The sequence below is a fragment of the Methylosinus sp. Ce-a6 genome, from assembly GCF_009811655.1.
GTDB lineage: Bacteria > Pseudomonadota > Alphaproteobacteria > Rhizobiales > Beijerinckiaceae > Methylosinus.
Genome location: NZ_BGJX01000009.1, coordinates 1 through 56,664 on the forward strand (window position 1 = coordinate 1; position 56,664 = coordinate 56,664).

Annotated in this window: 50 protein-coding genes and 1 tRNA gene (1 of these 51 only partly in view); 35 read left to right on the forward strand and 16 right to left on the reverse strand. The window is 65.0% G+C overall.

The window, feature by feature from the left end:
- Window positions 1-1,823: 1,823 nt before the first annotated feature.
- The 4 genes from Mspo_RS07995 to Mspo_RS08010 all read right to left on the reverse strand — a co-directional run bounded on the left by Mspo_RS07995 (window position 1,824) and on the right by Mspo_RS08010 (window position 5,461).
- Window positions 1,824-1,908, reverse strand: a tRNA-Tyr gene (locus Mspo_RS07995).
- Window positions 1,909-2,057: 149 nt separating this feature from the next.
- On the reverse strand, window positions 2,058-2,879 hold the full coding sequence (locus tag Mspo_RS08000) for a transglutaminase family protein (protein WP_159728573.1): 822 nt from the start codon (window positions 2,877-2,879) through the stop codon (window positions 2,058-2,060).
- Between the two features lie 143 nt (window positions 2,880-3,022).
- Window positions 3,023-3,967, reverse strand: coding sequence for an alpha-E domain-containing protein (locus tag Mspo_RS08005; protein ID WP_159728575.1), 945 nt, complete (start codon window positions 3,965-3,967; stop codon window positions 3,023-3,025).
- 48 nt (window positions 3,968-4,015) lie between these two features.
- Window positions 4,016-5,461 (reverse strand): circularly permuted type 2 ATP-grasp protein, encoded by a 1,446-nt coding sequence (locus Mspo_RS08010; protein WP_159728577.1) that lies wholly within the window; start codon window positions 5,459-5,461, stop codon window positions 4,016-4,018.
- A gap of 289 nt (window positions 5,462-5,750) precedes the next feature.
- Here Mspo_RS08010 and Mspo_RS08015 point away from each other — a divergent pair, with 289 nt between their 5' ends.
- The gene (locus Mspo_RS08015; protein ID WP_244613243.1) at window positions 5,751-8,024 is read left to right on the forward strand and encodes a carbohydrate porin; all 2,274 of its coding nucleotides are present in this window, start codon (window positions 5,751-5,753) and stop codon (window positions 8,022-8,024) included.
- Window positions 8,025-8,162: 138 nt separating this feature from the next.
- Here Mspo_RS08015 and Mspo_RS08020 read toward each other — a convergent pair whose 3' ends face one another.
- The gene (locus Mspo_RS08020; protein WP_244613245.1) at window positions 8,163-9,062 is read right to left on the reverse strand and encodes a class I SAM-dependent methyltransferase; all 900 of its coding nucleotides are present in this window, start codon (window positions 9,060-9,062) and stop codon (window positions 8,163-8,165) included.
- A 473-nt stretch (window positions 9,063-9,535) separates the two neighbouring features.
- Between Mspo_RS08020 and Mspo_RS08025 the strand changes: the two genes are divergently transcribed.
- The 21 genes from Mspo_RS08025 to Mspo_RS08125 all read left to right on the forward strand — a co-directional run bounded on the left by Mspo_RS08025 (window position 9,536) and on the right by Mspo_RS08125 (window position 29,544).
- Entirely contained in the window at window positions 9,536-10,552 is a 1,017-nt protein-coding gene (locus tag Mspo_RS08025; protein WP_159728579.1) for a HupU protein, read from the forward strand.
- On the forward strand, window positions 10,549-12,000 hold the full coding sequence (locus tag Mspo_RS08030) for a nickel-dependent hydrogenase large subunit (RefSeq protein ID WP_159728581.1): 1,452 nt from the start codon (window positions 10,549-10,551) through the stop codon (window positions 11,998-12,000). Before Mspo_RS08025 ends, Mspo_RS08030 begins: the two co-directional genes overlap by 4 nt.
- 192 nt (window positions 12,001-12,192) lie before the next feature.
- Window positions 12,193-13,266 carry a hydrogenase small subunit gene (locus tag Mspo_RS08035; RefSeq protein ID WP_159728583.1) on the forward strand — a complete coding sequence of 358 codons (1,074 nt, stop codon included), beginning with the start codon at window positions 12,193-12,195 and terminating at the stop codon, window positions 13,264-13,266.
- 203 nt (window positions 13,267-13,469) lie between these two features.
- Window positions 13,470-15,260, forward strand: coding sequence for a nickel-dependent hydrogenase large subunit (locus Mspo_RS08040; protein ID WP_159728585.1), 1,791 nt, complete (start codon window positions 13,470-13,472; stop codon window positions 15,258-15,260).
- Between the two features lie 13 nt (window positions 15,261-15,273).
- Window positions 15,274-15,999, forward strand: coding sequence for a Ni/Fe-hydrogenase, b-type cytochrome subunit (cybH, locus tag Mspo_RS08045; RefSeq protein WP_159728587.1), 726 nt, complete (start codon window positions 15,274-15,276; stop codon window positions 15,997-15,999).
- A 169-nt stretch (window positions 16,000-16,168) separates the two neighbouring features.
- A complete protein-coding gene (locus Mspo_RS08050) occupies window positions 16,169-16,750 on the forward strand; it encodes a HyaD/HybD family hydrogenase maturation endopeptidase (protein WP_159728589.1) in 582 nt (193 codons plus the stop codon).
- Window positions 16,747-16,983: a hypothetical protein gene (locus tag Mspo_RS08055; protein ID WP_159728591.1), complete on the forward strand. Its 237-nt coding sequence runs from the start codon at window positions 16,747-16,749 to the stop codon at window positions 16,981-16,983. The genes Mspo_RS08050 and Mspo_RS08055 overlap by 4 nt, the downstream gene beginning before the upstream one ends.
- Window positions 16,984-16,996: 13 nt before the next feature.
- Entirely contained in the window at window positions 16,997-17,290 is a 294-nt protein-coding gene (locus Mspo_RS08060; RefSeq protein ID WP_159728592.1) for a HypC/HybG/HupF family hydrogenase formation chaperone, read from the forward strand.
- Between the two features lie 241 nt (window positions 17,291-17,531).
- The gene (locus Mspo_RS08065; RefSeq protein WP_159728594.1) at window positions 17,532-17,972 is read left to right on the forward strand and encodes a hydrogenase accessory protein; all 441 of its coding nucleotides are present in this window, start codon (window positions 17,532-17,534) and stop codon (window positions 17,970-17,972) included.
- Window positions 17,969-18,823 carry a hydrogenase expression/formation protein gene (locus Mspo_RS08070; RefSeq protein ID WP_159728596.1) on the forward strand — a complete coding sequence of 285 codons (855 nt, stop codon included), beginning with the start codon at window positions 17,969-17,971 and terminating at the stop codon, window positions 18,821-18,823. The genes Mspo_RS08065 and Mspo_RS08070 overlap by 4 nt, the downstream gene beginning before the upstream one ends.
- Entirely contained in the window at window positions 18,820-19,017 is a 198-nt protein-coding gene (locus tag Mspo_RS08075; protein ID WP_159728598.1) for a rubredoxin, read from the forward strand. Before Mspo_RS08070 ends, Mspo_RS08075 begins: the two co-directional genes overlap by 4 nt.
- Window positions 19,005-19,514, forward strand: coding sequence for a [NiFe]-hydrogenase assembly chaperone HybE (gene hybE / locus Mspo_RS08080; protein WP_244613246.1), 510 nt, complete (start codon window positions 19,005-19,007; stop codon window positions 19,512-19,514). Before Mspo_RS08075 ends, hybE begins: the two co-directional genes overlap by 13 nt.
- Window positions 19,511-20,581 carry a nickel-dependent hydrogenase large subunit gene (locus Mspo_RS08085; RefSeq protein ID WP_159728602.1) on the forward strand — a complete coding sequence of 357 codons (1,071 nt, stop codon included), beginning with the start codon at window positions 19,511-19,513 and terminating at the stop codon, window positions 20,579-20,581. Before hybE ends, Mspo_RS08085 begins: the two co-directional genes overlap by 4 nt.
- Window positions 20,574-20,915 (forward strand): hydrogenase maturation nickel metallochaperone HypA, encoded by a 342-nt coding sequence (gene hypA / locus Mspo_RS08090; protein ID WP_159728604.1) that lies wholly within the window; start codon window positions 20,574-20,576, stop codon window positions 20,913-20,915. The genes Mspo_RS08085 and hypA overlap by 8 nt, the downstream gene beginning before the upstream one ends.
- Window positions 20,915-21,901 carry a hydrogenase nickel incorporation protein HypB gene (gene hypB, locus Mspo_RS08095; protein ID WP_159728606.1) on the forward strand — a complete coding sequence of 329 codons (987 nt, stop codon included), beginning with the start codon at window positions 20,915-20,917 and terminating at the stop codon, window positions 21,899-21,901. Before hypA ends, hypB begins: the two co-directional genes overlap by 1 nt.
- Window positions 21,902-21,914: 13 nt before the next feature.
- On the forward strand, window positions 21,915-24,233 hold the full coding sequence (hypF, locus tag Mspo_RS08100) for a carbamoyltransferase HypF (protein ID WP_159728608.1): 2,319 nt from the start codon (window positions 21,915-21,917) through the stop codon (window positions 24,231-24,233).
- 6 nt (window positions 24,234-24,239) lie between these two features.
- Window positions 24,240-24,470, forward strand: coding sequence for a HypC/HybG/HupF family hydrogenase formation chaperone (locus tag Mspo_RS08105; RefSeq protein WP_159728610.1), 231 nt, complete (start codon window positions 24,240-24,242; stop codon window positions 24,468-24,470).
- Between the two features lie 13 nt (window positions 24,471-24,483).
- A complete protein-coding gene (hypD, locus tag Mspo_RS08110) occupies window positions 24,484-25,626 on the forward strand; it encodes a hydrogenase formation protein HypD (protein ID WP_159728612.1) in 1,143 nt (380 codons plus the stop codon).
- Complete coding sequence (gene hypE, locus Mspo_RS08115; protein ID WP_159728614.1) at window positions 25,623-26,672, forward strand: hydrogenase expression/formation protein HypE; 1,050 nt, start codon at window positions 25,623-25,625, stop codon at window positions 26,670-26,672. Before hypD ends, hypE begins: the two co-directional genes overlap by 4 nt.
- 12 nt (window positions 26,673-26,684) lie before the next feature.
- Window positions 26,685-28,187 (forward strand): sigma-54 dependent transcriptional regulator, encoded by a 1,503-nt coding sequence (locus Mspo_RS08120; RefSeq protein ID WP_201281656.1) that lies wholly within the window; start codon window positions 26,685-26,687, stop codon window positions 28,185-28,187.
- Complete coding sequence (locus Mspo_RS08125) at window positions 28,174-29,544, forward strand: sensor histidine kinase (RefSeq protein ID WP_159728616.1); 1,371 nt, start codon at window positions 28,174-28,176, stop codon at window positions 29,542-29,544. Before Mspo_RS08120 ends, Mspo_RS08125 begins: the two co-directional genes overlap by 14 nt.
- 6 nt (window positions 29,545-29,550) lie before the next feature.
- On the opposite strand, the gene Mspo_RS08130 is transcribed toward Mspo_RS08125, so the two are convergent.
- Genes Mspo_RS08130 through Mspo_RS08140 form a run of 3 tightly spaced genes read right to left on the reverse strand, consistent with a single transcriptional unit; the run spans window position 29,551 to window position 35,375 of the window.
- Complete coding sequence (locus Mspo_RS08130; protein ID WP_159728618.1) at window positions 29,551-32,658, reverse strand: efflux RND transporter permease subunit; 3,108 nt, start codon at window positions 32,656-32,658, stop codon at window positions 29,551-29,553.
- Between the two features lie 16 nt (window positions 32,659-32,674).
- The gene (locus Mspo_RS08135) at window positions 32,675-33,844 is read right to left on the reverse strand and encodes an efflux RND transporter periplasmic adaptor subunit (protein ID WP_159728620.1); all 1,170 of its coding nucleotides are present in this window, start codon (window positions 33,842-33,844) and stop codon (window positions 32,675-32,677) included.
- Complete coding sequence (locus Mspo_RS08140; protein WP_306344955.1) at window positions 33,834-35,375, reverse strand: efflux transporter outer membrane subunit; 1,542 nt, start codon at window positions 35,373-35,375, stop codon at window positions 33,834-33,836. Before Mspo_RS08140 ends, Mspo_RS08135 begins: the two co-directional genes overlap by 11 nt.
- A gap of 272 nt (window positions 35,376-35,647) precedes the next feature.
- Between Mspo_RS08140 and Mspo_RS08145 the strand changes: the two genes are divergently transcribed.
- The gene (locus Mspo_RS08145) at window positions 35,648-36,301 is read left to right on the forward strand and encodes a TetR/AcrR family transcriptional regulator (RefSeq protein ID WP_159728624.1); all 654 of its coding nucleotides are present in this window, start codon (window positions 35,648-35,650) and stop codon (window positions 36,299-36,301) included.
- Between the two features lie 97 nt (window positions 36,302-36,398).
- Here Mspo_RS08145 and Mspo_RS08150 read toward each other — a convergent pair whose 3' ends face one another.
- The 3 genes from Mspo_RS08150 to Mspo_RS08160 all read right to left on the reverse strand — a co-directional run bounded on the left by Mspo_RS08150 (window position 36,399) and on the right by Mspo_RS08160 (window position 38,028).
- Window positions 36,399-36,800: a four-helix bundle copper-binding protein gene (locus Mspo_RS08150; protein WP_201281657.1), complete on the reverse strand. Its 402-nt coding sequence runs from the start codon at window positions 36,798-36,800 to the stop codon at window positions 36,399-36,401.
- Window positions 36,801-36,826: 26 nt separating this feature from the next.
- Entirely contained in the window at window positions 36,827-37,015 is a 189-nt protein-coding gene (locus Mspo_RS08155) for a DUF3008 family protein (RefSeq protein WP_159728628.1), read from the reverse strand.
- An 83-nt stretch (window positions 37,016-37,098) separates the two neighbouring features.
- Window positions 37,099-38,028: a DMT family transporter gene (locus Mspo_RS08160; protein ID WP_159728630.1), complete on the reverse strand. Its 930-nt coding sequence runs from the start codon at window positions 38,026-38,028 to the stop codon at window positions 37,099-37,101.
- A gap of 135 nt (window positions 38,029-38,163) precedes the next feature.
- On the opposite strand from Mspo_RS08160, the gene Mspo_RS08165 reads away from it, so the two are divergent.
- Complete coding sequence (locus tag Mspo_RS08165) at window positions 38,164-39,162, forward strand: glycoside hydrolase family 3 N-terminal domain-containing protein (protein ID WP_159728632.1); 999 nt, start codon at window positions 38,164-38,166, stop codon at window positions 39,160-39,162.
- Between the two features lie 51 nt (window positions 39,163-39,213).
- Here Mspo_RS08165 and nagA read toward each other — a convergent pair whose 3' ends face one another.
- Together nagA and Mspo_RS08175 are read right to left on the reverse strand one after the other, a co-directional pair.
- Entirely contained in the window at window positions 39,214-40,374 is a 1,161-nt protein-coding gene (nagA, locus tag Mspo_RS08170) for an N-acetylglucosamine-6-phosphate deacetylase (RefSeq protein ID WP_159728634.1), read from the reverse strand.
- Window positions 40,371-41,402 carry an SIS domain-containing protein gene (locus Mspo_RS08175; protein WP_159728636.1) on the reverse strand — a complete coding sequence of 344 codons (1,032 nt, stop codon included), beginning with the start codon at window positions 41,400-41,402 and terminating at the stop codon, window positions 40,371-40,373. The genes nagA and Mspo_RS08175 overlap by 4 nt, the downstream gene beginning before the upstream one ends.
- Window positions 41,403-41,555: 153 nt before the next feature.
- Here Mspo_RS08175 and Mspo_RS08180 point away from each other — a divergent pair, with 153 nt between their 5' ends.
- The gene (locus Mspo_RS08180; RefSeq protein ID WP_159728638.1) at window positions 41,556-42,488 is read left to right on the forward strand and encodes an N-acetylmuramic acid 6-phosphate etherase; all 933 of its coding nucleotides are present in this window, start codon (window positions 41,556-41,558) and stop codon (window positions 42,486-42,488) included.
- Between the two features lie 125 nt (window positions 42,489-42,613).
- On the opposite strand, the gene Mspo_RS08185 is transcribed toward Mspo_RS08180, so the two are convergent.
- Window positions 42,614-43,327 (reverse strand): class I SAM-dependent methyltransferase, encoded by a 714-nt coding sequence (locus Mspo_RS08185; protein WP_159728640.1) that lies wholly within the window; start codon window positions 43,325-43,327, stop codon window positions 42,614-42,616.
- A 276-nt stretch (window positions 43,328-43,603) separates the two neighbouring features.
- On the opposite strand from Mspo_RS08185, the gene Mspo_RS08190 reads away from it, so the two are divergent.
- Window positions 43,604-44,395 (forward strand): TOBE domain-containing protein, encoded by a 792-nt coding sequence (locus Mspo_RS08190; protein WP_159728642.1) that lies wholly within the window; start codon window positions 43,604-43,606, stop codon window positions 44,393-44,395.
- Window positions 44,396-44,789: 394 nt separating this feature from the next.
- Window positions 44,790-45,344 (forward strand): di-heme oxidoredictase family protein, encoded by a 555-nt coding sequence (locus tag Mspo_RS20190; protein WP_306344956.1) that lies wholly within the window; start codon window positions 44,790-44,792, stop codon window positions 45,342-45,344.
- Window positions 45,345-45,459: 115 nt separating this feature from the next.
- Here the strand turns inward: Mspo_RS20190 and Mspo_RS08200 are convergent, their stop codons facing one another.
- The gene (locus Mspo_RS08200) at window positions 45,460-47,244 is read right to left on the reverse strand and encodes a hypothetical protein (protein WP_159728644.1); all 1,785 of its coding nucleotides are present in this window, start codon (window positions 47,242-47,244) and stop codon (window positions 45,460-45,462) included.
- 286 nt (window positions 47,245-47,530) lie between these two features.
- Here Mspo_RS08200 and chpT point away from each other — a divergent pair, with 286 nt between their 5' ends.
- From chpT to Mspo_RS08225, 5 genes are all read left to right on the forward strand, one after another.
- Window positions 47,531-48,220 (forward strand): histidine phosphotransferase ChpT, encoded by a 690-nt coding sequence (chpT, locus tag Mspo_RS08205; RefSeq protein ID WP_159728646.1) that lies wholly within the window; start codon window positions 47,531-47,533, stop codon window positions 48,218-48,220.
- Between the two features lie 266 nt (window positions 48,221-48,486).
- Window positions 48,487-51,090: a chemotaxis protein CheW gene (locus Mspo_RS08210; protein WP_159728647.1), complete on the forward strand. Its 2,604-nt coding sequence runs from the start codon at window positions 48,487-48,489 to the stop codon at window positions 51,088-51,090.
- Entirely contained in the window at window positions 51,087-51,629 is a 543-nt protein-coding gene (locus Mspo_RS08215; protein WP_159728649.1) for a chemotaxis protein CheW, read from the forward strand. The genes Mspo_RS08210 and Mspo_RS08215 overlap by 4 nt, the downstream gene beginning before the upstream one ends.
- Window positions 51,626-51,991 (forward strand): response regulator, encoded by a 366-nt coding sequence (locus Mspo_RS08220; protein WP_159728651.1) that lies wholly within the window; start codon window positions 51,626-51,628, stop codon window positions 51,989-51,991. The genes Mspo_RS08215 and Mspo_RS08220 overlap by 4 nt, the downstream gene beginning before the upstream one ends.
- A gap of 123 nt (window positions 51,992-52,114) precedes the next feature.
- A complete protein-coding gene (locus tag Mspo_RS08225) occupies window positions 52,115-52,960 on the forward strand; it encodes a protein-glutamate O-methyltransferase CheR (protein WP_159728653.1) in 846 nt (281 codons plus the stop codon).
- A 91-nt stretch (window positions 52,961-53,051) separates the two neighbouring features.
- Here the strand turns inward: Mspo_RS08225 and ctrA are convergent, their stop codons facing one another.
- Window positions 53,052-53,753 carry a response regulator transcription factor CtrA gene (gene ctrA, locus Mspo_RS08230; protein ID WP_108917056.1) on the reverse strand — a complete coding sequence of 234 codons (702 nt, stop codon included), beginning with the start codon at window positions 53,751-53,753 and terminating at the stop codon, window positions 53,052-53,054.
- Window positions 53,754-54,371: 618 nt separating this feature from the next.
- Here ctrA and rpmH point away from each other — a divergent pair.
- The 3 genes in view from rpmH to yidC are tightly spaced (at most 36 nt apart) and all read left to right on the forward strand, a layout consistent with a single transcriptional unit that may run on beyond the window.
- Window positions 54,372-54,506: a 50S ribosomal protein L34 gene (gene rpmH / locus Mspo_RS08235; RefSeq protein ID WP_024878470.1), complete on the forward strand. Its 135-nt coding sequence runs from the start codon at window positions 54,372-54,374 to the stop codon at window positions 54,504-54,506.
- A 36-nt stretch (window positions 54,507-54,542) separates the two neighbouring features.
- Window positions 54,543-54,953, forward strand: a complete 411-nt coding sequence (gene rnpA / locus Mspo_RS08240; protein ID WP_159728655.1) for a ribonuclease P protein component — start codon at window positions 54,543-54,545, stop codon at window positions 54,951-54,953.
- Window positions 54,950-56,664, forward strand: partial view of a membrane protein insertase YidC gene (yidC, locus tag Mspo_RS08245; RefSeq protein WP_159728657.1) — the 5' portion only. The gene runs 118 nt beyond the window's last position; only the first 1,715 of its 1,833 coding nucleotides appear in the window; the start codon lies at window positions 54,950-54,952; the stop codon falls past the right edge of the window. Before rnpA ends, yidC begins: the two co-directional genes overlap by 4 nt.

The following is a 56,664-nucleotide window of genomic DNA, read 5'->3' on the forward strand; positions in this document are numbered from 1 at the left end:
GATGCCGATCAGCGCTCCGCTTCAGATATGGGAATCCGCCACGCTTTATTGAATCGCCATGCTCGGACGACGCTCTAATATCAACCTCCTGCCAGCCCATTTTTCGTCCCGTCGCATTCTCCGATCGACTAGAATTACGCTTGGAAATTTCATGCCTCGTTATTTTCCGGATCCATGGCCGCAAGCCGCGGCGAGGCGACGGCAGCCCTCACGGTTCATCGGGCGAGGATGCGACTGTGAGCTTGCGCGGAGGTGGCGCGGGACGGCCCATGCGCTCTCAATCGACGCCACTGCTGACGCGAGACTTTAGGCGAGCGATGCTACGTCATCCACAGCCTCTGCGTATTCGTAACGCGTGACGCCGATCCCGTCTTGGTGAGAACAACGGCAAACCCCGAGTAATTCGTTCCTAGTACGAGCCACGTCGGCTCCGACGACGAAACTCTCCGATATCAAGAAGGCGGCGATCGCCTTGCGAAAGCGTCAGTCGAAGAGCGGAAAGGATAAGCGCACGCGAACGGTCAGAAACCAACCGTCACCGAGCGTTGCGGCGATCATTTTTGCTCCTGCAACACTTTTCGTGCCTCCTCGGGAGCGCAGAGGGCTCCTAGCGTTCAGCCCGGAGATAGCGGCGAGCCACATCCATCGGCCCCCGCTTCAGAGCCGGCCGCAGGATCGATCCCAATTCTGCCTGTGCCAAATCGTCGGGAATGGCTTCGTCGTCCCCAGTCTTCATCGCGGCAGCGTTGATTCGGCCCGATCTGCTGCGCGACCTCCGACACGGCGAGCCTGGGTAGCCATTGTGCATCGACCGTCGCGTTTTTCGGCTCCGAGAAAGTCTTACCGCTTACAAATGATAGTTAACGGAACGTACGAGCATCTGGATACGTTGAAAGATTTCGGTGTCCAAACGTGCAAAGGAGAAGCCCGTGCTGAAAATTTTCGTGTTGGCAATCTGCTCCGTGGTCGCCTTGGATAGCATCGCTATAGCGTGTACAGCATCGAACTCGTGCGGTTCGACCTGCACCACAAACTGTAGCGCCGGTCAGACGGCGTCCTGCACCAACGGCTCTGGCTGTAGTGCTCCTGTCTGTGAGTGCCATTGAAGAAAGAACTCCGTCCCCTCCGACAAAAATTCACGGCTTTGCGCCATTGAATGGAACGATTCCACTGAGGATGGCGCAAAGCCGTCTTCCGGTTCGGTGGAAGATCGTGTGACGACCCCGTCAAGAGCATCCTTGCGGTAAGGGTTCTCTTCTACGGCTTCGAAGCCATCCTATCCCGCTCACGCGCGGGATCCTGTCGTTGTCTGTCGCCTGAGGACATGTGCCTAAGAAGTTAGCACAATATTGAGGCCGCCGATTTAATGAGCACTTTCACCGGCTGCCGGACGAGGAAGAGTCGATTGCGACCGCTCATTGCCGGCCAAAGCCACGCTACCGACGAAAAGCAGCGTAGGTGTCGGTCGATAGCGCCCTCGACGACGCCCCCTGGGAACGTGTTTTGCGGCACTCCAAGGGCAAGACATTTGCAAGATGATCTGGACAGGTGAAGGCATAGCTTCACATTATTGCTTTATTCGATACGTCGAAAAAATGAAGCAAAAAGCCTATTGAGGCAGACAAACCCATGATTCACGGCAGCATTATTTAACGATAAACGAGTCAATTATCATCTTGCTTTATGAATATGTTTTGTTGCTCAAGGTAGCGGGAATTACGTGCAGACACGTCTGGAAACAATCCTATCAAGTATTTTGGGGCGTTCGAGCCTTAAGTTGTTTTCGACTCAGCTCTAACCTGTTTCGATACCGTAAGGGGAAATGGTGGGGGAAGTAGGACTCGAACCTACGAAGGCATAGCCAGCGGATTTACAGTCCGCCCCCTTTGCCGCTCGGGACATTCCCCCAGCTTCTCGACGGATCCTGAAGGTCCCGCGAGCGACGGCCCCGCGAGAGGGCCGGTGAAGCAAGGGCGCATATGGGGAATTTGCTCCCCCCCTGTCAACCCGAAAATGACACTCGAAACCGACCGGGGGCGTGAGCGGCCCGCTCCGGCTCAGGACTGGCTCTGGAACTGGCTCTGCGCGCGGGCGACGCTCACCCGCATCTCCATCGTCTCCTCGCCGCCGCCGGCGCGGGCGGCGCGAATGGGGGCGGCTCCGAGATGGTCGAGCGCGACGGCGACGCGCACATAGGACTCGTCGGGCGAAGCGCCCCTGGCCGCATCGAAGCCGACCCAGCCGAGCCCCGCCACATGGGCTTCCGCCCAGGCGTGAACGGCGGCGCCGGCGTCGCCGCGCAGAGCGTAGCCGGAAACATAGCGCGACGGGATCTCCAGGCTGCGCGCGCAGGCGATGAACACATGCGCCAGATCCTGCGCGGCCCCGCGGCGGCGCGCGAAGATGTCGGCCGCGGCCACGGCGCCGGCCGTCGGCTCCTCCTCGACGATCAGCGCCTCATGCAGCGCGCCGACGAGCGCATGCAGCTTCGACAGCGCGTCCGACTGGCGCGAGGTCGCCTCCAGCGCGAAATCGCAGAGCCCCGGGTCCGCCCCGGTCAGCGGCGTCTCGCGCAGATAGAGCTCCGGCGGAAAACGCTCGATCGCGCCGTGCGCCACGCCCGCCGTGTCGAAAGTCTCGACCGCGCCCTCGACGATCGTCGTCAGCTGCTCGAGCGGCCCGTCGACGTAGATCGTATGCACGATATTGCCGAAGGCGTCCTCGCAGGCGCGCAGGCGGCAGTCGCGGTCGACGTCGATGCGCCAGTCGAGCACCTGCTGACCATCGTAGTTGCGCGGCGTCAGCGCCAGTTTCTGGACCGCCGCCTTGGCGGGCTCGGCATAGCGAAAAATCGTCTCGCGCCTCACTCTTATCTGCATCTATCACCGAAAGGGGAGCCGGGAATATCGCTCCTGCGTCATCTTAGAGTCTTTTCATGTTTCATTGAAACATGAAAAGACTCTCGGCTTTGTTTCGACGCGTTTCCGACGCCGAACCGGCGTCCACTTCGGCTGGAAACGCTCTAGAAAAGATATTGCTCCGAGACCAGCGCGCCCAAGCGATGATTGTCGGCGATGAAGCCCTGAATGAACTCGTGCAGCCCATTGTGGAAGACGCTCTCGATCGTCGATTGCTCGAGCTGGCCGAACACGGCGCGGGCGTGGCGCTGTGCGGGCCCCTGCTTGCCGTGCGACTTGCCCAGACGATCGAGGTTCTGCACCACGCTCTCGTAGCAGGCGATCAGCGAGCGCGGCATTTCCGGCCGCAGAATCAACAGATCTGCGACGAGCCAGGGCTTCAGACTGTCGCGATAGACCCAATGATAGGCGGTGTGGGCGGAGACGGCGCGCAGGATCGCCGTCCATTGGAAATAGTCGAGCGAGCCGCCGACGGCCTCCGATTCCGGCAGCAGCACGTGATATTTCACGTCGAGGAGGCGGGCGGTGTTGTCGGCCCGCTCGATATAGAGTCCGACGCGCGAGAACCAATAGGCGTCGTTGCGCAACATGGTCCTATGCGCGCCGCCGTCGTAAGCCGCCGACACCTGTTTCACGAAATCGAGGAAGCGCGTCAGATCCTCGGCGGAGCGGCCGCGCGCCTGCTCGAAGGCTTTCAGCTCGAGAAAGGCGCCGTTGATCGCCTCCCACATCTCCACGGTGAGCGCGGTGCGCACCGCGCGGGCGTTGGCGCGCGCGAGCTCGATGCAATTGCGGATCGAGCTCGGATTGTCGGGCGAGAAGGCCAGGAACCGGGTGACATTGGCTTCGTCGACGGCGAGCCCCGCCGCGTGAAATGCGGGAGCCGCGCCGGAGGACAGAAGCGCGCTCTCCCACTCCGTCTCCATGCCGCCATAGGCCCTGGGCAGCGTGGCGAGGCGCCTCGACGCCTGCAATATGCGCGCGAGGAAATCCGCGCGCTCCATGTATCGAGCCAGCCAGAAGAGATTGTCGGCGGTGCGTGAGAGCATGAGGTCCCGTGGTTTCGGCGCGCGTTCTTTTCAGCTCTTGCGATGTCGTCACGCGCGCGCGAGCGGCGCGTCGTCGATGATCCAGGTGTCCTTGGTTCCGCCGCCCTGACTGGAGTTCACGACCAGAGAATTCTCCGTCATGGCGACGCGCGTCAAGCCGCCGGGCACGACGCTCGCGCCATTGGCGCCATAGAGCACGAAAGGCCTCAGATCGACATGCCGGGGCGCGACGCCGCTTGCCACCGACACGGGGCAGGTGGAGAGCGCCAGCGTCGGCTGTGCGATGAAATTGGCGGGATTATCGGCGAGCTTGCCGGCGAATTCCGCGATTTGCGCGCGCGTGGCGTGGGGGCCGACGAGCATCCCATAGCCGCCCGAGCCATTGACCTCCTTCACCACGAGCTCGCCCAGATGGTCGAGAACATAGGCGAGAGCGTCCTTCTCGCGGCAGCGCCAGGTCGGCACGTTCTGCAACAGCGGCTCCTCGCCGAGATAGAAGCGAATCACATCCGGCATATAGGTGTACATCGCCTTGTCATCGGCCACGCCTGTGCCGACTGCATTGGCGAGCGTCACATTGCCTGCATGATAGGCGCCCATCAAGCCTGCGACGCCCAGGGCCGAGTCGGGACGAAAGGCCAGAGGATCGAGGAAGTCGTCGTCGATGCGGCGATAGATGACGTCGACACGGCGCGGCCCCTCCGTGGTGCGCATATAGACGATGTCGTCCTTGACGAAGAGGTCGCGCCCCTCGACAAGCTCGATTCCGAGCTTGTCGGCGAGGAAGGAATGCTCGTAGAACGCGGAATTGAACTGGCCCGGCGTCAGCAGCACGCTCACCGGATCGGCCCCCGCCCCGCGCGGCGCGGCGGAGCGCAGCGTCGCCAGCAGCTGGTCCGGATAATTCTCGATCGGCGCGACGCGGTGGAGCGCGAAGAGATCCGGCAGCAGCCGCATCATCACCTCGCGATTCTCCAGCATATAGGAGACGCCCGACGGCGTGCGGGCGTTGTCCTCCAGCACGAAGAAGCCGTCGTCGTCGGTGCGGATGATGTCGATGCCGGCGATATGCACGAAAATATCGTGCGGGACGCGGCGCCCGGCCATTTCCGGCCGGAAGGCGGGATTGCGGTAGACGAGCTCGGACGGGACGACTCCCGCCTTCAATATTTCGCCGGCGCCGTAGAGATCGGCGAGGAAGAGGTTGAGCGCCTTCACCCGCTGGATCAAGCCCTTCTCGAGCTCGGCCCATTCGGCGCGGGCGATGATGCGCGGCAGAATGTCGAAGGGAATGAGGCGCTCCGTCGCCTCCTGCGAGCCATAGACGGCGAAGGTGATGCCGATGCGGCGAAACAGGAATTCGGCCTGCGCCCGGCGCGAGGCGAGGAATTCGGGCTCGACCGAGCCCAGCCATTTGGCGAGCTTTTCATAAGGCGGGCGGGTCGAGCCTTCGAAGCCCCCCATTTCGTCGAATTGCGCCACCTTCGAAAGCACGTTTTTCGCTCTCCCTCGGCTTTTCGGCGAACGCCGCTCACGCCGCACATAGCGCCTCTCCGCCAGAACGTGGCAAGAAGCGAGCCAGATGATGAAAAGAATCGTCGAAAGCGTGACGCGACGTCTATCGAAACGAGGACTCCCGGTCCGCTGGCCATTGATAAGCCATGCGCTGCGCGTCACAACCGAGAATGTCGGCGCGACCCTCGATTCGCCAGGTTGCCGAAGTTGCAGCTTGCTCGATCGTACGTTTTCCCCATTCGCACGCGAGACAAGAAATTCTGACAGAATGCGAATCGCTTGCAACACCGATGTCGAGCCGATGAAGCCCGCCCATTTCGCCGCTGTGGCGACACTGACCCTCGCGGCCTCCTGCGCGGGCCCCGCTGTCGCCGCCGATCAACCATCCGAAACGCCGCCCCCGTCCGCCTACACCTGGGCCGGACTCCATATTGGACTGAACGCGGGCGGCGGCTTTCCGATCGGAAGCGGCGGAAGGCTCGAGGCGGGAGGCGGCTTCGCGAGCCCGGCCTTCGATCTCCCCGCGCCGAACCGCGACCGCGCCGGCGCGAGCCTCGGCGCGCAGATCGGCTATGACTGGCAAAAGGGTCCCTGGGTCTATGGGCTGGAAACCGATCTCAATTTTCTCGGAATTCGCCGCGCCACCACGGGCCTCTTCCCGGCGCCCGTCGCTTATGGACCGCTCGGGATCACGAGCTATGGGCTGACCTCGGACGAGAACGGCGATTATTTCGCCAGCATTCGCGGCCGCCTCGGCTATGCGCTCGACCGCTCGCTCTTCTATGCGACCGCCGGCGTCGCGGCCGGCGGCTGGCGCGGCGCCTCCAATCTCGTCTTCTACGACGCCGGCCCGCTCGGACTCTTCTTCGCGCCGGTCTCGCAATCCTCACGCATGAAATATGCGGTCGGCGCGGGCGTCGAACATGCGCTCTCCGACCATGTCTCGGCGCGGCTCGAATATCTCTATCTCAATCAGCAATTGCAGAACCGCGTCTATGACAACGATCTCTCCTTCCAATTCGCCGCGCGCCAGCGCAGCGAAGCGCATATTCTGCGGTTCGGCCTGAACTATCGTTTCGATCCGCAGGAAGAAGCGCGCGCAGAGGAGAAAGCGAGCGAGACGGACTCGGGCGAGAAGGCGAAGGCGAATGACGGCGGCGCCGACAAGTCGAAAGGCGCGGACACGGGAACACAAAAGAAGAAGGGCAAAAGGGAGGAAAACGAGAAAAAGGACGCAAAGGACGAGAAACCCGAGAATTCGGAGGAATTCTACAGCTTTCACGGCCAGACGACCGCCGTGCTGCAGGGCTATCCCGAGTTCCCCGCGCTCTATTCGGGCGCGCACAGCTTCCCGCCCAATGGTCTCGCCAACGCCGGCTCGACCAGCAATCTCTTCATGGGCCTGCGGCTGTGGGGGGGCGCCGCCGTCTATCTCAATCCGGAGATCGACCTGGGCTACGGCCTCGCCAATTCCCTCGGGGCCGCGTCTTATGTGAACGGCGCGGTCGCGAAAGTGGGGCGCGCCGCCCCCTATATGCGCTTCCAGCGTTATTTCCTGCGCCAGATCATCGGACTCGATGGCGGCGAGAAAATCGAGGACCCAGATACGGGCTCCTTCAACGAAGTGCTCGAATCGACGCAGAACCAGCTCTCCGGCAAGGTCGACAAGGATCGGCTGATCCTCACCATCGGCAAATTCGGCGTGCCGGATATTTTCGACGACAACAAATACGCCCACGACCCGACGACGGGCTTTCTGAATTTCGGCGTCAACACGCTCGGCGCCTTCGACTATGCCGCCGACTCCTGGGGCTACACCTATGGCGCCGCGCTCGAATGGAAGCAGGATTGGTGGACCGCGCGCGGCGGCCTGTTCCAGCTCTCGGAAGTTCCGAACGGCCCCTATATCGAGCCGCAGATCGGCCGCCAATTCATGGGCGTCGCCGAATTCGAGGCGCGCTACGACCTCTTCGATCGGTCGGGCGTGGTCAAATTCCTGGCCTTCGCCGATAATGGCAATCTCGCAAAGGTCCAGGACATCATCGACTTCGCCTTCCTCACTGGAAGCTTTCCGCCGGATGTGAACAATCCCTTTGTGCGCAAGCGCCATGTCAAAGTCGGCGGCGGAATCAATGTGCAGCAGCAGCTCTCCAAGGAGATCGGCTTCTTCCTGCGCGCCAGCATGTCGGACGGACGTTTCGAGACGGTCGACTACACCGACATCGACCGCTCGCTGTCGACGGGCTTCACCGCCGCCGGCGCGCTCTGGGGGCGCGACAAGGACGAGATCGGCGGCGCCGTGGTGTTCTCTGGCCTCTCGGGGCCACGCATTCGCTATTTCGGGCTCGGCGGCCGCAGCGTCTATATCGGCGACGGCGCGCTCTCCTACGCCGGCGAGAAAGTGTTCGAGACCTATTACAAATACAATCTCCGCGACGGCGTCGAGCTGACGCTCGATTATCAGCTCATCGGCAATCCGGCGCATAATTCCGCGCGCGGCCCGATCAATGTCTTCGGCCTGAGGCTGCACGCGCAGTTCTAGACTCTTTCCGTGACCAGTCGAAACACGGACAGACCCCAGGCTTTTGTTTCGACGCGTTTCCGACGCCGAACCGGCGTCCGCTCGGACGGGGAACGCCAAGGGCGAGATTCCCTCACAGCCCGCTGCTTGCCCTTTCGGCTATCGCGCTGCTTTGACGCCGACGGCGCACCAGTATGGCTCGTCATCGGAAAAGACGATGTCGACAAGCCCCGCCGCAGCCATCATCGCGCGAATTTCCTCGCGTGTGAATCGTTGCTCGAGCGGCGTGCCGAACCGATCGCGCGCATCCGTGCGCATGGTGTAGAGCCCGTAGTCTCGATAGCCATAGAGAGGCAGATTGCGCACATCGAATCCGAGCCTCTCGCCGCACCATGCGAGCCGCGCCAACGGCCAGTAGATCGTCAGCGCGATGATGTCCGTCAGGATATGTTTCATCCCGTTCGGCATCCCGCTGATCGTGGCGCGGGCGAGCTCGCTCGCCTTCCAGACGAGACGGAACCATGCGGGGCGATTGTCGAAACGATAATAGAGATAGACGAGGAACGGCGCGCCGGGCTTGAGCAGGCCGACGCAGGACGCCATGGCCCCGGCGGTATCGGGAATATGGTGCAGCACGCCCAGCGAGTAGCCGAAATCCTGACTGCCTTCCGGCACGGGCCCGCCATCGACCGATGAATGAATGAACGCGATATTGCCGCGATCGGCGAGGTTGCGTCGCGCAACGGCCAGCGCCTCGTTACTGGCGTCGATGCAATTGAGCTTGCCGACGTTCGGCTGCACGAGCCGCGCCCAGCGGCCGGAGCCGCAGCCCATATCGAAGCCCTCCGCGCCCGGCGGCAATCTCTCCCATGGGAAAATTTTGAAATAGCGCTCGAAAATGCGGCGTTGCTCGACATCGTCGAGCGACGATTGATCGTAGCGAGACCACTCGTCGCCGAAGCTCGCGATTGTCGCGGTATCGAGGTTGGCGCGCGGCGATGCCGCATCTTTGGCCGGCATGAAGGTCGCCCCATTCGTCAGCGAGTTCGGATCGGTCATAAAGGCTCCGCTTCGAGCGCGAGACCAGTTTCCAATCCTTTTGGATCGGAAACTGGTCACGCTTTTCATTTGGAGCGAATTCTCGTCGCTCGAACGATTCCGTTCGAGCGGAAAGCGCTCTAATCGAATGATCGGGTTCTGCCCGGGCGCGGCCCACGATCGCTCTGCCGCTCTCGGGATCGAATCTCGAGCTCCACCATGACGCCCTTGGGCGGCGTTCGAACCATTTCACGGCTCTCGCGCCGCTGGACTTTCGCTGGGATTTCGAGAGCCTCGCTAGCGCTTCTTCGTCTCTTTCACCTCGCCGCCATTCGCTCATGGTCGAAAGACTCATATTGAACGACGAAGCCATGTTGAAGTACGGGCAGACGCGGATAGCGCGAGCGCCATGGCGTCGATTTGGGCGCCCCGGCCGAATTGCGATACGATCCTGGCCGAGAGAGGCGCGAAGCGTCTCCCCGACGGAACGGATGATGACGACGGAGCGCGACGATTTCACTCTGCTCTGGCTGCAGGCCGGCAGCTGCGGCGGCTGCACCATGGCGGCGCTGGAGCGCGGCGCCGCCGGCTGGTTCGAGGAGCTGCGCGGCTTCGGAATGCGCCTCCTCTGGCATCCGAGCGTCAGCGAGGAGACGGGCGAGGAGGCGCGCGCCATTCTCGCGCGCGTCGAGCGCGGCGAGGAGACGCTCGGCGCGCTCTGCATCGAGGGCTCGATCCTCCACGGTCCGGAGGGCACCGGCCTCTTCAACAAGCTTTCCGGCACCGGCCGCACCATGCTCGATTGGGCGCGCGCGCTGGCGCCGCGCGCCGATTATTGCGTCGCCGTCGGAAGTTGCGCGTCCTTCGGCGGCGTTCCCGCCGGGACGCCCGACCCGACCGACGCCAGCGGGCTGCAATTTTCCGGCGTCGATCTCGGCGGCGCGCTCGGCCCCGATTATCGCTCGCGAAAGGGGCTGCCGGTCGTCAATGTCTCCGGCTGCGCGCCGCATCCCGGCTGGATCATGGAAACACTGCTCGCGCTTTCGCTCGGCCGCTTCACACAGGCCGACATGGACGATTTCGGTCGGCCACGCATCTTCGCCGACCATCTCGCCCATCACGGCTGCAGCCGCAACGAATTCTACGAGTTCAAGGCGAGCGCGGAGGATTTCTCCGAGCGCGGCTGCCTGATGGAGCATCTGGGCTGCAAGGCGACGCAGGCGGTGGGCGACTGCAATCAGCGCGCCTGGAACGGCGGCGGCTCCTGCACGCAGGCGGGCTCGACCTGCATCGCCTGCACCTCGCCGGGCTTCGAGGCGACGCGCGGCTTCCATCGCACGCCCAAGATCGGCGGCATTCCTGTCGGCCTGCCGCTCGACATGCCCAAGGCCTGGTTCGTCGCCCTCGCCGCCCTCTCCAAATCGGCGACGCCGAAGCGCGTGCGCGAGAATGCGCGCAGCGATCGCGTCGCGCGCGCGCCGACGCCCGGCGCCGAGAAGAAGAAGCCATGAGCCGCATCGTCGTCGGGCCGTTCAATCGCGTCGAGGGCGACCTCGAGGTGACTCTCGACGTCGAGGACGGAGTGGTGCGCGAGGCGCGCGTCTCGGCCTCGCTCTATCGCGGCTTCGAGCAATTGCTGCTCGGCCGTCCGGCCGCGGACGCGCTGGCGATCGCCCCGCGCATCTGCGGCATTTGCTCGGTCTCGCAATCGCTGGCCGCCGCCGCCGTTCTGCGCGCCGCCCAGCGGCTCGAACCTGCGCCGAACGGGCTGCTCGCCACCGATATCGCCCATGCGGCCGAGAATATCGCCGACCATCTGACGCATTTCTACGTCTTCTTCATGCCGGATTTCGCCCGCGCCGCCTATGCGGGACGGCGCTGGCATGAGGCTACGCAGGCGCGCTTCAAAGCCGTCTCCGGCGCGGCGCTGCGCGAGGCGCTGCCGGCCCGCGCGCGGCTGCTGGAAACGATGGGGCTCATCGCCGGCAAATGGCCGCACAGCCTCGCCTTCCGCCCGGGCGGCGTCACAAGGGCGCTGGCGCTCGGCGAAGAGATGCGTCTCCTCGCCCTCATCGTGGATTTCCGCGCCTTCCTCGAGCGCGCGCTCTTTTCCGCCCCGCTCGATGCGGCGATCGAACTGTCCTCGGCGCGAGAGCTCGATCGCTTCGCGGAGGGCGCCGGCGCGGCGGGGGATTTCGCCGCCTTCATCCGCATCGCCCGCGATCTCGCCCTCGAGGAGATGGGGCGCGGCCCCGGCCCGCTGCTCTGCGCCGGCGCCTATCTCGGCCCGCGGGGCCATCGCTTTCCCGCGGGCCTTCTCGACACGGCGACCGGCCTGTTGCGCGAGCCTTTGCTCTCCCGGGTCGAGGAGGATGTCTCGCACGCCTATATGCGCGATACCGCCGCCGATCCAGCCCGCGCCGAGACGCTGCCCGACATCCGCCGCGCGGGAGCCTATAGTTTCGCCAAGGCGCCGCGGCTCGAGGGGCGCGCCGTCGAGGTCGGCGCGCTGGCGCGCCAGGCCGTCGCCGGCCATCCGCTGATCCGCGATCTGCTGGCGAACGGCGGCGCCTCCAATGTCTTCGCCCGCGTCGTCGCGCGGGTTCTGGAAGTCGCGCTGCTGACGAAGGCGATGGAGGACTGGACGCGCGCGCTGCGGCCGGGCGAGCCCTATTGCGTCGCCGACGCGCCGCTCGCCGACGGCGCCGTCGCCGGCTTCGTCGAGGCGGCGCGCGGGACGCTCGGACATTGGGCGAGTTTTCGGAACGGGCAGATCGAGCGCTATCAGATCGTCGCGCCGACGACGTGGAATTTCTCCCCGCGCGACGCCGCCGGCAATCCCGGTCCGCTCGAGCAGGCGCTCGCGGGCCTCGAGGTCGGCGAGGAGGGCGCGACCAATGTCGCGGTGCAGCATATCGTGCGCTCCTTCGATCCCTGCATGGTCTGCACGGCGCATTGACTGTCTAGAGTCTTTCCGCGCCTGGAAAGCGGCTTCCTGCCGCCCGCCCCTCCACATCCGAAGAAACCCGTCGCAATCGCCTCATAATCTGGAAAAATTCTCCACTTCCCGCTTCTGGCCTGCAACTTGCGCCACTTAGGCCAAGCGGCGCCGTCGCGCGAATGCCGCATTGCACAAAGGCAGGGAAGGGAAATGGCCGCCATCGAAACCTTCTACGACGTCATTCGCCGTCAGGGCGTCACGCGCCGCAGCTTCACGAAATTCTGCTCGCTCACCGCCGCGAGCCTCGGTCTCGGTCAGACCGCCGCCATGCAGATGGCGCATGCGCTGGAGACCAATCCGCGCATTCCGGTGATCTGGATGCACGGGCTCGAATGCACCTGCTGCTCGGAGAGCTTCATTCGCTCGGCGCATCCGCTGGCCAAGGACGTCGTGCTGTCGATGATCTCGCTCGACTATGACGACACGATCATGGCGGCCGCCGGCCATCAGGCCGAGGCGATCCTCGAGGAGACGAAGGAAAAGTACAAGGGCAAATATATTCTCGCCGTCGAGGGCAATCCGCCGCTGAACGAGGGCGGCATGTTCTGCATCGACGGCGGCAAGCCCTTCGTCGAGAAGCTGAAATGGATGGCCGAGGACGCGATGGCGATCATCGCCTGGGGCGCCTGCGCCTCCTGGGGCTGCGTGCAGGCGGCCAAGCCCAATCCGACGCAGGCGACGCCGATCGACAAGGTCATCAAGGACAAGCCGATCATCAAGGTGCCGGGCTGTCCGCCCATCGCCGAGGTGATGACCGGCGTCGTCACTTACGTCACCACTTTCGGCAAGCTGCCCGAGCTCGACCGCCAGGGCCGGCCGAAAATGTTCTACTCGCAGCGCATCCACGACAAATGCTATCGCCGCCCGCATTTCGACGCCGGCCAGTTCGTCGAGGAATGGGACGACGAGGCGGCGCGCAAGGGCCATTGCCTCTATAAGATGGGCTGCAAGGGCCCGACCACCTACAACGCCTGCTCCACCGTGCGCTGGAACGGCGGCGTCTCCTTCCCCATTCAGTCCGGCCATGGCTGCATCGGCTGCTCGGAGGAGGATTTCTGGGACAAGGGCTCCTTCTACGATCGCCTGACCAAGATCCAGCAATTCGGCATAGAGCATAACGCCGATGAGGTCGGCCTCGCCGCCGCCGCGGTCGTCGGCGGCGCCGTCGCCGTCCATGCGGGCGTGACCGCCGTGAAACGCATCACGGCGAAGCACGAAGGGTGAGGAGCAAAAGCGGGCGCCCCCTCGCCCTCATGCCGAGGAGCCCGCGCAGCGGGCGTCTCGAAGCACGAGGGCGAGGCTCCAGAGGGCGCGCCTGACGGCTCCCTCGTCCTTCGAGACGCGGCCTGCCGCCGCTCCTCGGGATGAGGGAGCCTTCGTCAGTCACCCTGAACACGAAAAACAAACGCCGCCGAGGAAACGCGATCATGGGCATTCAGACGCCGAACGGCTTCAATCTCGACAATTCCGGCAAGCGCATCGTCGTCGATCCGGTCACGCGCATCGAGGGACATCTGCGCGTCGAGGTCAATGTCGACAAGAACAATGTGATCCGCAACGCCGTATCGACCGGCACCATGTGGCGCGGCATCGAAGTCATTCTGAAGGGCCGCGATCCGCGCGACGCCTGGGCCTTCACCCAGCGCATCTGCGGCGTCTGCACCGGCACCCATGCGCTGACCTCCGTGCGCGCGGTGGAGAATGCGCTCGGCATTACGATCCCAGAGAACGCCAACTCCATCCGCAACATGATGCAGCTCGCGCTGCAGGTGCACGATCATCTCGTGCATTTCTATCATCTCCATGCGCTCGACTGGGTCGACGTCGTCTCGGCGCTCTCCGCCGATCCCAAGGCGACCTCGGCGCTGGCGCAGTCGATCTCCGATTGGCCGCTCTCCTCGCCCGGCTATTTCAAGGATCTGCAGATCCGGCTGAAGAAATTCGTCGAGTCCGGCCAGCTCGGCCCGTTCAAGAACGGCTATTGGGGCCATGCGGCCTACAAGCTGCCGCCGGAAGCCAATCTGATGGCGGTCGCGCATTATCTCGAGGCGCTCGATTTCCAGAAGGAGATCGTGAAGGTCCAGACGATCTTCGGCGGCAAGAATCCGCATCCGAACTGGCTCGTCGGCGGCGTGCCCTGCGCGATCAATGTCGACGGCGTGGGCGCGGTCGGCGCGATCAATATGGAGCGCCTCAACCTCGTCTCCTCGATCATTCAGCAATCGATCGACTTCTGCGAGAAGGTCTATCTGCCGGATGTGCTCGCCATCGGCTCCTTCTACAAGAACTGGCTCTATGGCGGCGGCCTCTCCGGCAAGAATGTCATGGCCTATGGCGACATTCCCGAGCACGCCAATGATTATTCCGCCGCCAATCTCACCCTGCCGCAGGGCGTGATCCTCAACGGCAATCTCAAAGAGATTTTCCCGGTCGATCACACCGATCCGGAGCAGATCCAGGAGTTCGTCACCCATTCCTGGTACAAATATCCGGACGAGTCCAAGGGATTGCATCCCTGGGACGGGATCACCGAGCCCAATTACAAGCTCGGCCCGGCGGCCAAGGGCACGCCGACCAATATTCAGGAGCTCGACGAAGCCGGCAAATATTCCTGGATCAAGGCGCCGCGCTGGCGCGGCAACGCCGTCGAGGTGGGCCCGCTCGCGCGCTACATCGTCGGCTACGCCCAGGGCAAGCCGGAGTTCAAGGAGCCGACCGACGAGTTCTTGAAGAAGCTCGGCGCGCCGACGAGCGCTCTGTTCTCGACGCTCGGCCGCACGGCGGCGCGCGCGCTGGAATGCCAATGGGCCGTGCGCAAGATGGAGCACTTCCACAAGAAGCTGATCGCCAACATCAAGGCCGGCGATTCCTCGACCGCCAACATCGACAAATGGAAGCCCGAGAGCTGGCCGAAGGAGGCCAAGGGCTATGGCTTCACCGAGGCGCCGCGCGGCGCCCTCGCCCATTGGATCAAGGTGAAGGACGGCAAGATCGAGAATTATCAGTGCGTCGTGCCGACCACTTGGAACGGCAGCCCGCGCGACCCCAAGGGCAATATCGGCGCCTTCGAGGCCTCGCTGATGGACACGCCGCTCGCCGATCCGCAAAAGCCGCTCGAGATTCTGCGCACGATCCATTCCTTCGACCCCTGCCTCGCCTGCTCCACTCACGTGATGAGCGAGGACGGACAGGAAATGACGCAAGTCAAGGTTCGCTGACGGAGACGAGATCATGACCGAGGCGACGCAAGTCCATGGCGTGCTCGACAGCCACGGCGAGAAGGCCGCCGAGCTGCAGAGCGTCTATGTCTATGAGGCGCCGGTGCGGCTTTGGCACTGGATCAATGCGGCGGCGATCGTCGTGCTGGCGACGACGGGCTATTTCATCGCCTCGCCATTGCCTTCGACCCCCGGCGAAGCGAGCTCCCAATATCTGATGGGCTATATTCGCTTCGCCCATTTCTCGGCGGGCTATGTGCTCGCCGTGGCGCTGCTGATGCGCCTCTATTGGGCCCTCGTCGGCAACGACCACGCAAGGCAGATATTCTATCTGCCGGTGTGGGATCGCAAATGGCTGTGGGGCGTGCTCTATGAGGCGCGCTGGTATTCCTTCCTGGTGAAGCAGCCGAAGAAATACATCGGCCATAATCCGCTCGGCCATCTGGTGATGCATCTCTTCATGCTGAACCTGGCGTTTCTGGTGGTGACGGGCTTCGCGCTCTATTCCGAAGGCGCGGGCCGCGACAGCTGGCAGCATGAGCTGTTCGGCTGGGTGTTCTGGATCTGGCCCAACAGCCAGGATGTCCACACCTGGCATCATCTCGCCATGTGGGGCGTCATCCTCTTCGTGATCATCCACATCTACACGGCCGTGCGCGAGGACATCGTCTCCCGCCAGAGCCTCATCTCCTCGATGATCTCCGGCGAGCGCGTGTTCCGCGACGAGGCCGACAAGTGAGCGGCGTCGTCGCAGGAGCAACTTCGAGGGTTCTCCCTTCGACTCTGGATCGCTTCGCTGCGCTCGCGATGACGGCCGTCATTGCGAGGAGCGAAGCGACGAAGCAATCCAGAGTCGCGTAGTGGCCCTCGGATCGCTTCGCTCCGCTCGCGATGACGAAGGAGGCGCCATGCGCACTCTCATTCTCGGCATAGGCAATATTCTCTGGGCGGATGAAGGCTTCGGCGTGCGCGCCGTCGAGGAGTTCCACGCGCGCTATGAGACGGGCGCAGATGTGACCGTGCTCGACGGCGGCACGCAGGGCCTCTATCTGGTGCAATTCGTCGAGGCCTGCGACCAGTTGCTCGTCTTCGACGCCATCGACTACGGTCTCGAGCCCGGGACCTTGCGCATCGTGCGCGACGGCGAGGTTCCGCGCTTCATGGGCGCGAAGAAGATGAGCCTGCATCAGACCGGCTTTCAGGAGGTGCTCTCGGCCGCCGATCTGCTCGGCCGCTATCCCTCCCGCCTCGCGCTGATCGGCTGCCAGCCGCAGGATCTCGAGAACTGGGGCGGCCCGCTGACCGCGCCCGTCGCCGCGGCCGTCGAGCCGGCGCTCGCCGCCGCTGTCGATACGCTGGTGGAATGGGGCGTCGAGCTGCGCCCGCGCGCGGCAAGCGCCGAGACCTTCCCGCGCCTGCTCGCGCATGACCTCGACCATGACGCCTATGAGAGGCGCCTCCGCGGCGCCGAAGAGGAGACGAGACCATGAAAACGATCCGCTTCGCGGCCTGCGCCGCAGCCTGCCTGCTTCCGGCGACCGCCATGGCCCATCCCGGCCTGCATCCGAACGATCTCGCCTTCGATATCGCGCATATCTTCACGGAGCCGGATCATCTGCTGACCATGGCCGTGGCGCTCGGCTGGGGCGCGATGCTGGTCGCCGTGGGCTTCTGGTTCAAGCCTTGGCGCGCAACGTCTTGGCGCGCCTCCTCCTGGCGCTGACGGATGTAAGGCCATGTGCGTCGGCTTTCCCATGACCGTCGTCGAAGGCGACGCTTTCGAGGCGCTCTGCGACTGCCGGGGCGAGCGGCATAGCGTGTCCATGGCGCTGGTCGGCGCGCAGCCCGCCGGAACGAAAGTGCTGGTGCATGTCGGCTCGGCCGTCCGCGTGTTGGACCCGCTCGAAGCGGCGCAGATCGACGACGCGCTCGACGCGGTGGAAAAGGCGCTCGCCGGAGAGAATGTCGATCACCTTTTCGCCGATCTCGTCGACCGCGAGCCGGAGCTGCCGGAGTTTCTGAGAAAATAGCCCGCACTGGAAGGCTTGTCTGGAAATGGATAGCATCTTTCCAGGCGTCTATCGCCGATGCCAATTCTCCGTCTGGAAAGCCGCTTTCGACTCAGTCTTCTAGCTTGGCGCCTCGGCCTCCCGCCGCTGGCATGGCGCTTGCGGCTCTTTAGAGCGTTTCCAGCCGAAGTGGACGCCGGTTCGGCGTCCGGAAACGCGTCAAAACGAAAGACCCTGGGGAAAACAAAAAAGGGAGAATCGCATGTCCGGCGCGCTGCAGCAGTCGCTGAGCGAAAAGACCGGCCTCGCGCTGCTGGACGCCGACACGATCGACGCCTTTCTCGCGCCGCGGCCTGGACAGCCCGCGCATACGCTGCTGTTCTTCGGCGGCGATGCGCAGCAGCGCAGCGAAAGCCATGATGTGGCGATCATTTTTCCGCAGCTGATCCAAGCCTTCGCCGGGCGGCTGCGCGCCGCCATCGTCGCGCCCGCGGCCGAGAAGACGCTGGAGGGGCGCTTCAGCGTCTGCGTCTATCCGAGCCTCGTCGTGACCTATGGGCGCGAGACGCTCGGCGTGCTGCCGAAAGTCTATGACTGGGCGGATTATCTCTCGCGGATCGACGCGCTGCTTCAATTGCAGACGCCGCCGGCGAAAGAGCCGCGCGTGCGCATCACCTTCACGGAAGGGGAAACGAGTTCATGAAAGCCGGATTCTGGATCTCGCCGGAAGGCTCCGACGACGCCATGACGGTGATGCCGATCGGCTATGACGCCGAGGCGGAGGCGGGGCGCAGCGTCATCGCCTTTCTGGCGACGGCGAGCGGCGAGCAGGCCGTCGCCGAATGCCCGCGCGCGGCCGCGCTGCTGCCGCAGCTCGCCGACGCGCTTGCCGCGCAGCGCGCCGACGCCCCGGGAAAGCTCTTCGACATCACCGATTATGAAGAGAAAGAGCGCGAGCTCATCGGCCAGGTGCTCGGCGAAGGCGAGGTGAGCGGCGTCGCCGCCCTCCCCGACGGCAGCGCCGCGCAAATTCAGGAGGCCTCCATGGCGGGCCTCTGGCGCGTGCGCTTTACCGACGCGGAAGGAAAGCTCTCGGCCGATTATCTCGAGATCGCCGCCATTCCCCATGTCGTCGAACGCGCCGCCGCCATCGCCGCGGAGCGGATCATGATCGGCCCGGAGCCGGAAGGCGCGATGAATGTGATGCCCATGCTCGCCGAGATCGACGCCCGTATGCGCGCGCATGAAGCCGGCGATCCCTCCCATGTCATCAATTTCTCGCTGCTGCCCGTCTCTGAAATCGACATGGAGCATTTGCAGCAGACGCTGGGCAATGGTTCCGTGCAGCTGATCTCGCGCGGCTATGGCTCGGCCAAGATCACCGCGACCGGCGCGCGCCACGTGTGGTCGGTGCAATTCTTCAACGCCATGGGAACGATCATCCTCGACACGCTGGAGATCGGCGACACGCCCGCCGCCGCCTGCGCCGCCGACGAGGATTTCCACGATTCGGCGGAACGTCTGCGCGAAATTCACGAGGCCTATTTCACATGAGCGACGAAGCGCTTCGCGACATCGCCCCCGACGCCCGCATGGAATGCGGCGTCTGCTGGCATGTCTATGACCCGGCCGAGGGCGATCCCGTCTGGCAGGTGCCGCCCGGCGTCGCCTTCGCCGATCTTCCCGACGACTGGCGCTGCCCCGAATGCGACGCGCCGCGCGAGAAATTCTTGAGGTGCGAGACTTGAGCGACGCCGTTGCGAGAGGCGAGAAGCTCGCGGATTTCTATCGCCGCGTCCATGCGACGGCGATGCGCGGCTCGGCCGTCTGCAACGAGGCGCTCGCGGTGGAGGCGATCGGCTTTCGCGACTTCGGCCCCTATGTCCTCGGCGTGATGGTCACGCCTTGGTTCGCCAATCTCGTCGTCACCGCGCCGAGCGAGGGAACGGAGGCGCCCTTCCCGGATCCCGCGCAGTTGAAGCTGCGCTTTCCCGCCGGCGACGTCGATTTTAATGTGAGCGAGATCGAAGGCTTCGGCCCCCTCGCCTCCTGCTCTCTCTTCTCGCCCATGGACGAATTCGCCGATCACGAGGCGGCGCGGGTCGCCGCAGGCGCGGCGCTGGAGGCGCTCCTCGATCCCGCTCTGCACGAGGCGCCTGGCCGAGAACGCGAGGCCGCGAGCGGGATGGATCGACGCGCGCTGTTCGGCGGCCGCCGGCGCGCCGCCGGGGAGGCCGCGCCATGAGCGGCCGGGGCGATCTCGGCGCGCTCGGGCCGGGCGCGATCTCCATCATCGTCGAGCTCGCCGATGATCGCGTCTGCTCGGTGCGCGTGCGATCGAGCCGGCCCGTCCATTTGACGCGCCTGTTCCTCGGCCGCCCGGCCGCCGAAATCCCTCCGCTCGCCGGACGGCTCTTCTCCCTATGCGGCGCCGGGCACGCTTTCGCCGCCGCGAGCGCCATCGCCGCCGCGCGGGGGGAAGAAAAGCAACTCGCGCGGCAGAGCCTCGTCGCGCTGGATTGCGAGCGCCTTGCCGAAACGCTGCGCGCGCTGGCGACTTTGGCCGACGACGCTCTTCCGCCGGCGGCCTTGCGGGAGATTCTGGCGCTGACGCGGCAGCTCGCCGCGGACGAGCCTCGCGACCGCCGCGCGATCGCCGCAAGGCTGCGCCGCGAGACGGCGAGGCTCGGCCTGCCCGCCGATCCGGCGACAGCCGCCCCGACAGCCGGCGCGCCTTTCGACCGATTGTGGCGCGAGCTGGAAAGCGGCCCCGCCATCGCCGCCGGCGCGCCCGACGGCTTGCGCCCGGAAGACGAAGCCTCCGTGCTCGACGGAATCCGAGCGCAGGGCGAAAGCTTCGCCGCCGCCCCGAGCATCGCCGGCCGCGCGCCGGAAACCGGCGCCTTCGCGCGCCATTGGCGCGAGACCGATCTTTCGCGCGGCGCGCTCTGCGCACGCTTTAGCGCCCGCATGATCGATCTCGCGCAGCTCGTGGAGCGACTGGAGCGGTCCACGCCGCAGGACGCCTCCCGCAGCGCCGCTCCCGCCGTGCGCGAAGGTTTTTCGGCGGTCGAAACCTCCCGCGGCGAATTGTATCATTGGGCCCGGCTCACCCCGGACGATAGAATCGCAGATTATGCGATCGTCGCGCCGACCGAATGGAATTTCCATCCCGCCGGCCCCTTCGTCGCCGCGCTGCTCGGCGCGTCTGTTCCGCGCGCCGCGGCGTCGCAGACGATCACGCGACTCGCCGGCCTCTTCGACCCTTGCGTCGCCTTTCACGTCGAAATCCGGGAGGCCGCTTATGCATGAGATGGCGCTGACCGAGAGCATCGTCGAGCTGATCGAGGAAGAGAGCCGCAAGCAGGGATTTTCGCGCGTGCGCGTCGTGCGCCTGGAGATCGGCGCGCTGAGCCATGTCGAGCCCGAGGCGATCCGCTTCTGTTTCGAGGCGGTGGCGCATGGTGGAATCGTCGAAGGCGCGCGACTCGACATTCTGCGGATTCCCGGCGAAGGCTGGTGCCTCGATTGCGCGAAGACCGTCGCCGTCGAAGAGAGATTCGGCCCTTGCCCGGAATGCGGCGGATATCACGTGCAAGTCACCGGCGGCGAGGATATGCGGGTGCAGGAACTGGAGGTCGACTAATGTGCACGGTCTGTGGCTGCGGAACTTCCAGCATCGAAGGAAAGCCAGAGCACAACCACGACCATCCGCATGATCATGCGCATGGGCATGGGCATGGGCATGGGCATGACCACCATCACGATCATGACCATCACGACCATCATCACCATGATCATGACGGTCATCATCACGGCGATGCGCATCCTCATGACCATGACCATGACCATGACCATGACCACGATCATGCGCATGACGACCACGGCCACGATCACGATTACGGCGCGGGACCGGCGGGCGTTCATGTTCCCGGCCTCAGCCAGGAGCGCATCGTCCGCATAGAGCGCGACATACTCTCCAAGAACAATGACCATGCTCGCGAGAACAGGGCGCGGCTCGAGCGATCGGGCGTGCTCGCGCTCAACTTCGTGTCGAGCCCGGGCTCGGGCAAGACGCAGCTCCTGGTGCGCGCAATCGGCGATCTCAAAGATCGCTTTTCCATCTTTGTCATCGAAGGCGATCAGCAGACCTCCAACGACGCCGAGCGCATTCGCGCGACGGGCGCTCCGGCATTGCAGATCAACACCGGCAAGGGCTGCCATCTCGACGCGCATATGGTCTCTCATGCGCTCGCCGAGCTCGTCGTCGCGCCGGGCTCGCTGCTCTTCATCGAGAATGTCGGCAATCTCGTCTGCCCGGCCGCGTTCGATCTCGGCGAGGCGCATAAGGTCGTCGTGCTCTCGGTGACGGAGGGCGAGGACAAGCCGCTCAAATATCCGGAAATGTTCGCGGCCTCGGATCTGATGCTGCTGAACAAATCCGATCTGCTGCCGCATGTGGAGTTCGATGTCGGCCGCTGTCTCGCCAATGCGCTGAAGGTCAATCCCGATCTGCAGACATTGGTCGTCTCGGCGCGCACCGGCGAAGGCATGGCGGCCTTCTACGCTTGGATCGAGGCGCGCGCCGCACGGGCGGCGGTGAAAAGCGCGCGAGCCGCCGCCGCGAAGTGAGGAGAAAAGGCGTATGCCGTCGAGCGAGGCGACGAGGCTGAGGCTGCGCGTGACCGGCGCCGTGCAGGGCGTCGGCTTCCGGCCTTTCGTGCATTCGCTCGCCGACCGTTTCGCGCTCGCCGGCTTCGTGCGCAATGATGCGCAAGGCGTGCTGATGGAGGTGGAAGGCGCGCGCGTTCAGGATTTCGTCGCCGCATTGCGGCGCGAGCCGCCGCCGCTCGCGCGCATCGACAGTCTCGAATGCGAGACCATAGCGCCGAAGCAGGACGCGCGTTTTTCGATCGAGCCCAGCCGCGACGGCAAGACGCTGACGCGCATCACGCCGGACGCCCCCGTCTGCGACGATTGCTTGCGCGATCTCTTCGATCCGAACAGCCGCTTCCATCTCTATCCTTTCGTCAATTGCACGCATTGCGGGCCGCGCTACACGCTGACGCGGCGCCTGCCCTATGATCGCGCGCAGACCTCCATGGCGCCTTTCGCGATGTGCGCGGATTGCGCGCGCGACTACGCCGATCCGACGAACCGCCGCTTTCACGCGCAGCCGATCGCCTGCCCGAAATGCGGGCCACGTCTCAGGAAACTCTGGCCGAAGGATGCGAGGCTGAAGCCTCGCGATCCAGACGCCGCAATGGATCGCGATCCTTCAGGCGCGCATCGAAACGCTGCGATCATCGACGAGATCATCACGACGCTCGGCAATGGCGGGATTGTCGCGCTGAAAGGTGTCGGCGGCTTTCATCTTCTCGGCGACGCGCGCAATGAAGCGGCTGTCGCGGAGCTGCGCCGCCGCAAGGGCCGCGACGCCAAGCCCTTCGCCGTGATGCTCGCCAATGCGGCCTCGGCGATGCGCGCCGGCGTGTTCGACGAGCAGGCGCTGCGCTTGCTGCAATCGATCGCGCGACCGATCGTCCTCGTCGAGAAGCGCGAGGATTTCGCGCCTTCCGTCGCCCCCGGCCTTTCGCGCATCGGCCTCATGCTGCCCTATGCGCCGCTGCATCATCTGTTGTTTCACGCGGCGGCCGGCGCGCCCGCCCGCGCAAACTGGCGCGAGACGCCGCAGGATTTCGCGCTAGTCGCGACCAGCGCCAATCCGAGCGGCGAACCGCTGATCGTCGACGACGAAGAGGCGCGCGAAAAACTCGCCGCCATCGCCGATCTCATCGTCGGCCATGATCGCGCCATCGTCGCGCGCGCCGATGACAGCGTCGCCTCCGTCATCGCCGGCGCGCCCGCCTATCTTCGCCGCGCGCGCGGCCTCGCGCCGGAGCCGATCGCGCTCGCGAGCGATGGGCCGAACACTCTGGCGCTCGGCGCGCATCTCAAGACGACGATCGCCGTCACGCGCGGACGCGAAGCCTTCGTCTCGACCCATATCGGCTCGCTCGACGATCGCGCGACGATCGATTTTCATCGCGAGACCATCGCGCATATGCTCGATATTCTCGATGTGACGCCCGAGCTCGTCGCCTGCGATCTTCATCCCGATCTCGCCTCGACGCGCTACGCCGAAGAGACGGGGCTTCCCATCGTGCGCGTGCAGCATCACGCCGCGCATATCGCCGCCATCGCCGCCGAACATGGAATCGAAGGCGCGATCCTCGGCGCCGCGCTCGACGGCTATGGCTGTGGCGATGACGGCGGCGCCTGGGGCGGCGAGCTGATGCTGGTCGATGCGGGCCATTGGCGCAGGCTCGGCCATCTCGCGCCTCTGGCCTTGCCCGGCGGCGACCGCGCCGCGCGCGAACCCTGGCGCATGGGCGTCGCCGCGCTCGCCGCGCTCGATCGCTGCGGCGACGTCTTCGATCGCTTTCCGGGAATGGAGCTCGCCGGCAAGGTCGCCATGCTCGCGAGCGCGCCCAATGTCGCCAAGACGACGAGCTTAGGGCGCATGTTCGACGCCGCCGCGGCGCTGCTCGGCCTCCGGCTCGTTCAGCAATACGAAGGGCAAGCGGCGATGGAGCTCGAGGCGCTGTGCGCGCGCCCGCGCACGCGCGCGGATGGCTATCGTATCGACGAAGGCGTCCTCGATTTGACGAAGCTCTTCGCCGCATTGCTGACGCCCGGCCTTTCCGCCGCTCGAGGCGCCGAGCTCTTTCACGGCACGCTGATCGAGGCGCTCGCGCAATGGATTTTCGAAGCCGCGCGCGCGCGCGGCGACACGCGCGTCGCGCTCGGCGGCGGCTGCATGATGAACAAGATTCTCGCGGAGGGCCTCGTCTCGCGCCTTCGCGATTTGGGGATAGAGGCGCTGCTCGCGCGCGCGGCGCCGACGAATGACGGCGGCCTCTCGCTCGGCCAAGCCTATATTGCACGACAGAGAAAGGCTTAAAACGTCATGTGTCTCGCCATACCCGCCCGCATCGAGGAGCTGCTGCCCGACGAGATGGCGCGCGTCAGCGTCGACGGCGTCGGCAAGATCGTATCGATCGCGCTCGTCGACGGTCTCGTCATCGGCGATTATGTCGTGCTGCATGTCGGCTATGCGCTCGCCAAGATCGATGAAGACGAGGCCATGGCGACGCTCGCGCTGCTGCGCGAGGCCGCCGCGCTCGGAGCTGCGCCATGATAGGAGCTGCACGGTGAAACATATCGACGAATATCGCGACGGCGAGCTCGCGCGCGCCATCGCTCGGCGCATCGCCGAGGAGGCGCGGAGCGAGCGACAATATCGCTTCATGGAGTTCTGCGGCGGCCATACGCATGCGATCTCGCGCTATGGCATAGAGGACCTGCTGCCCGAAAACATCCGCCTCATTCACGGGCCCGGCTGCCCCGTCTGCGTGCTGCCCATGGGCCGCATAGACGACGCCATTCGCCTCGCCGCGCGCAAAGAGGTCACGCTCTGCACTTATGCCGATCTGATGCGCGTGCCGGCGTCCGGCGGCGCGAGCCTCATGAAGGCCAAAGCCGACGGCGCCGATATTCGCATGGTCTATTCGACGCTCGACGCCATCGCCATCGCCGAGAAGGAGCCCGAACGCGAGGTCGTCTTCTTCGCCATAGGCTTCGAGACGACGACGCCGCCGACGGCGCTCGCCATACGCCTCGCGCAGAAGAAGGGCCTCGCCAATTTCTCCGTCTACTGCAATCACGTGCTGACGCCGGCGGCGATGCAGGCCATTCTCGACACGAAGGACGGCGTCGAGATCGAAGGTTTCGTCGGCCCGGCGCATGTCTCCACCGTCATCGGCTCCGCGCCCTATCGGCGCTTCGCGAGCGATTATCGCAAGCCCGTCGTCATCGCCGGCTTCGAGCCGCTGGATGTGATCCAGGCCATTTTGATGCTGCTGCGGCAAATCAACGAAGGGCGCTGCGAGATCGAGAACCAATATCGCCGCGCCGTGACCGAGAGCGGCAACGCCAAGGCCATCGACGAAATGGCGGAGATATTCGAATTGCGCGACGCTTTCGAATGGCGAGGGCTCGGCGAAATTCCGAGCAGCGCGCTGAAGCTGCGCGAGACTTATGCGCAATTCGACGCAGAGCGGCGCTTTTCGATGGAGACCAGGCCGGCGCGCGACAATCCGGCCTGCGAATGCGGCGCGATATTGCGCGGGCAGAAGCGGCCGCAGGACTGCAAGTTATTCGGCGTCGCCTGCACGCCGGAAACGCCCATGGGCTCCTGCATGGTGTCCTCGGAAGGCTCTTGCGCGGCCTATTGGGCTTATGGAAGATTCAGGCGATACGAAACGCGGCAAAACGAAACGCGGAAGGCCTCATGAACAAGCACGAGCCGACAGGCCGCAAGCTCGACCTCCGCAACGGCCGCGTGGAGCTCTCGCACGGCGCCGGCGGGCGCGCCATGGCGCGACTCATCGGAGAGATTTTTCACGTCGCCTTCGACAATGAATGGCTCGGCGCCGGCAATGACCAGGCCGCCTTCGACGTTCCCGCCGGGCGCATGGCGATGACGACGGACGGCTATGTCGTCTCGCCGCTGTTCTTCCCCGGCGGCGACATCGGCAAGCTCGCCGTGCATGGCACGATCAACGATATCGCCATGGCGGGCGCGCGCCCGCTGCATATGTCGGCGAGCTTCATCATCGAGGAGGGCTTTCCGCTCGCCGAGCTGAAGCGGATCGCGCAGAGCATGGGCGAGGCCTCGCGCGCGGCGGGCGTTCCCATCGTCACCGGCGACACCAAGGTGGTGGAGCGCGGCAAGGCGGACGGCGTCTTCGTCTCGACGACTTGCGTCGGCATCGTGCCTGTCGGGCTCGAGCTTTCCGGCGACAAGGCGCGGCCGGGCGACGTCGTGCTGCTCTCGGGCTCGATCGGCGATCATGGCGTCGCGGTCATGTCGAAGCGCGAGAATCTCTCCTTCGACACCGAAGTTCTCTCCGACACGGCCGCGCTGCACGAGCTCGTCGCGCGCATGGTGGAGACGGCGGGACCCGCCATTCGTCTGATGCGCGATCCGACGCGCGGCGGCGTCGCGGCGACGCTCAATGAGATCGCGCATCAGTCGCGAGTCGGCGTGCGCATCGAGGAGACGGCCATTCCCGTCGCGCCGCAGGTCGCGGCCGCCTGCGAATTGCTCGGGCTCGATCCGCTCAATGTCGCCAATGAGGGCAAGCTCATCGCCGTCGTCGCGCGCGAGGCGGCGGAGGCGCTGCTCGCCACGATGCGGGCGCATGAGCTCGGCGGGCGGGCCGCGCGCATCGGCGAGATCGTCGAGGACGCGCATTGTTTCGTGCAAATGACGACCGCCTTCGGCGGCGGCCGCGTCATCGACTGGCTCTCCGGCGAGCAATTGCCCCGCATCTGCTGAGCGAGAAGCGAGATGAACAAGCGCGAGAATCGCAGCGAAATGGAGAGCGAGGCGTCGCCGATCTCCCGCGGCGCGACGGTGCTGATCGTCGATGACGAAAAGCGCTCGCTCGAATCGCTGCGGCGCGTGCTCGGCGGCGAGTTTCAGATCGTCTGCGCCGCCAGCGCGGCCGAAGCCGAGGCCGTGCTCGCCGGCGATCTCGTGCAGGTGATCCTCTGCGATCAGCGCATGCCGGGCGAGAGCGGCGTCGAATTTTTGACGCGCGTGCGCGAGCATTGGCCGGAGCCGGTGCGCATGATCATCTCCGGCTATACGGACGCCGAAGACATCATCGCCGGCGTCAACGAGGCCGGCATCTTCCAATATGTGACCAAGCCCTGGGATCCGGACAGGCTCGTCCGATCGGTGCGCGAAGCGGCGCAGCTCTATGCGTTCCAAAAGGACGGCGGGGCCGCGCCGCCGCTCGAAGCCAAGCCTTCGCACGAGAGATTGCAGCGTCTCGCCGGCGACAGGCGTCGCGCGGAGCGGCGCATGTTCGAATTCGGCCGCATCGTTCATGCGCCGCAGAGCCCGATGCGCGCCGCCATCGCGCTCGCGCGGCGCGCGGCGGAATACGATATCTCCGTGCTCATCACCGGCGCCTCCGGCACCGGCAAGGAGCTGCTCGCGCGCGCGATCCACCATGGCTCGGCGCGCGGCGAGAAGACTTTCGTCGTGGAAAATTGCGGCGCCCTGCCGGATGAATTGCTCGAGAGCGAATTGTTCGGCTGCAAGAAAGGCGCTTTCACCGGCGCCTATCAGGATCGCGTCGGCCTGTTCGAGGTCGCCGACGGCGGCTCGATCTTTCTCGACGAGATCGGCGAAACCTCGCCGTCATTTCAAGTGAAGCTGCTGCGCGTGCTGCAGGAGGGCGAGATTCGCCCGCTCGGCGCGCAAAGGCCGCGACGCGTCGACGTGCGCGTCATCGCCGCCACGAACCGCAATATCGCCGCGGAGGTGGAGGCCGGGCGCTTTCGCCGCGATCTCTACTACCGCCTCGCGGCTTTTCCTATCCATCTGCCGACGCTCGCCGAGCGGCGCTGCGATATCGCCATCATCGCCGCGCGCATATTGGTCAGCGTGAACCAGACCTTCAATCGCCGCGTGCCCGGCTTCGAGCCGGAGACGCTGCGGCTGATGGAGCGTTATTCTTGGCCCGGCAATGTGCGCGAGCTGCATAATGAAATTCAGCGAATGATCGTGCTGAGCGACGGCGACGCCAATCTTGCGCCGGAGCTTCTTTCCCCGGCGATCGTCGATCATGGCCGCGCTGCGACGACGGGCGGAGAGCCGCAGGGCCGTTTCACGCTGAAGGAGCGCGTCGAAATGCTGGAATGCGCGCTCATCAAGGAATCGCTCGAGCGCAATGGCCGCAACATCAGCCATGTGGCCGACGAGCTCGGCCTGTCGCGCGTCGGATTGCGCAGCAAGATCGCCCGCTATGACATCTCCCGCGTCGTCGATGACGAAGCCTGACACGAAATCCTACGCCAAGCACGGCGATCTCATCGCCCTCGTCGCCGGCAAGGAGGAGATCGCGCTGTCGGAAGGCGGCGAGTCGGTTTGGCTCGAAGTCATCAAGAAAATGGACGAGGTCTATGCCGATCTCATCGGCTATGAAGCCGATCTCGAGCGCAAGAACGGCGAGCTCGAGGCGGCGCGCAATTTCATTCAGAGCGTCATCGCCTCTGTCTCCGATGTGCTGATCGTCTGCGACGAGCGCGGCGCGATATTGCAGGTCAATCCCGCTTTCGAGGAGCTCGTCGGCCGCGGCGAGGCGGAGTTGAAAGGCGCCGCAGTCGCTGCATTGTTCGTCGAGGAGGACGAAGCGCGCGCCGCCGCGATCGTCGCCGGCCAGGCGCGCGAGCCGACCAGCGTCGAATCGCGCTTTCGCACGCGCAACGGCCCATCCGATCTCATGGCGATCAATTGCTCGCCCTTGTTCGATTCGGACGGGCGGCGCGCCGGCGCCGTTTTCACCGGCCGGCCGATCGGCGAATTGCGGCGCGCCTATGAGGCGCTGCATCGCGCTCATGTCGATCTGCAGCAGGCGCAGTCGCGCCTGGTCGAGCAGGAGAAGATGGCGAGCCTCGGCCGGCTCGTCGCCGGCGTCGCGCATGAGCTCAACAATCCGATCAGCTTCGTCTATGGCAATATTCATACGCTCGACCGCTATCGCCGGACGATCGCCGCCTATCTCGCGGCCATCCATACGGGCGCGAGCGTCAAGGAGCGGGAGAAGCTTCGCCGCACGAGCGGCATAGACGCCATTCTCGCCGACCTCGAGCCCTTGATCGACGGCACGCTGGAAGGCGCGGTGCGCATCAGCGAGATCGTGAAAAATCTGCGGCGGCTCTCCTTCAGCACCAAGGCGCCGCGCGAGGCCGTGTCGCTGTCGAAGGTCGTCGAGACCGCCGCCCAATGGGCCTCGCGCAGCAAGAAGGCCAAGGCGCGCATCGTCACCGATCTCGAGCCCGAGCTCTACGCCTCCGGCCAAAGCGGTCAGATCCATTCGGTGCTGGTCAATCTCATCGACAATGCGCTCGACGCCGTGTGCGAGGCGGAGCGGCCGCTCGTCAAGATCACCACGCGCGGCGAGAGCGATGCGGCGATCGTCACAGTGGAGGACAATGGCAAGGGCGTTCCGGAAGCGTTGCGCAGCCGGATTTTCGAGCCCTTCTTCACCACCAAGGCGGTCGGAGAAGGCACGGGGCTCGGATTATGGATCAGCTATTCGATCGCCCATGAGCATGGCGGATCGATCGAATATGACGCGCCGCCCGAGGGCGGCGCGCGCTTCACGCTTCGACTGCCGCGCGCGGCGGCAGGCTGAGCGCCTTTACGAAACGGCGCGGATCGGCTTCACCTCATGTTCGCTCGAGCTCACCGCCGCGGCGGCGGCGCGTCGCTGCGAATGATCGGCGGCGAGGACGAGATAAACCGCCGGCAGCACGAAGAGCGTGAACAGCGTGCCGATGGCGAGGCCCGAGGCGATCACGAGGCCCATATTGTAGCGCGAGGCCGCGCCGGCGCCGCTCGCCATGATGAGCGGCAGAACGCCGAGCACCATCGCCGCCGTCGTCATCAGGATCGGCCGCAGGCGGATCGAGGTCGCTTCCAATATCGCCTCATATTTCGTCTTGCCGGCATGCTGCTGCTCATTGGCGAATTCGACGATGAGAATGCCGTGCTTGCTGATGAGGCCCATCAGCGTCACCAGGCCGACCTGCGTGTAGATGTTGATGCTCGCGCCGCCGAAGCCGAGCATGATGAAGACGAGCGCGCCGGCGATCGACATGGGCACGGAGACGAGGATGATGAGCGGATCGCGGAAGCTCTCGAATTGCGCCGCGAGCGCCAGAAAGATGATGATGAGCGCGAAGCCGAAGGTCGCCGCAAAGCCGCTCGACTCCTGCACGAATTGCCGCGAGGAGCCCGCATAGTCGATCGTATAGGCCGGCGGCAGCACCTGCGTCGCGACCTCCTTCAAGGTTTCGAGCGCCTCGCCGGCGATAACGCCCGGCGCGGCGACGCCGGAAATGGTGAAGGAGTTGATCTGCTGGAAATGATTGAGCGACTCCGGCACGACCATGGTCTGGAACTTCGCCACCGTCGACAACGGAACGGAAGAGCCGTCCGCCGTCTTGATGTAGTAGTTCAAGATCTGATCCGGGTTGAGCCGGAACTGCTGCGCGATCTGCGGTATGACCTTGTACGAGCGTCCGTCGAGGCCGAAATATTGCGTATAGCCGCCGCTCAGCGCCGTGGTGAGCGCGCCGCCGACGTCGATCATTCGAAGACCGAGCTGCGCCGTCTTCTCGCGATCGATGACGAGCGACATCTGCGGCTGGTCGATCTTCAGATCGGTGTCGAGAAACATGAATTTGCCTGTCGCCAGCGCCTTGGACAGGAACTCGCGCGAAATATCGTTCATCTTCTCGAAAGTGTCGGTGCTCTGCACGACGAATTGAATCGGCAGACCGTCCGAACCGGGGAGCGGCTGCGGCTGGAAGGTGACGAGACGCTGTCCCGGCACGGCGACCGCGAGCTCCTGCTGCAACGTCTGCTGCATCTGCTCGGCGGTGATCTTGCGCTTGTCGGCCGAGGTGAGGACGACGCCACCGAAAATCAGCCCCGGCGTGACGATCTGGAAGGAGCTCGTCATCTCGGGATGCTTGGCGAAGGTCTTGTAGACCTGATCGCCATAGAACAGCTTCTGCTGCAGGGAGGCGTTGGGCGCGGAGGTCGATTGCGCGAAGACGACGCCCTGATCCTCATTGGGCGCGAGCTCGTTCTTCGAGTTGGAATAGAGCCAGTAGATGCTCACGAGCACGAGGCCGCCGAAAACCAGCGTCACCGGCACGAATCTCAGCGAGCGCGCGAGCAGAGCGTGATAGCGATCCCTGACCCAATCCATTCTGGCGTCGATGAATTCGATGATTCGCGTCTCCAGAGTCTCATGGCCCGGCTGCGGCGCCTTCAGCACCAAGGCGCAGCTGACCGGCGAGAGAGTGAGCGCGATAATGGCCGAGACCGTCACCGAGCCTGCGAGAGTGAAGGCGAATTCGACGAATAGCGCGCCGGTGAGGCCGCCCTGGAAGCCGATCGGCACATAGACGGCGATCAGCACGATGGTCATCGCGATGATCGGACCGGCGAGCTCGCGCGCGGCCTGCAAAGCGGCGTCGAAGGGCTTCATTCCGTCGGCGAGGTGTCGATTGACATTCTCGACGACGATGATGGCGTCGTCGACGACGAGGCCGATCGCCAGAACCAGCGCGAGCAGCGTCAAGAGATTGATCGAGAAGCCGAGCGCCAGGAGAACGGTGAAGGCGCCGACGAGCGAGAGCGGTATCGCCACGATCGGAATCACCACCGCGCGCCAGGAGCCGAGGAAGACGAACACGACGCCGGTGACGATGAGAATGGCCTCGATCAGCGTGTGGATCACCTCGTCGATCGAGCTGTTCACGAAATCGGTCGTGTCATAGACGATCTCGCTGTTCAACCCCTGCGGCAGCGATTTGAGAATGTCCGGATAGACCTCCTTGACGCCTTTGACGACGTCGAGGAGATTGGCGTTGGGCGCGACGAGAATGCCGATATAGACCGCCTTCTTGCCGTTGAACGCCACCGAGGATTCATAATCCTCGGAGCCGAGCGTCACATTGGCGACGTCGCGCAGCTTCACATTGGCGCCGTTCGCCTGCTTGACGACGAGATTGCGGAACTCCTCGAGCGAGTGCAGCGAGGTCGCGGCGGTGAGCGTCACCTGCACCATCTGACCCTTGGTCGAGCCGAGGCCGGCGATATAGTCGTTGCCCTGCAGCGAGGCGGCGAGCTCGCTCGCGGTGAGGCCATAGGCGGCGAGCTTGACCGGGTCGAGCCACGCCCTCAGAGCGAAGGTCTTGCCGCCGATGAGCTCGGCCGTCTGCACGCCGGGCACAGATTGCAGACGCGGCTGCACGACGCGGATCAGATAGTCGGTGACCTGGCTCGGCGTCAGAATATCGCTATTGAAGCCGATATACATGGCGTCGGTCGTCTGGCCGATCTTCACCGTGATGATCGGCCGCTGCACGGCCGCCGGCAGCTGATTGAGCACCGAATCGATCTTGGTGCTGATCTCGGTCAGCGCCTTGCCGGAATCGTAATTGAGCCGCAGATGCGCGGTGATCGTGCTGGTTCCGACTTGGCTCGTCGAAGAAAGATAGTCGATGCCGTTCGCCTGCGCGATGGCGTTCTCGAGCGGCGTGGTGACGAAGCCGGCGACGGTCGCGGGATCGGCGCCGAAATAGGAGGTCGTCACCGTGACCACCGCATTCTGCGTGCGCGGATATTGCAGCGTCGGCAGAGTGAAGAGAGAGCGCAGGCCCAGCACGAGAATCAGCAGGCTCACCACCGAGGCGAGCACGGGGCGACGCACGAATATGTCGGTGAAGCGCATTTTGCGTCGTCTCCCTTCACTGATCCACGGGCTTGGGATCGGCGTCGACCGGCGGTTGCGACGTCTCGGAAATATGCAGCGGCGAGCCGTTTCTGAGCTTCACCTGTCCGGCCGTGACGACAGTCGCGCCTTCCGTCACGCCCTCGAGCACCGCGACCTCGTCGCCGCGCGTCGCGCCGAGACGCACGAAAGTCTGCTGCGCCGAAAGGGCGGCGCCTTTGTCTCCCGTGGCTCCGCTCTTCTGCACGAGGAACACGGAGTTGCCGAAAGGCGCATAGACGATCGCCGTCTGCGGCAAGGTGATCAGGCGCTCGGCCTTGCCGGTCACGATGTCGATCGAAGCGAACATTCCGGGCGTCAGCTTGTGATCGGCGTTGGCGAGGCTCGCGCGCACCTGCACGTTACGGCTCGCCTGGTCGACCTTGGAGTTGATCGCGACGATCTTCCCGGTGAAAGTCTTGCCCGGAAAGGCGTCGACGGTCGCGTCGATCGGCTGGCCGACCTCTGTGCCGTTCAGCGCCTGCTGCGGCAAAGTGAAATCGAGATAGATCGGATCGAGCGCCTGCAGCGTCACGATGACGGAGCCGGCGCCGATATATTGGCCGAGATCGACGGCGCGAATGCCGAGCCGCCCCGCGAAAGGCGCGCGCAGAGTTTTCTGCGCGATCACCGCCTCCTGCTGCGCGACCTCCGCCTCCGCGCTCTTCAGATTGGCGAGATCGGTGTCGACCGTCGCCTGGCTCGCGGCGTGAATCTTCAATTGCGCCTGATCGCGGCGCAGATTTATGCCGGCGAGCTCGGCCGCAGCTTTTTGCGACGCCAGCTTGGCGAGATCGGTGTCCTTGCGCAATTCGAGCAGCAGCTGGCCTTCCGCTGCCTCCTCGCCCGATTGAAAGTGGATCTTCTCGACGATTCCGGGCGCCTCGAGCGAGAGGTCGGCGCCATTGACCGCGCGGAAGGAGCCGACGGCGGTGAGCTTGGGCCGCCAGTCCTGAAAGGCGGCCGTCGTCGCCGACACCGTCTGCGGCGGATTGGCCATTCCAGCGAGGAACTGCTTGATCATCATGTTGCGGAAGGCGTTGAAGCCGTAAAGTCCGCCGAAGACGAGCGCGACGATCGCGAGCATGATCGCCATCGGCTTCGCCATGGGTCCGAAACGATCCTGCAGCAGCGTTCTAGCGACCATTTTGAGCATCCTCCGCCTGGGCTCTGATCGCCGCGGCGATCGGCGATGTGGCGATGATATCCGTTGGCCTGGCCTGCGAGGCCGGCGTCTCGTCGATGCGGTTCCACCAGCCGCCGCCGAGCGATTGCAGCAGCGCCGCCGTATCGGCGAAGCGGGCCGCCTGCGCCCTCACGCGGGCGAGACGCGCGTTGAGCAGCGTCTGCTCGGCGTTGAGCACGATCGAATAGGTGGTCGAGCCGGCGTGATATTGCGCGCGCGCGATCTCGAGGCTCTCGGCCGCCGCCTTTTCCGCGGCCACTTGCGCGCGCAAGGTTCCGGCGTCGTGCTTCACCGCCTGCAGTGAGTCGGCGACATTCTGGAAGGCGGAGATGACAGTGGAGCGATATTGCGCCGCCGCCTGATCGAAGGCCGCGACCTTGGCCTCGCGCGTGTGGAACAGCGAACCTGAGTCGAAGGCCTTGGCCGAGGCCTGCGCGGCGAGCGTGTAGACCATCGTCTGCGGCGAGAACAAGGTCGTGAAATTCATCGCCTGCGCGCCGCCCGTGGCGCCGAGCGAGAATTGCGGCAGCATATTCGCCGTGGCGACGCCGATCTCCGCGCTCGCCTGATGCAGCTGATTCTCGGCGGCGAGAATGTCGGGCCGCTGGCGAACCAGTGTCGAGGGCAGGCTGACCGGCAATTCGCCGGGCAGGCGCAGGCCGGCGAGATCGACAGCCTCGCCTTTGTCGGCGTTGGGGAAGCGGCCGAGATAGGCCATCAGCAGATTGCGCGTCTGCGCGCGCGCCTTTTCGAGCGGCGGCAGGGTCGCCTGCGCCTGCGCGAGTTGCGCGCGCTCGGAGAGCACGTCGGCCTGACTGACGGCGCCGAGCTCGAAACGCTTCTCGAGCAGATCGAGCTGCTGTCGATAGGCGGCGATGAGATCGCGCGTCACCTTGATCTGCGCGGCGTAGGAAGCGTCGGCGATCGCCGCGGTGACGACATTGGCCGTCAGCGCCAGATAGGTGGCCTCGAGCTGGAATCGCCTTTGCTCGGCGGCGGCCGTGTCGCTCTCTAAAGTGCGCCAGGACTTCCCGAAGACGTCCGGCGCGAAGGACACGGAGACATTGGCGTTGTGCAGGCCATAGACGAAGCTCGATGTGGAGCTCGACGAAGAGGACGAGCTCGACGAGGCGAGACCGCCGAATTGCGCGGTCGTCACCTGCTGCCGCGTATACCCGTCGCCGAGCGTCGCCTGCGGCAGGAAGGTCGCGGCGTTCGCCTCGATCATCTCCCGCGCCTGGCGCAGCGCCGCCTCCGCGGCGGCTATGTCGGGGTGATTCGCCACGGCTTCCATGACCAACGCCGAGAGCTGCCTGGAGCGGAACAGCTTCCACCATTCGCCGGGCACGTCCCGGCCATGGACGAATCGCTGCCTTGCGCCGCCTGCGACCGTCGCAGATTCGGTCGAGGCGCCGATCTTGCCATAGCTGGCTCCGTCGGGCGGCGGCGGCGGGACGAAATCCGGCCCGACCGCGCAAGCGGAAAGGGTCAAGGCGGCGAGTGCGGCTGCGCCATGCCGAGCACGCCTTGCACGCCGCGCACGCCGCTGAAAAAGCGGAGTTTTCGGTTGTGGGACACAAGTTCGTGAAAATATCCGCATGGTCCTCTCGAAAACTGAACCGTTCAGTTTTAATATTAACGCAGAGGCCGAGTGTCAATGCTGAAACTGAACGGTTCAGTTTTTCCATGCGGATGAAATTGGGATAGGAAGGCGGGAACGCCGGCGGGCGGAAGGAGCATGATGATGGGGGTGGACCGATCGATATGACCGGAGGAGCGGAATCGACCACGACGGAGCCGGCCGCGGAGCATGTCCCGAGCCGAAAGGAATGTCAGATTCTCTCGGCGGCGCGGACGCAGTTTCTCGAACAGGGCTTCGCCGACACGTCCATGGACGCCATCGCGCGCGCGGCGGGCGTCTCCAAAGCGACGCTCTACGCCTATTTCCCCAGCAAGGAGACGTTGTTTCGCAATCTCATCGAGATCGAATGCAGCGAGAAATGCACCGACGTTCCCTCACCCGCGTTCGACGCGGGCATCGCCGCTGCGCTGCGCGAGCTCTGCGGACATTTCGTCGCGCGTTTTCTCACGAAGGAATCGGCCGCCTTTTTCCAGGCGGTGTCGAGCGAGCGCTGGCGCTTTCCCGAGCTCTGCCATCTCTATTTCAACAGCGGAAAGCAGAAGGTCCTCGATCTCGTCGCCGGCTATCTCGACGAGGCGAAAGCAAGAGAGCTGCTCGATTTCGACGACGCCCAAATGGCGGCGGAGCAATTGCTGCATCTCACCGTCTCTGATTTGCCCATGCGCGTCGCGCTGGGTCTCGAGCTGCGCAGCGAGGCGGAATATCGGCGCGTGATGGAGGCCGGTCTCGCGGTGTTTTTGAAGGCCTATGGGACGTCCGTCCGAGGCGGGGCGTAGCGCCCCCGTAAGGGGCGTTCCGCCGCCGGATGGCGAGAGTTGTTCGTTTTGACGCGTTTCCGACGCCGAACCAGCGTCCAATTCGGCTGGAAACGCTCTAATGCGCCGAACCCATGGCGCGACGGCAGGCGCTCTCGCATTCCTTGCAGACATCCGCGCAGATGCGACAGTGCTCGTGATGTTTCGCGTGCCGCCGACATTCCTTCTCGCAAGCGCGACACATATCGACGCAAGCCTGCAGCACGGCGCGCAAGGCCGTCTCATCCGTCGCGCTGCGGCGCGACGCGATGGCGCCCGCGGCGAGGCATATGTCCGCGCAATCCAGGTCGAGCCTTATGCAACGGCGCAGATCCGCGACCTTCTCCTCCGCGAGGCAGGCGTCGGCGCAGGCCGCGCAGGCCTGGGCGCAATCGAAGCAGGCCGTGACGCAATCGACGAGCGCCGCATCGGCGCGACCTTGCGCCTGCGGATGACTGGCGATGATGGCTTCCACATGCATGAGGCGTCCTCCTCTATTTCTGTCGTTCACGATTTTGAGGCGTGCTCGGGCTTGTCCTTGCGCTTCGTCGCGGCGAATTCTTCGAGCTGCTTCTCGCTCATCGATTCGAGCATGGAGCGTGACGCTCCTTTGAGCGAGCTCTTGGGGATCTCGCCGCGCTTGGCCGCGAGCGCCGCGCCGGCGGCCATTTGCTGAGCCTTGGATTTCGCGGGCATGGGCTCCTCCCATCCGACGTCTCCGCGCCACGGGAAGGCGACGCGGGGCGGAGGATAACCCCCGGCGGGCAAGAGTGGTTCCGTCAGCCGCGGCGCAAGATGCGCAGGCTCGGCGTTTTGCCGCCGCTCGCGAGATAGACGCCGATCGAGACGCAGAGCAGCGCGATCTGCTCGACGAGCGAAGGGATTTCTCCGAGGATCGGAATGGCGATCAACGCCGCCATGGGCGGCACCAGAGCGGAAAAGGCCGCGCCCGCCGAAGCGCCCAGAATCTCTATGCCCTTGCCGAAGAGAAAGAGCGCGACGATCGAGACCATGACGCCCTGGAACAAGGTCTGAATCACAATGTCGCGCAGCGGCGCATCCATGCCATGCAAGCCGTGAAAGGCGAAATAGACAGGCCCATAGAGAATGAGCGAGCCGGTCGAGACCAATGCAGCGGCGTGCAACGAATCGAGCCCGGAGGCGCGCAGCACGATCGCATAGCCGGCCCAGGTGAAAGCCGCGCTCAGAAGCAGAATATGCCCGATCTGCGTTTCGCCCATCGAAAAGGCGCCCGGTCCCGCGATCGTCGCGCCGCCTATGGCGATGAGCGCGTAGCCGACGAGGCGGCCCGAGGCGAATCGCTCTTTCGTGAGGAGCCATGAGAGCAGCGCGACGAAAAGCGGCATGGAGCCCGGCAGCAGCGCTCCCGCATGGGCGACCGGCGCGCGCTCGAGACCGCTCGCGGCGACGAGCACATAGGGCGCGCCGGCGCTGCAGACGAGAATGAAAAGCCGCAGCGGGCCGAGCCGCTCGAGCGCGAGGCCCTTGCGCAGCACCACGGGAAAGAGCAGCACGCCGGCAGCGCCGAAACGCAGCATTGTGAGGTCATAGACCGAGAGCGTCGTCGTCACGCCGAGCCGCGTGACCGCGATCCATGTCGCCCAGACCGTAACCGCGCTGACGCCGAACAATGCGCCCGTGGCGTATCGCGCCGTCTGCGGAGCGCCTTCGACGATCTCCTCGCTCATCCGAAATCCTTCCCGCTCGCAATTCACGACGCCGCAGTCATAGTCGAGCGCGAGCGAAAGCGCGAGCCTCTCGGTTTGGCCGATTTTCGTCGCGGCCGCGTTTGACCGCGCCACGCGCCGCGCCATCTCACGCCCATGTCGTCTTCCCTGCCCATCGGCGAGCTCTTCCTGCTCGGCTTTCGCACGCCGCATGTTGCGCCCTGGATGCGGGATTTTGCGCGCGACTATGGGCTCGGCGGCGTCATCCTCTTCGATTACGACTGCATCGACCGCAAATATGAGCGCAATATTTTTTCGCCGGCGCAGGTGAAGGCGCTCTGCGAGGAGATTCACGCATTGCCCTCGCGCCCGCTGATCTTCATCGATCAGGAGGGCGGCAAGGTGCGTCGGCTGAAGGAGGAGCGCGGCTTCCGCCCCTTGCCGAGCGCGCGCCAATTCGGCCGCATGACGGCGCTCGAACGGCTCGAAGCGTTGCGGCCCGCCTATGTCGAATTGCGCGAGCTCGGCATAGACGCCGATCTCGCGCCGGTCGTCGATCTCGACATCGATCCGGACAGTCCCGACATAGGCTCGGCGCAGCGCAGCTTTTCCGCCGATCCGCAAATCGTCGAGGAATGCGTCGCGGCGCTCGTCGAGGTCGCCCGCTCGACCGGGCTCAAACTCTGCCTCAAGCATTTTCCAGGGACAGGCGGCGCCAAGGTCGATCCGCATGATCATGTGATGGATCTTTCCGACAGCCTCACCGACACGCAAGTGAAGGTCTTCGAGACGCTGGCGCCGCGCGCGCCAATGGTGCTGTTCAGCCATGGCATAGTGAATCAATGGGAGCAGGACACGCCCTGCTGTCTCTCCTCCGTCGCCGTGCGCAAATATCGACAATGGGCGCCGGACGCCGTGATATTGACCGACGATCTGCAGATGCAGGGCGTGCAGAAGCTGATGACGACGGGCGAAGCCTCTCTGTGCGCCTTGCGCGCCGGCGTCGATTTCATCCTCATCGGCAATAATATGAAGGACGAGCAGGAAGATTCGGCGCGCTATGCGACAGATCTGCTCGAAGCCTGCGAGAAGGACGACACGCTGCGCGACAATGCGCGCGCCGCGATCGCGCGTATTCGGCGCTTGAAGGCGTGACACGAAAGCCTGTGGATCGAATGCGAGCCTTCAAGGCTCGCATCACACGCCTCACCACTCGTCGGCGGAAGGCTCGCCGGCGACCCAGGTCGCCACGATGCGAATGGTCTGCGGATCGAAGGCCGTCATATCGGCGCGATAGCCGGCGACGAGCCGGCCGAGCCTCTTTCCGAGTCCTAGAAAATTCGCCGGATTGGTGGAGGCGAAGACGAGCGCGCGCTCGAGCGGGAGATCGAGCAGCAAGACGCAATTGCGCACCGCGCTCGCCATGTCGAGCGCCGCGCCGGCGAGCGTGCCGTCCGCCGTCACGCAGCGCCCGTCAGCCACGAAAATCTCCCGGCCCTGCAGCGCGAATTGCTTCGCGCTTCCGCCGACCGGCGGCATTGCGTCGGTCACGAGCATCGGATGGCCGAGGCCGGCCCGCAGCGCGAGGCGCAATATCGCCGGATCGACATGCTCGCCATCGACGATGAGGCCATAGAAAGCGGACGAAGATTCGAGCGCGGCCGCGATCGGACCCGGCTCGCGGCTCGCGAGCGGACGCATGGCGTTGAAGAGATGCGTGAAGCCGGTCATGCCTTCTTTCATCGCTTCGCGCGTCTGCGCATAGCTCGCCATGGAATGGCCGAGCGCGAGCTTGCAGCCGGCGGCGGCGAGCTCGGAAACGAAGCCCGGCGGCGCCTCCTCCGGCGCGAGCGTCACGAGCGACACGCCTCCCGCTGGCGGCGCCAGCATGTCGACATGATGCGGCAAAGGCGCGCGACGAAGATCGGCGCGATGCGCGCCGAGCCGCTGCGGCGATATGAACGGCCCCTCGAAATGCACGCCGAGCGCGCCGGGGGCCTGCGGCATGATCTCGGCGACGGCGCTCTTCGCCGCGATCATCTTCTCATCCGTGTCGGTGATGAGCGTCGGCAGCAGCGAGGTCGTGCCGAATTTGCGATGCGCGCGAAGGATTGCCGCAATTCCCGCCGGCGTCGGCTCGTCGTTGAACAGAATGTCGCCGCCGCCATTCACCTGAATGTCGATGAAGCCCGGCGCGAGCCAGACGCCTTTCGGCAGCTCGACGACATTCGCGCCGCGCGGAATCTCGCGGCGCAGAATGAGCGAGACGATGTTCTCGCCCTCGATCACCACGGCGCAGTCGCGATGCGCCGATTCGCCGTCGAAGACGACATCCGCGGCGATCGTTCGGCGCGCCTCCTCGGTCATCGCGTGCGCGTCACCTTCTGCAGATGGCGCGGGCGATCGACGTCGACGCCGCGCGCGGCGGCGAGCCGCGCCGCCATCGTATAGAAGCTCTGAATGAGGCAGATCGCATCGGTCTCCGGATGATCGGGCGCGAGAGTCGGAAGGCGGCTGCGCGTCTCGTCCTCGCGATCGGTCGTAAAGAGCGCCGCGCCTTTGGCGCGCAGATCCTCGGCCAATCGACGCATGCCGATCGCCGCCACGTCGGTCGGCGTCAGCATCAGAATCGGATAGAGCGGCGAGACGAGCGACACGGGGCCGTGCAGAAATTCCGCCGAGCTGAACGCCTCGGCGTGGAGATTGGCGGTTTCCTTCAGCTTCAGAGCCGCTTCGCGCGCGATGGCGAGCGTCGGCCCGCGCCCGATGGCGACGAGGCTCTCCGCGCGCGAAAAGGCGTCGATTATTCGCGACCAGTCGAGCTCGGCCGCGCGAAAGAGACGCTCGGGCAGGCGCGCGAGGGCCTCGTCCAGCGCGGGATCCTGCGACCACAGCGCGACGAGACGCGCGAGCGCGGCGAGCGAGGCGATGAAGGTCTTCGTCGCCGGCACGGCGAATTCCGGCCCGGCCGCCATGGGCAGCACGAATTCGCATTGCGCGGCGAGATCGCTCTCCTCCTCGTTCACGAGACAGGCGGTGACGGCGCCGCTACCCCGCGCGGCGGCGGCCTGCTCGACGAGGTCGTTGCTTCCGCCCGATTGCGAGATCGCCAGGAAGAATTGGCCGTCGAGCCGCAGCGAGCCGCCATAGACGCTGGTGATGTTCGGCGCGGCGGCGGCGACAGGCAGGCCGAGACGTCGCTCGACGAGATGCTTGGCGAATGTCGCCGCATGAGCGGAGCTGCCGCGCGCGCAGGTCACGACGACGCGCGGAGAAACATCGCGCAGGCGCGCGACGAGCGGCGCGATGCGCGAAGCGATCAGCTCCTGTTGGCGCGCGACCGCATGCGGGGCCTCGCGCGCTTCGATCGCCATTCGATTGTCTTGCCTGATCATCGGCGGCTCTGCTGCAGCTTCGTCACGCCCCCCGCCCGCGCCCTTATCTCACAAGACCGAGCGTCGGGCGAGCGCGAAATCCCTTACGCGGCCGCGCCTTCGCTTGCGATTTTCGCTGCGAGGGCCGAACTCTTTGTCTCGAGGAGGCGCGTCATGGAAACGGAACATCCGAGTCCACGCTATACGAGGATCGACGCATGGGAGCCGCGCGAGATTCTCGACGCGATGATCGAAGGGCAGTTCGCCGCGGTCGCCGCCGTGCGCGCCGCGCGCCCTGCGATCGAGGCCGCGGCGCTCGCTGTCGTGCAGCGATTGGCGCGCGGCGGACGCATCGTCTATGTGGGCGCCGGAACCTCGGGCCGGCTCGCCGTGCAGGACGGCGCCGAGCTGACGCCGACCTTCAGCTGGCCGCCGGAGCGGCTGCTGCTGCTGATGGCGGGCGGCGACGACGCGCTGCTGAAAGCCGTCGAAGGCGCCGAGGACGAGGCCGGCAAAGGCGCCGAGCTGATGCGCCGCCACGAGATCGGCGAGAACGACGTCGTTATCGCCGTCGCCGCGAGCGGCACGACTCCCTTCACCCTCGCCTGCCTGCGGGAAGCGGGACGGCGCGGCGCGCTGACGATCGGCGTCGCCAATAATCGCGACGCGCCGCTGCTCACAGAGGCGGAACATGCGCTGTTTCTCGATTCGGGCTCGGAGGCGATCGCCGGCTCGACGCGCATGAAGGCCGGCACGGCGCAGCGCGTGGCTCTGCTGATGCTTTCGTCGCTCGTCATGATTTTGCTCGGCCGCGTCTATGAGGGGCTGATGGTCGACGTGCAGGCCTCCAACAAGAAGCTCGCGCGCCGCAGCGAACGCATTCTCGCGCGCCTCACCGGCCGCGCGACGGAGGAGATCGACGATGCGCTCCGACGCGCGAAAGGCAGCGTCAAGCTGGCCTATCTCCTGCTCGAGGGCCATGGGCTCGGCGAGGCGCAGGCGGCGCTCGACGCCGCGCGCGGCCATTTGCGCCGGGCGGTGGAGGCGCTCGCCGGCGGGCCGGCCGCCATTCCGGCGAAGCCATCCGACTCCGGCCGTGCCGGCTAGAGCGCTTTCCGCTACGGAAAACGCCAGAGCAGCTTTCGATCCAGAAGGATCGGAAGCGCGAATTCTCGTCGGCGTCGTCTCCTCGCGTCGGGAGCCGAGTCATCCAGGCGGGGGCCGCACGGCGCTCAGTAACGTCCCTCGAAATTGATGGGAGCGCGGCGTTTGCCGTCGCGCAAGAAAATCTCCCTGGCGAAATCGGCGCGACGCCGGTTGTAGTCCTGCAGCCACCAGCCATCCCCCACGGGATCGAAAACCGGCGCGTCGGTTCGCCGAAACACCGCCGTCGCGCCGATGAATTCGACCGTTTCGAACATTCGATCCTCTGAAATAAAGTCGGCGAGACGACCGATGGTCGGTATATTGACGTCGTCGACGACGAGAAGGCCGCCCGCTTTCACATGCGGATAGAAATAGTAATATTCGAGTTCGGGAAACGGGAAGCCGTGCGGCCCGTCGATCAGCACGAGATCGTATGGCGCGTGCCTCTCATAGCTCGGCAAGGTCAACTGCGTCGGACCGAAAACGGTTTCGATCGTTTCGAGGCGCGTCGCCGGACAGTTCATGAAATAGGCGACGCTCGAGGCGTCGTTCCGGTCACGGTCGTCCAGGCAGAAAACCTTGTGCCTCGTCGCGATGCGGGAAAGCAATATCGTCGACTTGCCGCAGCCCGTTTCGGCCGAGACCACGGACGACCCATTCAGCAGGTTTTCGATGCGGATCAGCGTTCGAAGCGGGAGCGAGCCGGCCCCGTGGGCCGCGCCGGCGGATTTTTCATGGGACGCGATCTCGGCCGCGACCATCCTGTCGCGCTTCGCCGTGGGCTGAAGCGGCGCAGGCATGGCCGAAAGAGGCGATCCCCAGAGCCGCCGACGCAAGCGATTGTGGGTCTTTTGAACGAAAAGAGGCAGCATTCGATTCGGCGCCTTTCCGGTCTCGTCGATGGCGGAGCGGCCTAATGATTGCCCTCGCGCCGACTTTCGCCCCATTGCCTACTCACGCCAACTCGCGAAATTACGGGCTGTCGATAGCAGACGATATGTCCTTTTTCAGGTGGCAGACGATTTGATGAGGCGATCCCATGGCTTATATTCGCCCGACAAACCAAAGAGAGACCTATGACAGCCAACAAGATCGACGCGCTGCTGGCGCTTCGCAGCGAGGGGCGCTTCCTGGTTGGGCGCGATCGCGTCAAGCTGCTCGAGGCGGTCGCCGAATATGGCAGCATCACCAAGGCCGCCAAGGTCGTCGGCTTCAGCTACAAGACCGCCTGGGACGCGGTGAACGCCATCAATAACCTGCTGCCGAGCCCGGCCTTCGTCACCAAGGCGGGCGGCCGCTCGGGCGGCGGCGCCGAGGTGACGGCGGAAGGGCGCCGGCTCATCGCCACCTTCCACCGGCTGGAGGAGCGGCTGTCGCGCATCTCCTCGCTCATCGCCGAGGAGGGGCTCGAGGATCAGGACGATTTTCTGCTCTGGAGCGTGGGCGTCAAAATTTCCGCGCGCAATGTATTCCAGACGGAGGTGGTGGCGGTGAAGAAATGGCCGGTCGACGTCGAGGTGACGCTGCGCGTGTCGCCTGAGACCTCCATTCACGCCATCGTCACCAATGATTCGGCGACCGAGCTCGGCCTCGAGCCGGGACGCAAGACTCTCGCGCTGATCAAATCCTCCTTCGTCAATCTGACGCCGGCCGACCACGCCCCCGCCGGGGCGCGCAATCAATTCGCCGGCGTGGTGCGGCGACGAATCGACGCGGAGCGCAACAGCGAAGTGCTGCTCGACATAGGCGCGGGCAAGACGATGACCGCCGTCGTGCCACGCCAGACGGCGGAAGACCTCGACATCGCCGAAGGCGAGCGCGCCATTGCGAGCTTCAGCCCGACCAACGTCATTCTCGCGGTCGACTGAAATCGAAGACAATATCAGCGGATCAAAGATCAATCGGCGGGCTACTCGGCGATAAAATGAGCGCTCGTGTCGATTGACACGGCAGCGGCGAAAGACCCCGCATTTCTCGATCGTTTTTTCCAACCGCGAGTCGAAGGACGGCGATATCGCCGCCCGTTGGCGCGCAGAGATTTCATCGGCCCGAGCCGAGGCGCTGAGCCTCGTCGCTTCCGCCGGGCCGCATCTGTGAGGCGGCGGCTACTCCTTCCTTTGGCTCTGCTGTCTCTGTCCGCCGGCGCGCCCTATGAGAGTCCCAAGCTCGACGGCGACGTCTTCTCGCGGCCGCTCGCGGGATTGGACGAGGGGTGAGGCGCGGTTCCGCGACATCGGCTGCGCCGTATGCCATCGCGAGACAATGAAGCTCGGCGCCGTCGCCTTCGCGCCCTGGCCGAGCGGGACGGACATCCATCCCTATATCGAGCTTCTGCTGCACGACATGGGCGAAGGGCTCGCCGACGGGCGCGAGGATTTCGAAGCCGGCCCGCGCGACTGGCGCACGCCGCCGTTGTGGGGGCTCGGCCTCGCTGGCCGCTATGGAGCGCAAGCGGATTTCCTCCATGACGGCCGCACCCGCAGCGTCATGGAGGCGATCCTCTGGCATGGAGGTGAGGCGGAGGCCGCGGCGCAGGGGTTTCGCGGCCTCGCGCGCGAAGAGCGCGAGGCGCTGCTCGCTTTTTTGGGCTCTCTCGAACAAAGTCTTCCCGCCTATGACGCGGGCGTCACCCAGAGCCAGAATGTGGGCGAAGGCCATTTTTGGGGCGGCGAGATCTCGGTGGATTATCGAGTCGCGGAGGAGCTCTCGCTCGGCGGCAATCTGACGCTGATGCGCCGTTCGGTCTATGCGCCCTACATCCTCAACTTCCAGCCGACGGGCGTGCCGGACGGCAAGATGTTCCTCTACACCGGCTGACGGCTATCCGGAGGCCGGGCGCAGCTTTTTTTTCAGCGCCAAGGCGACGTTCTGATCGAGGCTCTCGTCGCCGCCGGATCGCGGAATGCCAACAGTCGCTTTTCCACGACGCGGCTCAGCCATTATCGCGGCCGCGCCGCGATGGGCCTCGAAAAGCAGTGACTACCGCATGCAGCGGCTGGAAGCGGGCGGACGAAAGCCGACTTTCCACGAAAGCGGCGGCCGCGACCTTCGGCGCGGCGAGCGGCTTGGGCCGGATCGCGCGCGGAGTCGGCCGGCCGTTCAATAGATCGGCCGGCGGCCGATCCGCTCTCGCGGCCACGGAATATCTCGGGCCTTGATGCCGTTCGATCGTCGCCCGGTTCCTCGGATCGAGGACATATTTCAGATGCCAGAACTGGTAGCATTTCGTCAGATAGGTCATCTGGTGAGACGCCAGCTCCGTCAGGGGGCCATCGAGGCGAGAGAGATATTCGTCATTGCCGGAAATGCCGGCGAAGACGTGAAATCTATGCCTACGGAACAAGGTGGGGATGCCGGATCGCGGATCCTGATACAGGTCCCAATAAGAATCCCGATCGTATAATTCGCATTTCGATCCGGTGAAATGGTCGACGCCATAGGCCGCAGCGACGATCGTCTTGAGATTGGGGAAGGGTGGAAAGTAGTCATCCAGGTCTGCGATGAGGATATATTCGTGGCTCGCGGCCATCAAGGTGGTCGTACGGCGCCGATCCGCCTCGAAGCCGTCCACACCGCCCAAATTTTCGGATCGATAGGCGTCCTTCGTATAGATGGACCGATCTCGAAAACCCCGTTGCCGATCCCGAATGACATGAATGGGAAAATTTGCTTCGCGCGCGATCCGCTCGAATATATCCACGGAGCCGTCCGTGCTGCCGCCGTCATTGACGATGATCTCGTCGCAATGCGGCATGACCGCATGGCAATAGCTCTCGATCAGCGGCGCGTCGTTGAAGCAGAGCGCGATGCAAGAAATCTTCACTTCTTCGGGGTCGACGCATCGTATCGCGTCCACGCTCTGTCCCTGCGCCTGCAAATCGCAGAGGCTCGCGCGGCGATAGGCTTCGATCGCTTCCTCGAGGCGCCCCTCGCGCTCGTAGAAAGCGCCGAGCGGGCGAAGGCACGGCCAGTGATCCTCTCCGAATCCGACGAGCCTCTTCAGAGCGCTTTCCGCGTCGGCCGCGGGCAGTCTCGAGGGCGCCTGCAGCGCGAGACGATAGGCGTCGAAAGGCGCGAGCGCGCCACCCGCGAGAAGATGCTCGAATTCGACACGCCAGCACTCATTGTCCATTGTCTCGTGCAGCATCGCCGCGAGCCGACGCTCGCCCGCATCGCCGACTTCGCCCCGGAAGACCTCTTCGAAGAAATCGAGCCGGTCGACGGCCGAGCAGATTTCGTAGAGCTTTCGCGTCGCAGCGCGGGTGAAGCCGAAGGCGGAGGTCCGCCTTCCGTATTCCTCGGCGAAGCGATCCATCTCGAGCGGTCCCAAGAGCTCGGTGATCGCAAAGGAGAACAGGGCCGCGCGCGCCGCCTGCGGCCGCCTGGGCAACCGCCCGAGCGCCTCGAAGACAAAGGAGATGGCGGCGGCGGAGCCTTCGAGCGCGCGCAGCGAGGCGCAATAATATTCGACGGCGGTCTGGAACCAGCGATCGGGAATCTCGGCCTCCGCCGCAACGACCGGCGACAGGACCTCCCGCGCCTCGACATGTCGCTCGGCTTCTCTCAGGCAGATTCCCAGATTGAGCGCGACGGCCGGGTCGTTCGGAGCGGCGGCGCGCCTTTCGCGCATCCATTCCAAGCAATTCTCGGGTCCGGCCGAACGTTTGCGCGCATCCCGCTCGGCGAAGACGCCGTCGAAATCGAAATTCTCAGACATTCCGTCACCATGAACTCTAAAAAGGATTTTCACCAAATCGTCAGGGTTGGTCGCGGGGAAATCGCTTCGTACGGCTAGGAGGCTCACCCCGGTCGAGCTCCTGATTAGGCGATCGCCGTTTCGCAATCAATCCTTGTCCGAGGCTTGGCGAGTCCGAGGCGTCGCTCGCCCCGGGCCCGACGCGCCGCTTTCAAATCTCGTCCGCCGCGGCTACGAATAAGAGGCTGGCCGAGGCGATTCGGCCGCGCCGACGCCGGATCGCCGGCGGATCATTTCGGATGGCTTCATGACCAAATTCGCGCTCGACTCCCTCGATCTTGCGGCGCTGCTCTCCTCGCGCGTGTGCCATGACGTTATCTCCCCCGTGGGCGCGATCGTGAATGGGCTCGAGGTGCTCGAGGAGGAGAAGGACGCCGAGATGCGCGGCCATGCGCTGGCGCTCATCAAATCGAGCGCGGCGGAAGCTTCCGCGCGGCTGCAATTCTGCCGGCTGGCCTTCGGCGCGGCGGGCTCCAAGGGCGCCGAGATCGACACGGGCGACGCCGAGCATGTGACGCGCCAGCTGCTCGCCGACGAGCGCACGAAGCTCGAGTGGAGCGTGCCGCGCGTGCTGATGTCGAAGAACAAGGTGAAGCTGCTGCTCAATCTCTGCCTGATCGCCGATGCGGCGATCCCGCGCGGCGGCGTGATCTCGGTCGCTTCGGCCGGGACCGGCGACGAGGTCGCCTTCACCATCGACGCCAAGGGCGTGAACGCCCGCATCACTGCGGCGATCCCTGGCCTGCTCGCCGGCCAGCCGGAGGAGGGCGTCATCGACGCCCGCTCCATTCAGGCCTATTACGCCGGCCTCGTCGCGCGGGCGAGCGGGCTCGACGTCGAAATCTCCGCTCAGCCGGAACATGTGACGATCACCGCCCGGCCCGCCGCCGCCCGAGCGGCGCAGGAGGCGGATACGCCGGCGGCGCTCGAAGCCTAGGGCCTGTTCCCGAAAAAAGCGAAGCGGTTTTCGGAAAAGAACATGCGAATTCAAATCGCTCTAGAGTCTTTCCGTGGTTCATTGAAACACGGAAAGACTCTAGGTTGTTGTTTTAACGCGTTTCCAACGCCGAACCGGCGTCCACTTCGGCTGTAACCGCTCTAGAGCGGCTCGCCGCCGCTCCCGGCGAATTCCCGTGACAATCGAAGCGGGCGGTCGGCCTCGAGCGCGGGAATTTCAGTTCTCTTAACCGGAATGCGTCATGAATGGCGTCCACGCCGCGCGAGCGGCTCGCGACAGACGACGCCATGGACGAGCTCCTCAATGATTTCCTCGTCGAGACCGCCGAGCATATCGACGCGGCGACGATGGAGCTCGTCTGTCTCGAGAAGGACCCCGGCGATCAGGCGCTCATCGCCAGCCTGTTCCGGCATGTCCATACGATCAAGGGCACCAGCGGATTCCTGAAGCTGCCGCGCGTCGGCCGGCTGACGCATTCGACCGAGGCGCTCATCGGCGCGTTGCGCGACGGCGCGCCGACCCGCAACGCGCATGTCACGCTGATCTTCGCCGCCGTGGACCGGCTGAAGGACATTCTCGCCGAGATGGGCCACTCGGAGGAAGAGCCGCCGGGCGACGACGACGAGCTCGTCGCCGCCATAGACGAAGCGACACGCCGCACGCGCCTCGGCGAGGACGCGCCCCCGCCGGACGAAGCGGAGACGGAAGACGCCTCTTCCTTCGCTCCCGCGTCGCGCGCCGCGGCGGGCGAGGCCTATTCCAATGGCGTCGGCCATATGGGCGAGACGGTCCGCGTCTCGGTCAATGTGCTCGACCGGCTGATGGGCATCGTCTCCGAGCTCGTCTCTACCCGCAATCGGCTGTTCGAACTCTCGGGCGCCTGGGGCGGAGGCGACGAGGCCATGACCAGCACGGTGCAGACGCTCTCCAATATCACCAGCGATCTGCAGGATGCGGTGATGAGCGCGCGCATGCAGCCGGTCGGCCGGCTGTTCTCGACGCTGCCGCGGCTGGTGCGCGATCTCGCGCATGATCTCGGCAAGAAGATCGTCATCACGACGGAAGGCTCGGACACGGAGCTCGATCGGCAGGTCATCGAGCTCATTCGCGCGCCGCTGACCCATATCATCCGCAATTGCGCCGACCATGGCATAGAGCCGCCCGCGGAACGCGCGCGCATCGGCAAGAGCGAGACGGGCGTGATCTCGGTGCGCGCGGCCTATGACGCCGGCCAGATCACCATCGACATCGCCGACGACGGCCGCGGGCTCGACGTCGCGCGCATCCACGCCAAAGCGCTGGCCAAAGGGCTCGTCTGCGAGCCGGACATTTCCAAATTCACCGACAACGAGCTGTTCGAATTCGTCTTCGCGCCCGGCTTCTCGACCGTGGACGGCGTCACCAAAATCTCAGGCCGCGGCGTCGGCATGGATGTGGTGCGTGAGAATATCCAGTCCATCGGCGGCTCGGTCTCGCTGACCTCGCGCTACGGCAAGGGCGCCTGCGTGACGCTGCGCATTCCGCTGACGCTCGCCATCACCCCGGCGCTCATTCTGTCCTGCAATGGCTCGCGCTTCGCCATTCCGCAGATGACCGTCATCGAGCTCGTCGGCGTCGGCCGCGGATTCGATCATATGATCCAATATATTCACGACGCGCCGGTGCTGCGCCTGCGCAACGACGTGCTGCCCCTGATCGATCTCGCCGCGACGCTCGGTCTCGGCCGCTCGGCGGAGGAAGTGGAGAACCGCGACGGCTTCGTCGTCGTGCTGCGCGTCGGCAGCGCGCGCTTCGGTCTGCTCGTCGAGACGATCGCCGATGTGCAGGAGGTCGTCATCGAGCCTCTGGTAAGCGCGCTCGCGCGTCTCGGCGTCTTCTCGGGCCAGACGATTCTCGGCGACGGATCAGTGGTGCTCATTCTCGATCCCGCCGCTCTGCTCGATCACGCCGGCATGCAGCGGCTCGCCGAACGTCCGGCGGAAGCGGCGACGCCGGAGGTCTTCGTCCCGCGCGCGGAGAAGACGCGGATCATCATCGTCAAGGCGGGGCCCGGTCCGCTGAAGGCGCTGCCATTGTCGCTCGTGCTGCGGATCGAGGACGTGCCGCGCGAGCGGCTGATCGCCTCGGACGGGGCCTTCGTCATGGCCTATCGCGACGGCCTCCTGCCGATCATTCCGGCGACGGCGGACGATCCGCTCCAGCGCGCCTCCTACCCGATCCTCGTCTTGTCCGGGGCGGGCCAGTCCATGGGACTGCTCACCGAGGAGATCATCGACGTCACCGACGAGATATTGGACCTGCAGCGGGAGAGCAATTCGCCTCATATCCTCGGCTCGATCCAGCTCGACGGCGAGATCGTCGAATTTCTCGACGCCACTTATTTCATGCGCATCGCCTGCCCCGCCGCTCTGGCGCGCGGCGTCAACAAGCGGCATCGCATCCTGCTCGTCGACGACAAGGCCTTTTTCCGCGACATGCTCGCGCCCATCCTCGCCTCCGCCGGCTACGATGTGACGACCGCGGCCTCGGCGCCCGAGGCTTTGTCCTTCCTGCGCAAGGGGCTTTCCGTCGAGGCGGTGGTGACGGACACCGACATGCCGGAAATGGACGGCTATAATTTCGCGCGCGCGCTGCATGCTCTGCCCGGCCTCGCGGAGCTGCCAGTGGTGGCGCTGGCGGCGCAGGCGGCGCCGAGCGTTCTCGCCGCCGCGCAAGCCTGCGGCATCGCCGCCGTCGCCGGCAAGTTCGACCGGCGCGCGCTGATCGAATGCGTCCGCGGCCTGCTCGACAAGACGGACACAGCGCCGCGCGATCTCGAATTGCGCATCATGTCGGAGCTCGCCGCATGACGAAGCCGCAACACGACAGGAGCGCTCAGGGTCGGTTCGAGGCGCCCGGAGCGCAGACGCGCAACTTCACGATAAAGGTGCGCGGTCAGACCTTCGGCCTGCCTGTCGAATGCGTGAAGACGATCTTCCATATCGACCAGGTGACTCCGGTCCCGCTGGCCCCGCGCGAGATCGCCGGCGTCGCCAATCTGCGCGGCCGCATCGTCACCGCGCTGCGGCTCGACCGCTGTCTCGACATCGACGACGGCGGCGTGTCCGATTCGGCGCTCGCCGTCTGCATCGAGCACAATGGCGAGCGCTACGCTCTGCTCATCGACGACACCGGCGACGTCGTCACCTGTGACGACGACGACCGCATCGCCTGCCCGACCCATGTCGGGCTGCAATTCATCGAGACCACCAACGCCTGCTACCGTCTCGGCGACGATTTCCTGCCGATCCTCGACATAGACGCGCTGCTGCGACGTCTGTCGAAATCGAGCGACAGCGGCGGGCGCGAGACCGTTTCGAGAGACGTATCCCGAGGAGGAGAGATATGAAGCAGATTCTGGTCGTCGACGATTCGGCGGTCATCCGCAAGGTCGCCCGACGCATTCTCGAAGGGATGCAGTTCAGCACGATCGAGGCGGAGAATGGCCGCAAGGCCCTCGTCGCCTGCGAACAGGCCATGCCCGACGCCATCCTGCTCGACTGGAACATGCCGGAGATGGACGGCTTCGAATTCTTGCGCGCGCTGCGGCGGATGCCGGGCGGCGCGGCTCCCAAAGTGGTGTTCTGCACCACCGAGAACGAGGCGAGCTATATCGCCCAGGCGATGGACGCCGGAGCCGACGAATACATCATGAAGCCCTTCGACCAGCATGTGGTGCGCTCCAAGCTCGAGGAGATCGGCGTCATCTGAAATCGGGCGAGCGGCGGCGGAAACGAGAGGCGCTCTTTCGAGCGACGGCGGAATGCGGAAAATAGCGGCGGCTCGCCATTTTCAGCCCGGCGCGGCGCGCGCGAACGCCGCGAGGGGACGCCGATGATCCTCGCTTTCGCGCGGCTGCGCCGCCTCATCGGCGCGCTCGCCGGAATCTCGCTCGACGCCGACAAGCTCTATTTCGCGCAGAGCCGGCTCGAGCCGATCCAGCGCGCCAATGGCTGTCTCGATCTCGCGCAGCTCATGCGCCTCGTCGAACGCAGCGGCGACGAGGCGCTGCTCCAGCGAATCGTCGACGCCATGACCAACAACGAGACCTCGTTCTTTCGCGATCGCCTCCCCTTCGAGAAGCTGAAGCTCGAATGGCTGCCCGAACTGATGGCGCGACGCGCCGAAACGCGCCGCCTGCACATCTGGTCGGCCGCCTGCTCGACGGGCCAGGAACCCTATTCCATCGCCATGGCGCTCGCGGAAATGGGCGAGGCGCTCGCCGGCTGGACCGTCGATATCCTGGCGACGGACATTTCCGAGAGCGCGCTCGCGACGGCGCGGCGCGGCGTCTACAGCGCGTTCGAAGCGCAGCGCGGCCTTTCCGCGCAACGTCTGCTGCGCAATTTCGATCAGAGGGAAGGCCTCTGGCGAATTCGCGATGAGCTGAGGAAGAACATCGCCTTCCGCAAGCTCAACCTGCTCGAGGATTTCCGGAGGCGCGAGCCTCATGACATCGTTTTTTGTCGAAATGTGCTCATGTATTTCGAGCCGCAGGTGAAACGCGACGTGCTCGCGCGGCTCGCCGACGCGATCGCCGAGGACGGCCGTCTCGTCCTCGGAGCGGCGGAGACGATCGGCGACGCCGATCCGCGCTTCACGCCGGTTGCGCCCGACGGCTATTCGCGGCGCCGGCGGAGGCCCGCTGCGGCCGAGCAATTCGCCGCCCTCGGCGCGTGAGGCGCCTCGCCGCCCAGGTCCGCCATGGGCGGCCGACGTGCAAAAGGGCCCGAATCGGGCCCTCGCGCCTTTCGCGATGCCGCGTTTTTCCTCAGGCGGTGATGCGCTCGTCGGCTTCGCTCGGCTCGCGAAGCACATAGCCGCGGCCCCATACCGTCTCGATGTAGTTGCGGCCTTCGCTGGCGTTGGCGAGCTTCTTGCGCAGCTTGCAGATGAAGACGTCGATGATCTTGAGCTCCGGCTCGTCCATGCCGCCATAGAGATGGTTGAGGAACATCTCCTTGGTGAGCGTCGTCCCCTTGCGCAGGGAGAGCAGCTCGAGCATCTGATATTCCTTGCCGGTCAGATGCACGCGCGCACCGGAGACCTCCACCGTCTTCTGGTCCAGATTGACGACGAGATCGCCCGTGGTGATGACCGATTGGGCGTGACCCTTGGAGCGGCGCACGATGGCGTGAATGCGCGCGACGAGCTCGTCCTTGTGGAACGGCTTGGTCAGATAATCATCGGCGCCGAAGCCCAGACCCTTCACCTTGTCCTCTATGCCGGCGAGGCCGGACAGGATGAGAATCGGCGTCTTGACCTTGGCGACGCGCAAGGTGCGCAGCACCTCGTAGCCGGACATGTCGGGCAGATTCAAATCGAGCAGGATGATGTCGTAATCGTAGAGCTTTCCGAGGTCGATGCCTTCCTCGCCGAGATCCGTCGTATAGACGTTGAAATTCTCGGATTTGAGCATGAGCTCGATGCTTTGAGCGGTCGCGCTGTCATCCTCTATCAGTAAAACGCGCATTTTCGGTCCCCACCCAGCTCCACCAAATCTTCCCCCGGACGCCATCGCGTCGCCCGAGCGTCGACGATGCGCCGAGCGTCGTCGGCCGCACGCCAAGATTTATATCCATTTGACGAAACGCTAAGCGGTAATGGTTAACAAACCCTGACCTTCGGCCCGGCGGCCAACCACAACCTTAATCGTCGGCGGCCGAGCGCCGCCGCGAGCCCGGAACAGCGTCTCTCGAGGGGGACGAATCGACCGGCTTCACATTGTTTATACAAGCGGCTCGCCCGCCTGCGAAGCGGGCCGGCGCTACGCAAACGCCGCGGCGAAAGCTTCGCGAAAGCCACGACGCCCTCCCGATGCGCCCGCGCGCCGCTCGCGATTGACTTATGCGCGGGCTTTCTCCTATATGCCGGCGCGGCGTCGGCAGACGCGTCTCGTGCGGGGGCGATTGCGCCCGCAACAAAGGCGGAACGAGGCGACCGCGGGCGGTGATCGTCCTTAAAAGACCTGAACGAAAGATCGAGGGCCGTGGCGGCGGCCGGCCGATGACGAGCAGTCGGCGCGAGGCGATATCGGCGCGTGGCGATGGCGGCTCTTCGATCGGCGACCTGAGCGAGCGGAGACCCCAAGGTGAAGAGAACTTATCAACCCAGCAAACTGGTGCGCAAGCGCCGCCACGGATTTCGCGCCCGCATGGCGACCGTCGGCGGCCGCAATGTCCTCGCGGCGCGCCGCGCCCGCGGCCGCAAGCGCCTGTCGGCCTGAGTGCCGCCGGCTTCTCGACCAGACAGGGCGGGAGGCATGAGCGAGGAAGACCGAGCCCGGACGAGGAAGACGAAGCCGCAGCGCTTGCGCAAGCGGCGCGAGTTCCTGCGGGCCGCCAAGAGTGGTCTGAGCCGCGGCGCGCGCGCTTTCAAGCTGCAGGCGGCGGCGCGAGAGGGCGGCGACGCGGAGCCGTCGCGCTTCGGCTTCACCGTGACGAAGAAGATCGCCGGCGCCGTCGGTCGCAACCGCATCCGGCGCCGCTTGAAGGAAGCGCTGCGCCTCTGCGGCGCTTCCGGGCTGCCGGGCTATGATTATGTCTTCATCGCCCGGCCCGACGCATTGACGACGCCTTTTCCGGAATTGACGGCGCAGATCGTCGACGGCTTGGCGAAGCTCAGGCCGGGCGACAAGAGCCGGCGCCAGCGCAACTCGAAAGACAGGCCATGAAAGAGTATACGAAGAATGTCCTCATCGCGGCCGGCCTGTCGATGCTGGTGATCGCCGGCTGGGATTACTTCTACGCCTTCCCCAAGCTCGAGCGGCAGCAGAAAGAGACGCAGATCGCGCAGCAGCAGCAGCAAAAGCCCGCGCAGCCCAAGCCCGCCGCCCAGAGCGCCAATCAGGCGCCCGCCGCGCAGCAGGCGCAGCCCAGACAGGCCGCGCCGGCCAAGCTCGCGCCCAAGACGCGCGCCGAGGCGCTCGCGGAAAGCAGGCGCGTCGCCATCGACACGCCCTCGATCGTCGGCTCCATCTCGCTGAAGGGCGGACGCATCGACGACGTCTCGCTGAAGAACTACCGCGAGACGGTCGACCCCAAGAGCCCGATCATCGTGCTGCTGTCGCCGGAAGGCTCGCCGCAGCCCTATTACGCCGAAACCGGCTTTCTCGCTTCCGACAAGGATCAGGCGCCGCCCGCCCTGCCGACGCATGAGACGCTGTGGAGCGCCGATCGCGAGACGCTTTCCGTCGGCCAGCCGGTGACACTCTCCTTCGACAATGGCCAGGGCCTCGTCTTCAAGCGCAGAATTGCGGTCGACGATCAATATATGTTCTCGGTCGAGGACGCCGTCGAGAATCACGGAACGTCGCCCGTGACCGTCTATCCCTATATGCGCGTGTCGCGCCTCGGCGCATTCCAGAGCGCCGGCTACGCCGCCCTGCACGAGGGCTTCGTCGGCGTCGTGGGCGAGGCGGGCCTGCAGGAGCTCAAATTCGAGAAGATCGAGAAGGAGCCGCATGGCGCCAAATCCTTCGAGGCGACCGGCGGCTGGCTCGGCTTCACCGAGAAATATTGGGCGGCCGTGCTGGTGCCGCAGCAGGACCGGACGCTGGTCGCGCGCTTCTCGGCGGCGGGCGCCGGGCCGACCAAGGCCTATCAGGCCGATACGGTCGAGGCGCCGCTCACCGTCGCTCCGGGCGCCTCGGGCTCCGTCGCCTCGCGCGTCTTCGCCGGCGCCAAGGTCGTCGACACGCTCGACGCCTATGAAGGGCAAGGCGTCAAGCTCTTCGACCGGCTCATCGATTGGGGATGGTTCTACTTCCTCACCCGGCCGATGTTCCGCATCATCGACAGCCTGTTCCATGTGCTCGGCAATTTCGGCCTCGCCATTCTCGCCGTCACCGTGCTCGTGAAGATCGCCTTCCTGCCGCTCGCCAACAAGAGCTATCAGGCGGTGGCCAAGATGAAGGAGATTCAGCCCAAGATTCAGGCGCTGAAGGAGAAATACGGCAGCGACAAGCAGGCGATGAGCCGCGAGCAGATGGAGCTGTTCAAGCGCGAGAAGATCAATCCGGCCGCCGGCTGCGTGCCCATGCTGCTGCAAATCCCGGTATGGTTCTGTCTCTACAAGGTGCTCATCATCACCATCGAGATGCGCCACGCGCCCTTCTATGGCTGGATCAAGGACCTCTCGGCGCCGGACCCGACGAACATCTTCAACTTCTTCGGCCTCATCCCCTTCGATCCGACCCAGATCCCGGTCTTCGGCCCGTTCCTGTGGCTCGGCATCTGGCCGCTCGTCATGGGTGTCTCCATGTGGGTGCAGATGAAGATGAATCCGGAGCCGACCGACGAGATTCAGCGCACCGTCTTCGCCTGGATGCCGGTGATCTTCACCTTCTCGCTCGGCAGCTTCGCCTCCGGCCTCGTGATCTACTG

Coding starts and splice junctions, on each gene's coding strand:
- Mspo_RS08000 (WP_159728573.1), bottom strand. CDS start 2,879: ATGCAGATAAGAGTGAGGCGCGAGACGATTTTTCGCTATGCCGAGCCC.
- Mspo_RS08005 (WP_159728575.1), bottom strand. CDS start 3,967: ATGCTCTCACGCACCGCCGACAATCTCTTCTGGCTGGCTCGATACATG.
- Mspo_RS08015 (WP_244613243.1), top strand. CDS start 5,751: ATGCGAATCGCTTGCAACACCGATGTCGAGCCGATGAAGCCCGCCCAT.
- Mspo_RS08020 (WP_244613245.1), bottom strand. CDS start 9,062: ATGACCGATCCGAACTCGCTGACGAATGGGGCGACCTTCATGCCGGCC.
- Mspo_RS08025 (WP_159728579.1), top strand. CDS start 9,536: ATGACGACGGAGCGCGACGATTTCACTCTGCTCTGGCTGCAGGCCGGC.
- Mspo_RS08030 (WP_159728581.1), top strand. CDS start 10,549: ATGAGCCGCATCGTCGTCGGGCCGTTCAATCGCGTCGAGGGCGACCTC.
- Mspo_RS08035 (WP_159728583.1), top strand. CDS start 12,193: ATGGCCGCCATCGAAACCTTCTACGACGTCATTCGCCGTCAGGGCGTC.
- Mspo_RS08040 (WP_159728585.1), top strand. CDS start 13,470: ATGGGCATTCAGACGCCGAACGGCTTCAATCTCGACAATTCCGGCAAG.
- cybH (WP_159728587.1), top strand. CDS start 15,274: ATGACCGAGGCGACGCAAGTCCATGGCGTGCTCGACAGCCACGGCGAG.
- Mspo_RS08050 (WP_159728589.1), top strand. CDS start 16,169: ATGCGCACTCTCATTCTCGGCATAGGCAATATTCTCTGGGCGGATGAA.
- Mspo_RS08055 (WP_159728591.1), top strand. CDS start 16,747: ATGAAAACGATCCGCTTCGCGGCCTGCGCCGCAGCCTGCCTGCTTCCG.
- Mspo_RS08060 (WP_159728592.1), top strand. CDS start 16,997: ATGTGCGTCGGCTTTCCCATGACCGTCGTCGAAGGCGACGCTTTCGAG.
- Mspo_RS08065 (WP_159728594.1), top strand. CDS start 17,532: ATGTCCGGCGCGCTGCAGCAGTCGCTGAGCGAAAAGACCGGCCTCGCG.
- Mspo_RS08070 (WP_159728596.1), top strand. CDS start 17,969: ATGAAAGCCGGATTCTGGATCTCGCCGGAAGGCTCCGACGACGCCATG.
- Mspo_RS08075 (WP_159728598.1), top strand. CDS start 18,820: ATGAGCGACGAAGCGCTTCGCGACATCGCCCCCGACGCCCGCATGGAA.
- Mspo_RS08085 (WP_159728602.1), top strand. CDS start 19,511: ATGAGCGGCCGGGGCGATCTCGGCGCGCTCGGGCCGGGCGCGATCTCC.
- hypA (WP_159728604.1), top strand. CDS start 20,574: ATGCATGAGATGGCGCTGACCGAGAGCATCGTCGAGCTGATCGAGGAA.
- hypB (WP_159728606.1), top strand. CDS start 20,915: ATGTGCACGGTCTGTGGCTGCGGAACTTCCAGCATCGAAGGAAAGCCA.
- hypF (WP_159728608.1), top strand. CDS start 21,915: ATGCCGTCGAGCGAGGCGACGAGGCTGAGGCTGCGCGTGACCGGCGCC.
- Mspo_RS08105 (WP_159728610.1), top strand. CDS start 24,240: ATGTGTCTCGCCATACCCGCCCGCATCGAGGAGCTGCTGCCCGACGAG.
- hypE (WP_159728614.1), top strand. CDS start 25,623: ATGAACAAGCACGAGCCGACAGGCCGCAAGCTCGACCTCCGCAACGGC.
- Mspo_RS08120 (WP_201281656.1), top strand. CDS start 26,685: ATGAACAAGCGCGAGAATCGCAGCGAAATGGAGAGCGAGGCGTCGCCG.
- Mspo_RS08125 (WP_159728616.1), top strand. CDS start 28,174: ATGACGAAGCCTGACACGAAATCCTACGCCAAGCACGGCGATCTCATC.
- Mspo_RS08130 (WP_159728618.1), bottom strand. CDS start 32,658: ATGCGCTTCACCGACATATTCGTGCGTCGCCCCGTGCTCGCCTCGGTG.
- Mspo_RS08135 (WP_159728620.1), bottom strand. CDS start 33,844: ATGGTCGCTAGAACGCTGCTGCAGGATCGTTTCGGACCCATGGCGAAG.
- Mspo_RS08145 (WP_159728624.1), top strand. CDS start 35,648: ATGACCGGAGGAGCGGAATCGACCACGACGGAGCCGGCCGCGGAGCAT.
- Mspo_RS08150 (WP_201281657.1), bottom strand. CDS start 36,800: ATGCATGTGGAAGCCATCATCGCCAGTCATCCGCAGGCGCAAGGTCGC.
- Mspo_RS08155 (WP_159728628.1), bottom strand. CDS start 37,015: ATGCCCGCGAAATCCAAGGCTCAGCAAATGGCCGCCGGCGCGGCGCTC.
- Mspo_RS08160 (WP_159728630.1), bottom strand. CDS start 38,028: ATGAGCGAGGAGATCGTCGAAGGCGCTCCGCAGACGGCGCGATACGCC.
- Mspo_RS08165 (WP_159728632.1), top strand. CDS start 38,164: ATGTCGTCTTCCCTGCCCATCGGCGAGCTCTTCCTGCTCGGCTTTCGC.
- nagA (WP_159728634.1), bottom strand. CDS start 40,374: ATGACCGAGGAGGCGCGCCGAACGATCGCCGCGGATGTCGTCTTCGAC.
- Mspo_RS08175 (WP_159728636.1), bottom strand. CDS start 41,402: ATGATCAGGCAAGACAATCGAATGGCGATCGAAGCGCGCGAGGCCCCG.
- Mspo_RS08180 (WP_159728638.1), top strand. CDS start 41,556: ATGGAAACGGAACATCCGAGTCCACGCTATACGAGGATCGACGCATGG.
- Mspo_RS08185 (WP_159728640.1), bottom strand. CDS start 43,327: ATGCCTGCGCCGCTTCAGCCCACGGCGAAGCGCGACAGGATGGTCGCG.
- Mspo_RS08190 (WP_159728642.1), top strand. CDS start 43,604: ATGACAGCCAACAAGATCGACGCGCTGCTGGCGCTTCGCAGCGAGGGG.
- Mspo_RS20190 (WP_306344956.1), top strand. CDS start 44,790: ATGAAGCTCGGCGCCGTCGCCTTCGCGCCCTGGCCGAGCGGGACGGAC.
- Mspo_RS08200 (WP_159728644.1), bottom strand. CDS start 47,244: ATGTCTGAGAATTTCGATTTCGACGGCGTCTTCGCCGAGCGGGATGCG.
- chpT (WP_159728646.1), top strand. CDS start 47,531: ATGACCAAATTCGCGCTCGACTCCCTCGATCTTGCGGCGCTGCTCTCC.
- Mspo_RS08210 (WP_159728647.1), top strand. CDS start 48,487: ATGGCGTCCACGCCGCGCGAGCGGCTCGCGACAGACGACGCCATGGAC.
- Mspo_RS08215 (WP_159728649.1), top strand. CDS start 51,087: ATGACGAAGCCGCAACACGACAGGAGCGCTCAGGGTCGGTTCGAGGCG.
- Mspo_RS08220 (WP_159728651.1), top strand. CDS start 51,626: ATGAAGCAGATTCTGGTCGTCGACGATTCGGCGGTCATCCGCAAGGTC.
- Mspo_RS08225 (WP_159728653.1), top strand. CDS start 52,115: ATGATCCTCGCTTTCGCGCGGCTGCGCCGCCTCATCGGCGCGCTCGCC.
- ctrA (WP_108917056.1), bottom strand. CDS start 53,753: ATGCGCGTTTTACTGATAGAGGATGACAGCGCGACCGCTCAAAGCATC.
- rnpA (WP_159728655.1), top strand. CDS start 54,543: ATGAGCGAGGAAGACCGAGCCCGGACGAGGAAGACGAAGCCGCAGCGC.